Annotated in this window: 57 protein-coding genes and 6 pseudogenes (1 of these 63 cut by a window edge); 31 read left to right on the top strand and 32 right to left on the bottom strand. The window is 58.3% G+C overall.

The features are described from left to right. Positions 1-432: 432 nt before the first annotated feature. Positions 433-1242: a ParA family protein gene (locus tag K6T50_RS15240; protein ID WP_225935452.1), complete on the top strand. Its 810-nt coding sequence runs from the start codon at positions 433-435 to the stop codon at positions 1240-1242. Then, positions 1235-1705 (top strand): hypothetical protein, encoded by a 471-nt coding sequence (locus K6T50_RS15245; RefSeq protein WP_222609039.1) that lies wholly within the window; start codon positions 1235-1237, stop codon positions 1703-1705. Before K6T50_RS15240 ends, K6T50_RS15245 begins: the two co-directional genes overlap by 8 nt. 87 nt (positions 1706-1792) lie before the next feature. Here the strand turns inward: K6T50_RS15245 and K6T50_RS15250 are convergent, their stop codons facing one another. Both K6T50_RS15250 and K6T50_RS15255 read right to left on the bottom strand, forming a co-directional pair. Then, complete coding sequence (locus K6T50_RS15250; RefSeq protein ID WP_222609040.1) at positions 1793-2224, bottom strand: TRAM domain-containing protein; 432 nt, start codon at positions 2222-2224, stop codon at positions 1793-1795. A 342-nt stretch (positions 2225-2566) separates the two neighbouring features. Then, positions 2567-2959: a winged helix-turn-helix domain-containing protein gene (locus K6T50_RS15255; RefSeq protein ID WP_222609041.1), complete on the bottom strand. Its 393-nt coding sequence runs from the start codon at positions 2957-2959 to the stop codon at positions 2567-2569. 112 nt (positions 2960-3071) lie between these two features. On the opposite strand from K6T50_RS15255, the gene K6T50_RS15260 reads away from it, so the two are divergent. Beyond that, on the top strand, positions 3072-3740 hold the full coding sequence (locus K6T50_RS15260) for a DUF7509 family protein (RefSeq protein ID WP_222609042.1): 669 nt from the start codon (positions 3072-3074) through the stop codon (positions 3738-3740). A 68-nt stretch (positions 3741-3808) separates the two neighbouring features. Here the strand turns inward: K6T50_RS15260 and K6T50_RS15265 are convergent, their stop codons facing one another. Then, entirely contained in the window at positions 3809-4771 is a 963-nt protein-coding gene (locus K6T50_RS15265; protein WP_222609043.1) for a DUF7983 family protein, read from the bottom strand. A gap of 227 nt (positions 4772-4998) precedes the next feature. Here K6T50_RS15265 and K6T50_RS15270 point away from each other — a divergent pair, with 227 nt between their 5' ends. The 7 genes from K6T50_RS15270 (at position 4999) to K6T50_RS15300 (ending at position 11446) form a co-directional block, all read left to right on the top strand. After that, positions 4999-5331 (top strand): hypothetical protein, encoded by a 333-nt coding sequence (locus tag K6T50_RS15270; RefSeq protein WP_222609044.1) that lies wholly within the window; start codon positions 4999-5001, stop codon positions 5329-5331. Then, positions 5324-6115, top strand: a complete 792-nt coding sequence (locus tag K6T50_RS15275; protein ID WP_222609151.1) for a hypothetical protein — start codon at positions 5324-5326, stop codon at positions 6113-6115. The genes K6T50_RS15270 and K6T50_RS15275 overlap by 8 nt, the downstream gene beginning before the upstream one ends. A gap of 56 nt (positions 6116-6171) precedes the next feature. Next, positions 6172-7263: a tetratricopeptide repeat protein gene (locus tag K6T50_RS15280; protein ID WP_222609045.1), complete on the top strand. Its 1092-nt coding sequence runs from the start codon at positions 6172-6174 to the stop codon at positions 7261-7263. 224 nt (positions 7264-7487) lie between these two features. Further along, positions 7488-7844 (top strand): calcium-binding protein, encoded by a 357-nt coding sequence (locus tag K6T50_RS15285; protein ID WP_222609046.1) that lies wholly within the window; start codon positions 7488-7490, stop codon positions 7842-7844. Between the two features lie 119 nt (positions 7845-7963). After that, positions 7964-9376, top strand: a complete 1413-nt coding sequence (locus K6T50_RS15290; RefSeq protein WP_222609047.1) for a DEAD/DEAH box helicase family protein — start codon at positions 7964-7966, stop codon at positions 9374-9376. Next, positions 9363-10721, top strand: a complete 1359-nt coding sequence (locus K6T50_RS15295; RefSeq protein WP_222609048.1) for a DUF790 family protein — start codon at positions 9363-9365, stop codon at positions 10719-10721. The genes K6T50_RS15290 and K6T50_RS15295 overlap by 14 nt, the downstream gene beginning before the upstream one ends. Before the next feature lie 56 nt (positions 10722-10777). Beyond that, positions 10778-11446, top strand: coding sequence for a helix-turn-helix domain-containing protein (locus tag K6T50_RS15300; RefSeq protein WP_222609049.1), 669 nt, complete (start codon positions 10778-10780; stop codon positions 11444-11446). Positions 11447-11620: 174 nt separating this feature from the next. Here the strand turns inward: K6T50_RS15300 and K6T50_RS15305 are convergent, their stop codons facing one another. Then, on the bottom strand, positions 11621-12496 hold the full coding sequence (locus K6T50_RS15305; protein ID WP_222609050.1) for a DUF8172 family protein: 876 nt from the start codon (positions 12494-12496) through the stop codon (positions 11621-11623). A 64-nt stretch (positions 12497-12560) separates the two neighbouring features. Continuing rightward, positions 12561-13391 (bottom strand): type IV toxin-antitoxin system AbiEi family antitoxin domain-containing protein, encoded by an 831-nt coding sequence (locus K6T50_RS15310; protein ID WP_222609051.1) that lies wholly within the window; start codon positions 13389-13391, stop codon positions 12561-12563. Between the two features lie 349 nt (positions 13392-13740). Between K6T50_RS15310 and K6T50_RS15315 the strand changes: the two genes are divergently transcribed. From K6T50_RS15315 to K6T50_RS15350, 8 genes are all read left to right on the top strand, one after another. Next, complete coding sequence (locus tag K6T50_RS15315) at positions 13741-14100, top strand: hypothetical protein (protein WP_222609052.1); 360 nt, start codon at positions 13741-13743, stop codon at positions 14098-14100. A gap of 132 nt (positions 14101-14232) precedes the next feature. Then, positions 14233-15972 (top strand): hypothetical protein, encoded by a 1740-nt coding sequence (locus K6T50_RS15320; RefSeq protein ID WP_222609053.1) that lies wholly within the window; start codon positions 14233-14235, stop codon positions 15970-15972. 268 nt (positions 15973-16240) lie between these two features. Then, positions 16241-17368, top strand: coding sequence for a hypothetical protein (locus K6T50_RS15325; RefSeq protein ID WP_222609054.1), 1128 nt, complete (start codon positions 16241-16243; stop codon positions 17366-17368). A gap of 10 nt (positions 17369-17378) precedes the next feature. Further along, positions 17379-18266: a hypothetical protein gene (locus tag K6T50_RS15330; RefSeq protein ID WP_210423547.1), complete on the top strand. Its 888-nt coding sequence runs from the start codon at positions 17379-17381 to the stop codon at positions 18264-18266. Next, complete coding sequence (locus K6T50_RS15335; protein ID WP_222609055.1) at positions 18263-19153, top strand: hypothetical protein; 891 nt, start codon at positions 18263-18265, stop codon at positions 19151-19153. The genes K6T50_RS15330 and K6T50_RS15335 overlap by 4 nt, the downstream gene beginning before the upstream one ends. Before the next feature lie 33 nt (positions 19154-19186). Next, positions 19187-22075 carry a DEAD/DEAH box helicase gene (locus tag K6T50_RS15340; RefSeq protein WP_225935440.1) on the top strand — a complete coding sequence of 963 codons (2889 nt, stop codon included), beginning with the start codon at positions 19187-19189 and terminating at the stop codon, positions 22073-22075. A gap of 118 nt (positions 22076-22193) precedes the next feature. Then, the gene (locus K6T50_RS15345) at positions 22194-22742 is read left to right on the top strand and encodes a TATA-box-binding protein (protein WP_222609056.1); all 549 of its coding nucleotides are present in this window, start codon (positions 22194-22196) and stop codon (positions 22740-22742) included. Between the two features lie 189 nt (positions 22743-22931). Continuing rightward, complete coding sequence (locus K6T50_RS15350) at positions 22932-23465, top strand: TATA-box-binding protein (RefSeq protein ID WP_225935441.1); 534 nt, start codon at positions 22932-22934, stop codon at positions 23463-23465. Here the strand turns inward: K6T50_RS15350 and K6T50_RS15355 are convergent. The 6 genes from K6T50_RS15355 to K6T50_RS15380 all read right to left on the bottom strand — a co-directional run bounded on the left by K6T50_RS15355 (position 23462) and on the right by K6T50_RS15380 (position 31479). Further along, the gene (locus tag K6T50_RS15355) at positions 23462-24169 is read right to left on the bottom strand and encodes a M48 family metallopeptidase (RefSeq protein WP_222609058.1); all 708 of its coding nucleotides are present in this window, start codon (positions 24167-24169) and stop codon (positions 23462-23464) included. The genes K6T50_RS15350 and K6T50_RS15355 overlap by 4 nt on opposite strands. A gap of 2 nt (positions 24170-24171) precedes the next feature. Then, complete coding sequence (locus K6T50_RS15360) at positions 24172-27207, bottom strand: type I restriction endonuclease subunit R (protein WP_222609059.1); 3036 nt, start codon at positions 27205-27207, stop codon at positions 24172-24174. Further along, the gene (locus tag K6T50_RS15365; RefSeq protein WP_222609060.1) at positions 27200-28594 is read right to left on the bottom strand and encodes a restriction endonuclease subunit S; all 1395 of its coding nucleotides are present in this window, start codon (positions 28592-28594) and stop codon (positions 27200-27202) included. Before K6T50_RS15365 ends, K6T50_RS15360 begins: the two co-directional genes overlap by 8 nt. Next, on the bottom strand, positions 28587-30134 hold the full coding sequence (locus tag K6T50_RS15370; RefSeq protein WP_222609061.1) for a type I restriction-modification system subunit M: 1548 nt from the start codon (positions 30132-30134) through the stop codon (positions 28587-28589). The genes K6T50_RS15365 and K6T50_RS15370 overlap by 8 nt, the downstream gene beginning before the upstream one ends. After that, on the bottom strand, positions 30131-30823 hold the full coding sequence (locus K6T50_RS15375) for a MarR family transcriptional regulator (protein ID WP_222609062.1): 693 nt from the start codon (positions 30821-30823) through the stop codon (positions 30131-30133). The genes K6T50_RS15370 and K6T50_RS15375 overlap by 4 nt, the downstream gene beginning before the upstream one ends. A gap of 68 nt (positions 30824-30891) precedes the next feature. Continuing rightward, positions 30892-31479 carry a hypothetical protein gene (locus K6T50_RS15380; RefSeq protein WP_222609063.1) on the bottom strand — a complete coding sequence of 196 codons (588 nt, stop codon included), beginning with the start codon at positions 31477-31479 and terminating at the stop codon, positions 30892-30894. A gap of 195 nt (positions 31480-31674) precedes the next feature. Here K6T50_RS15380 and K6T50_RS18970 point away from each other — a divergent pair, with 195 nt between their 5' ends. Continuing rightward, the gene (locus K6T50_RS18970; RefSeq protein ID WP_225935442.1) at positions 31675-31899 is read left to right on the top strand and encodes a DUF8139 family protein; all 225 of its coding nucleotides are present in this window, start codon (positions 31675-31677) and stop codon (positions 31897-31899) included. A gap of 193 nt (positions 31900-32092) precedes the next feature. Further along, positions 32093-32260 carry a DUF1931 domain-containing protein gene (locus tag K6T50_RS15385; RefSeq protein WP_222609064.1) on the top strand — a complete coding sequence of 56 codons (168 nt, stop codon included), beginning with the start codon at positions 32093-32095 and terminating at the stop codon, positions 32258-32260. A gap of 14 nt (positions 32261-32274) precedes the next feature. On the opposite strand, the gene K6T50_RS15390 is transcribed toward K6T50_RS15385, so the two are convergent. The 3 genes from K6T50_RS15390 to K6T50_RS15400 all read right to left on the bottom strand — a co-directional run bounded on the left by K6T50_RS15390 (position 32275) and on the right by K6T50_RS15400 (position 35374). Continuing rightward, a complete protein-coding gene (locus K6T50_RS15390) occupies positions 32275-32898 on the bottom strand; it encodes a hypothetical protein (protein ID WP_222609065.1) in 624 nt (207 codons plus the stop codon). A gap of 193 nt (positions 32899-33091) precedes the next feature. Further along, complete coding sequence (locus tag K6T50_RS15395; RefSeq protein WP_222609066.1) at positions 33092-34171, bottom strand: transcription initiation factor IIB; 1080 nt, start codon at positions 34169-34171, stop codon at positions 33092-33094. 621 nt (positions 34172-34792) lie between these two features. Next, a complete protein-coding gene (locus tag K6T50_RS15400) occupies positions 34793-35374 on the bottom strand; it encodes a hypothetical protein (RefSeq protein ID WP_222609067.1) in 582 nt (193 codons plus the stop codon). 350 nt (positions 35375-35724) lie between these two features. Here K6T50_RS15400 and K6T50_RS15405 point away from each other — a divergent pair, with 350 nt between their 5' ends. Further along, the gene (locus K6T50_RS15405; protein WP_225935443.1) at positions 35725-36507 is read left to right on the top strand and encodes an HFX_2341 family transcriptional regulator domain-containing protein; all 783 of its coding nucleotides are present in this window, start codon (positions 35725-35727) and stop codon (positions 36505-36507) included. An 85-nt stretch (positions 36508-36592) separates the two neighbouring features. Here K6T50_RS15405 and K6T50_RS15410 read toward each other — a convergent pair whose 3' ends face one another. The 3 genes and pseudogenes from K6T50_RS15410 to K6T50_RS18975 all read right to left on the bottom strand — a co-directional run. Continuing rightward, positions 36593-37165: a hypothetical protein gene (locus tag K6T50_RS15410; protein ID WP_222609068.1), complete on the bottom strand. Its 573-nt coding sequence runs from the start codon at positions 37163-37165 to the stop codon at positions 36593-36595. Beyond that, the gene (locus K6T50_RS15415; protein ID WP_222609069.1) at positions 37162-37527 is read right to left on the bottom strand and encodes a hypothetical protein; all 366 of its coding nucleotides are present in this window, start codon (positions 37525-37527) and stop codon (positions 37162-37164) included. Before K6T50_RS15415 ends, K6T50_RS15410 begins: the two co-directional genes overlap by 4 nt. Positions 37528-37614: 87 nt before the next feature. Continuing rightward, a pseudogene (locus tag K6T50_RS18975) lies at positions 37615-37901 on the bottom strand (DUF8158 family protein); the annotation flags it as partial. Positions 37902-37904: 3 nt separating this feature from the next. Between K6T50_RS18975 and K6T50_RS15420 the strand changes: the two are divergent. After that, positions 37905-38108, top strand: a pseudogene (locus K6T50_RS15420) (hypothetical protein); the annotation flags it as partial. 349 nt (positions 38109-38457) lie between these two features. On the opposite strand, the gene K6T50_RS15425 reads toward K6T50_RS15420, so the two are convergent. Continuing rightward, a complete protein-coding gene (locus K6T50_RS15425) occupies positions 38458-39891 on the bottom strand; it encodes a Cdc6/Cdc18 family protein (RefSeq protein ID WP_222609070.1) in 1434 nt (477 codons plus the stop codon). A gap of 812 nt (positions 39892-40703) precedes the next feature. Between K6T50_RS15425 and K6T50_RS18980 the strand changes: the two are divergent. Beyond that, positions 40704-40844, top strand: a pseudogene (locus K6T50_RS18980) (cell division control protein Cdc6); the annotation flags it as partial. Positions 40845-40873: 29 nt separating this feature from the next. Here K6T50_RS18980 and K6T50_RS15430 read toward each other — a convergent pair. Continuing rightward, the gene (locus K6T50_RS15430) at positions 40874-41197 is read right to left on the bottom strand and encodes a DUF6788 family protein (protein WP_222609071.1); all 324 of its coding nucleotides are present in this window, start codon (positions 41195-41197) and stop codon (positions 40874-40876) included. A gap of 135 nt (positions 41198-41332) precedes the next feature. On the opposite strand from K6T50_RS15430, the gene K6T50_RS15435 reads away from it, so the two are divergent. Further along, on the top strand, positions 41333-41875 hold the full coding sequence (locus tag K6T50_RS15435) for a hypothetical protein (RefSeq protein WP_222609072.1): 543 nt from the start codon (positions 41333-41335) through the stop codon (positions 41873-41875). Positions 41876-41891: 16 nt separating this feature from the next. Here the strand turns inward: K6T50_RS15435 and K6T50_RS15440 are convergent, their stop codons facing one another. After that, positions 41892-42305, bottom strand: a complete 414-nt coding sequence (locus K6T50_RS15440) for a MarR family winged helix-turn-helix transcriptional regulator (protein WP_222609073.1) — start codon at positions 42303-42305, stop codon at positions 41892-41894. A gap of 68 nt (positions 42306-42373) precedes the next feature. Beyond that, entirely contained in the window at positions 42374-43192 is an 819-nt protein-coding gene (locus K6T50_RS15445) for a hypothetical protein (RefSeq protein WP_222609074.1), read from the bottom strand. Between the two features lie 228 nt (positions 43193-43420). Between K6T50_RS15445 and K6T50_RS15450 the strand changes: the two genes are divergently transcribed. Then, positions 43421-44092, top strand: a complete 672-nt coding sequence (locus tag K6T50_RS15450) for a helix-turn-helix domain-containing protein (protein ID WP_222609075.1) — start codon at positions 43421-43423, stop codon at positions 44090-44092. Then, a complete protein-coding gene (locus K6T50_RS15455) occupies positions 44089-44784 on the top strand; it encodes a nucleotidyltransferase domain-containing protein (RefSeq protein ID WP_222609076.1) in 696 nt (231 codons plus the stop codon). The genes K6T50_RS15450 and K6T50_RS15455 overlap by 4 nt, the downstream gene beginning before the upstream one ends. A gap of 124 nt (positions 44785-44908) precedes the next feature. Here K6T50_RS15455 and K6T50_RS15460 read toward each other — a convergent pair whose 3' ends face one another. Then, a complete protein-coding gene (locus K6T50_RS15460; RefSeq protein WP_222609077.1) occupies positions 44909-45838 on the bottom strand; it encodes a M78 family metallopeptidase domain-containing protein in 930 nt (309 codons plus the stop codon). A gap of 87 nt (positions 45839-45925) precedes the next feature. After that, positions 45926-46273, bottom strand: a complete 348-nt coding sequence (locus K6T50_RS15465; RefSeq protein ID WP_049987709.1) for a DUF8013 domain-containing protein — start codon at positions 46271-46273, stop codon at positions 45926-45928. A 212-nt stretch (positions 46274-46485) separates the two neighbouring features. On the opposite strand from K6T50_RS15465, the gene K6T50_RS15470 reads away from it, so the two are divergent. Beyond that, the gene (locus K6T50_RS15470; RefSeq protein ID WP_049987710.1) at positions 46486-47811 is read left to right on the top strand and encodes a hypothetical protein; all 1326 of its coding nucleotides are present in this window, start codon (positions 46486-46488) and stop codon (positions 47809-47811) included. 115 nt (positions 47812-47926) lie between these two features. Further along, complete coding sequence (locus K6T50_RS15475) at positions 47927-48232, top strand: putative quinol monooxygenase (protein WP_004054295.1); 306 nt, start codon at positions 47927-47929, stop codon at positions 48230-48232. Between the two features lie 97 nt (positions 48233-48329). On the opposite strand, the pseudogene K6T50_RS15480 reads toward K6T50_RS15475, so the two are convergent. The 4 genes and pseudogenes from K6T50_RS15480 to K6T50_RS15495 form a co-directional block, all read right to left on the bottom strand. Continuing rightward, a pseudogene (locus tag K6T50_RS15480) lies at positions 48330-48482 on the bottom strand (DJ-1/PfpI family protein); the annotation flags it as partial. Continuing rightward, positions 48442-48933: pseudogene (locus K6T50_RS18985) on the bottom strand (DUF6610 family protein); the annotation flags it as partial. The pseudogenes K6T50_RS18985 and K6T50_RS15480, both read right to left, overlap by 41 nt. A gap of 124 nt (positions 48934-49057) precedes the next feature. Next, positions 49058-49324: a hypothetical protein gene (locus K6T50_RS15490; RefSeq protein WP_135536620.1), complete on the bottom strand. Its 267-nt coding sequence runs from the start codon at positions 49322-49324 to the stop codon at positions 49058-49060. Between the two features lie 8 nt (positions 49325-49332). Beyond that, the gene (locus K6T50_RS15495; protein ID WP_049987713.1) at positions 49333-49752 is read right to left on the bottom strand and encodes a hypothetical protein; all 420 of its coding nucleotides are present in this window, start codon (positions 49750-49752) and stop codon (positions 49333-49335) included. Positions 49753-49917: 165 nt separating this feature from the next. Between K6T50_RS15495 and K6T50_RS15500 the strand changes: the two genes are divergently transcribed. Further along, complete coding sequence (locus tag K6T50_RS15500; protein WP_049987714.1) at positions 49918-50538, top strand: SDR family oxidoreductase; 621 nt, start codon at positions 49918-49920, stop codon at positions 50536-50538. A 158-nt stretch (positions 50539-50696) separates the two neighbouring features. On the opposite strand, the pseudogene K6T50_RS18990 reads toward K6T50_RS15500, so the two are convergent. The 5 genes and pseudogenes from K6T50_RS18990 to K6T50_RS15520 form a co-directional block, all read right to left on the bottom strand. After that, a pseudogene (locus K6T50_RS18990) lies at positions 50697-51062 on the bottom strand (DUF7568 family protein). A gap of 130 nt (positions 51063-51192) precedes the next feature. Beyond that, positions 51193-51492, bottom strand: a complete 300-nt coding sequence (locus tag K6T50_RS15505; RefSeq protein ID WP_222609078.1) for a hypothetical protein — start codon at positions 51490-51492, stop codon at positions 51193-51195. A gap of 55 nt (positions 51493-51547) precedes the next feature. After that, positions 51548-51769: a DUF8129 domain-containing protein gene (locus tag K6T50_RS15510; protein ID WP_115864154.1), complete on the bottom strand. Its 222-nt coding sequence runs from the start codon at positions 51767-51769 to the stop codon at positions 51548-51550. A gap of 131 nt (positions 51770-51900) precedes the next feature. Beyond that, positions 51901-52593, bottom strand: a complete 693-nt coding sequence (locus K6T50_RS15515; RefSeq protein WP_115864155.1) for a nucleotidyltransferase family protein — start codon at positions 52591-52593, stop codon at positions 51901-51903. A gap of 2 nt (positions 52594-52595) precedes the next feature. Then, the gene (locus K6T50_RS15520; protein WP_115864156.1) at positions 52596-53261 is read right to left on the bottom strand and encodes a helix-turn-helix domain-containing protein; all 666 of its coding nucleotides are present in this window, start codon (positions 53259-53261) and stop codon (positions 52596-52598) included. Positions 53262-53562: 301 nt separating this feature from the next. Between K6T50_RS15520 and K6T50_RS15525 the strand changes: the two genes are divergently transcribed. Then, positions 53563-54243, top strand: a complete 681-nt coding sequence (locus K6T50_RS15525; RefSeq protein WP_115864277.1) for a class I SAM-dependent methyltransferase — start codon at positions 53563-53565, stop codon at positions 54241-54243. A gap of 74 nt (positions 54244-54317) precedes the next feature. Beyond that, positions 54318-54928, top strand: partial view of a low temperature requirement protein A gene (locus tag K6T50_RS15530; protein WP_225935444.1) — the 5' portion only. The gene runs 517 nt beyond the window's last position; only the first 611 of its 1128 coding nucleotides appear in the window; its start codon is at positions 54318-54320; the stop codon falls past the right edge of the window.

A 54928-nucleotide genomic window follows, 5' to 3' on the forward strand; every position in this document is an offset into this window, starting at 1 on the left:
GTGAGACGATCTCGTCTGTCCCACCCAGCTTTTGCACTGAGTCTCGCTGTTCAAGTCAGGGTGGTCGTTCAACAGCTGCAGATTACGTATAATTCGTAATTTACGAAATCTACGAAATAGACGTCTGACACAGATTTATGTGTAATCTCCGTGAATTACGAGATATGCCACCACTGATGTGGAGCGGAAAACGAAGGAAGAGCCCGTTAGTCTCGCAAGAAAGACCTATTCAATTCAGAAGCCGTGATCGTAATGTGCGCAAATTACGTCTAATTCGCGATGGTCGTGATTCTCGTGACTTTCGTCAATTTCGTACAATGCGTGATTTACGCAATTTGCAGAGCTACCACACAATACGGAATATACGTAAATCACGGAATGCACGGACTATGTGTACCCCACGAGCTAGCACATCAATCAACGGTGATCGAGATGGCGAATAGGCTCACAGTTGCGATGCAGAAGGGGGGCGTTGGGAAATCAACCACCACAATCAACGTCTGTGGAGCGCTCGCATACGCAGAAGCGCTCGCCGATGAGAACGATGTCCTGCTCGTCGACGCTGATCCACAGGGGTTCGCCACAATCACACTCGGGTTCCGAGATTATTACGTGAGCGGTGACGCCGTCTCGTTGTACGACCTCATGCTCGATTTCGAGCGGTTTAGTGAGGTTAATGACATTATACAGTCACACGAGGAGTTCGATGTCCTTCCTGCTCACGGGAGTAATTTCAAGCTCGAACGTGAACTCTGGTCGGCAAACCGGTCGCTCGAACGACTCGATATGATCCTTGATGAGGTCGAAAGCGATTACGATTACATGCTAATCGATTCACCACCGAATCTTGGACCACTCGCCGACGGAGCACTTCTCGCGGCAGAAAACGTTCTCTTTGTCTCGCGAGCGGATTCGATCGCAACCTTCTCAATGAATCTCCTCACCCAGGAGATTACCCAGCTCGAACGAGAATTCCAGCGCGATATCGGCATCGTCGGCGCTGTCGTGAACGCAGTGACGAGAAACAAAATCAGCGATGACCGCCTCGACTGGTTTTTGGATAACCTCGGCGAAGAGAACGTCTTCATCGTCCCAGAGACCGTCGCCATCGAAGGGGCGTTCAACCAAGGACATTCAGTATACGAATTCGAGCCATCGAACCGCCACCGCAATCAGAAGGCCGAGGAAGTACGGGAGATCTACGACCGTCTCGCCGATCACGTGGAGGGACACTATGCCTGAAGAGGACGACGACGCCCTTGGACAGATGCTCGGGGATCGAATCAAGGGGACCAAGGGTGACACAGCGGATGAAGAGCGAGACACAGAGGATCTCAGCAATGAGGTTGAAACGGAATCTGCCTCGGGTAGTGATACCAGCGGAGCATCGTCCCCAGACAATGCGGAATCTACGCAAATTACGCAATCTACAGAAGAGTCTTCTGAGGATGACGAAACTGGGAACGGGACAGAGTCAGAGACGGAAGAAGGCACCGTCCGGTCTCGCTCCCCGTTCCCGCTGTACGTGACTCCCGACTTGAAAGAGACTGTGCAGAATCGCTTCGAGAAGTTCAATGCTCAGCGGACACTGAACGATGAGGCTCAAGTCGAGAAACACAAGCACTTCATGGAGGGCTTGTTACGCGCTGGACTCGATCATCCTGAACTAGAAGAGTACGTCCTTGACGAATTCAAAGACGACTGAACACTAACTCGCTGGCTCACAGACCGAGTTTTTCTCTGATACGACTCAATCCCTTCTTCGGACCGATACATGGCCAGAGGTACGTAATCAGAGCGAACGAGAATCAGACGCAACCACACTGGCGAACGCGACGTTCTGTTGCACCTGCTCGATCTCCACGGTCGGCTGCTGGCCGGGTTGGGTATCGGGGACGATCACGACGTAGCCACGGTCGACTTTCGCGATCCCGTCACCCTGGTCACCGACAGTTTCGATTGTCACCTCGCGTACTTCACCCTCCTCAACAGGCGGCTCAGGAGATTCACGCTGACGGTCAGACTGGGCACGATCTGCGGACGCGGACTCGTGCTCATCCTGCTCCGACGTGGGTGCGTCGAAGACAGCGATCCGATACGTTTCTCCGAGAGAGACAGCGTCATAGCTGAGTTCCCCGGACGGAACCTCGAGAACGTATGTCCCGTCCCGCTCGTGAACAGTCGCGCTGAAAACAGAGCGAAGCGAGTCCGGAATTTCGACCATTCGATAGTCTATACCCGGCTAGTAGAAAACTTAACTCCACGGATACGGCATGAGACAGTGACCTCCTGTACTGTCGGTTGTTCAGTCCACCATCTCGGGGTCAAGCCCCGTACATCCGCCTCGGACCGCCTGTGAAGCCACCGTTCTACCACTATTGAACCGTGAAATAATGCGGTCTTGTTCGTACAGCCACATGGGAGCTACAAGCATCGCGTCGAAAGAAATTAACCAACACATCGACTCATCAGACAGTCTGTTGGTTAACGCCGTGAAATACGGTGGTCTCAAAAAGAATTCGAGAGGGTAACTGGATCACCGATCGACAGAGAATCCGACGACAGCCTACGAATAGGCGTCGTTGAACTCCCGTTCACGGCGCATCAGCTCTTCGACACCGTGCTCGAGAATACCCCGCCCCATTGCCGTCGGCCGATAGTACGTGTAAAAGCCCTGGCTGTCAGCGGTCCGTCGCTGGCGCTTGTCGACAAGCCCGACGTCGACCAGTTCGTCGAGATGATAGTGGAAATTGTGGGATTCGACATCGACCGCAGCCTTGAGATCGGCAGCACTCAGTTCGTCGTTGGCGACGAGCGTGCGGAGGATCCGGAACCGCGTCGGGTGGCCGATCGCCTGTTGCATCGCGAGGTACTCCTCGAGCGTCAGCCCGCTCTCTTCGGGAAGCGGCGGGTCCGGCTGACGAACCTCCTCTGTTGACTGGCGATCGGTTTCGGACATTTGGGGGCGCCTCAGGTCTTACGTTGGGACGCCACGTACTTAGTCGTTCTCGACTAGAATATTCCTGAGAACACCGATATTTATATACTACCGTTCCGAATCGACGAGTCGAATGCGGCAACGGATTATCGATGATCTCCCCCGTGCCGCCGGTGATTCAGATGCGCTCGCTCCAGTCCGGCGGGAACAGTTTCTCGTCTATTTGATGGGCCCATATCGGACATTCGACGTCGACGCGCTGCTGCCGGCGGACGCCGATGTCGAAACCGATGCCCCGTCATTTGCGACGTGGGACGAGACCAGCGGCGAGTACGCCGAAGACGAGGTCTTACGGCTCCTGCAGGAAACGCGGGACTGCCTCCGCGACCGCGGATTTAATGCTTTTCTCGCAATCGACGTCGGGATTCCGCTCGACGAGATGGATGCCGCCACACAGAGTATCGCCTTTGCGCAAGCGAGTAATGCAACGATCTTCATCGCTCCACAGGTCGGCGACAACCTCGGTGTCGGGATCGAGATCGGGAGCGTCCTTGAAGATCTTCTGTCGACAGCTGGAATGCAGGGGCCAGCGGCCGATGCAACGCCACCAAAGCGTACGCGACGGGTCATGGTCGCGACCGAACCATCGGTTCGAAGTGCGATGCTTGGCGCCGTCCACGCGCGCTGGGACGCCAGTGTCCGAACGTTCACCGACGCCGCGGACTGTTGTCGGCTCTGCGCACAGTTCTGCACCCACATTCAGAACGAGGAACTCTATGGCTCGCTCGACCGTCTGGACTGATCGGCCTCGCGGTCACCCCGGGAAGACCTCTTCGCCGGAGCTGCTGCGAGAGTCACCCGAGAGCGATCTCATTGTACCTCGGAACCAGTTCGAAAGCTCGTGAGTTCGTCGATTCGATCTTCCAAGTCTTCGATCTCGCTGCGGAGGACATCTGCCTCCTCGCTTTCAGTGGCCGCGAGTCGGTCCTTCAATCCCTGCAATCGCGTCTCTTTCACGTCCTCGTTGACGTCGGCTTTCCTGACGTACGCCCGCTCGTCGATATCGTAAACGTCCTGCTCGTGGAGGTCAGTCACGTCAAGTGCGTCTTCGACCTTGTCCGGGTCGACGCCGAGGACACGATCCTGATCGATACCGGCGTCCTCCAACGCAGCGAGGACCTCTGTGTCGTCCTTCAGTGACTTCGACCGGCGCGAAGTTCGTTGGACGGAGCCGTACTGGGCATGAACTGGCTGGTCGTGATGGACTCGATCAAGGAGGGTATCGGCGATGTCTTTCCGAAGGTTGTTCGCGCCACGTTGCACGTCCGAGAGTAGCGTGTAAAGATCGATGAGTGTCTCCGTATCCAGGGTGTCCATGCTGGTCGGATCGTGGCGTTCTAATTCATCGATCAACAGGAGTGCATCAGCATAGACGCCGACATCCGGCTCAGTTCTATCGTCAGTCTCGGTAGGGGCCTCACCAATCACCTGGGTGGCAGTCGGGGCGTCCGTTTCAACGAGAATCCCAGCGTCTTCGTCAATCTCGAATTGCGGATGAAGCGTTAGCACGGCAGCATAGGGTTCGGCATCCGGGGGAAGCCGGTCAAGCTCAAAGCCGCCGCCCGCATCCTGGACTCGGCGATAGAGCGTTTCGAACTGGTCGCGCTGGAGCGGCTGAGATTCATCCGAGTCCAGAATTTCGATGATGACGCGGTATTCCTGTGTGTCGGTAATACGAAACTGGGTGTGAGAAAGCGGTGTGATGAGAGTGGCCTCCGGAGAACGCTCCTCGGCCGCTTCGAGGAGCGTGTGCCAGTTCTCACTGAACGACATACCGATACTCTCGCTGCTGAGAGCTTAAAATCCCCAGTTCGTCCAGATTGCAGGGTGGACAGAGCTGTCGGCAGAAGCTCGTCATACTGGCGTACATCCCGATAGTGTTCCACTCGCCGCAATCAGCCCTATCATACCGTCAATACGCGTGACCGTGCATCAGCACGGGTGAACGGTCAAAGTCACGCCGTCGGCGCATACTTGTACGAACGGATGGTAAATCGGCTATGACGGATGAGGATGTGCCGGTTCAGCATTGCACGGTGGACGAGCCGGTGGATCTCCCGACAGCACTCGAGAGGGCCGCAATCGAGTATCTAGACGTCGACGACCAGCGGACGATCGTGATCTATCAGCAGGCGATTCTGATGGTTATCGCCAGTGAGGGACGGGCAACGGCAGCGCGGGAATTTGTAGTCGAACTCTGGGAAGAGCCACCGGACGGCCTTCCTCGCGACCCAGATGATCTCGTCACAGCGTTCCTCGATGAACTACTGGCACCAACCGATGCAGTTCGCACTGGGTTCGAAGGACAACAAGATCCCGAAGACAATGACTGAGACAGCCACCACAGACCGTTTCGTCATTGAGGTGAGCCGTGTCGGGACCGTCGATCATATCGTCGATCTGGAAGCCGACCCAGCAAGCGGGCCGTCGTATTCATTTCGACGGGAGTTATCGGGCGAGAAGCTGTGTAATCGAAGCACGCGCTCACCCGCAAGCGAGCACATCGACCTACAGGACTACGCCGACTGGAAAGCGTTCGATAAAACTGCCTTTGAGGGTGATGCACCCGACGAGGTGTGTTCGTATTGCTGGAACGAGGTAGTAGAGAGAATTGAGAGAGTAGAACAACACGCGAGCGGGGACATAGGCGAACGCATCGGAACAGTCGGGTATCGCTTGCGGTGGAAGCAGAAGGGCCGGGCCCGCGAAGAGTGGTACGACATCGTCGTCCGACCCAAGACGACGATGGCAGAACTCGACGCACTTGTCTGCCGGTTCACGACGCTCGATGATCTCCATCTTCGCATGTACGGACTCGAAGACGAGTACCTCGACTCAACACTCAATGTCATCCCGGACCAGCAGTTTACCGAGGTCAGAGACCCATCATACACGAACGCAAGCGAGGTAACGATTGCTGACGTCGCCGACAGTGCGACACTCTGGGACGGCGACAGACTCAGCATGGTCTCCGATTTCGGGACGCCCTCACACTATTACTGCATCGTCAAGGAGGTGTACGATCCAGGGAAGATCGAGAAACTCCTCGAAAAACGTGACCTGATCGTAGCGACCGAGACAGCCGCGATTATCGACGAGAAACGACCCGAACAATAGTCATGAGCAGACGGTTGCCCCGCTCTTTTTCACCACACTTCTCGAACACGCAGCCAATGGCCGACTGCCCGTACTGCGAGCAATCCTTCGCGGACGAATCCGATATCCGCAAACATCTCTATGAAGCCCACGAGTACGACGAACTGGGGCGGATCGACACCAAGCGGGTTGACCAGTACATCGACGACCACGACCTCGAAGAAAGCGACGACGATACCACCCGTGCCCAGCAAGACGCGGACGAAGCGGTACACATGTCCCGGGGGACCGACCGCCATTCGGATGAGCGGTGGGAGTTGCATGACGTACAAGCACTATCGACGGAGGAAATTCGGGACAAGCTTGCCGAGCACGGTATCGATACGACTGAGGAGTCGTTCCGTGACCGTGCGGCCGAGGTTGACTCCGCGATGACCCTCGCCGACCAGTGGGAAACCGACCATGACGACGACGCGTCGGGGTACGATCGAGATTTCATCTGGATGGCAGCTGAAGTCCTCTGGAGCCGGTGGGCACCCGATCTCCCCTATCAGGAGCAGATCTACGACCTGGTACAGGAAGGGCGAGAACTCCGGGAGCAGGGGGACGACGCCGAAGCTTGCCAGCGGTGGCTGACTGCCTGGGAGACCATTATCGCCGTCACGCCGGACGACATCACGACACTCGAGGCCGCTGACGATCACCTCCCGAATGTGCTCTCGCTCGAACCATTCCTGCGGTCGGTCGACAACGACCTTGCCACCCTGGCAGCGGACGATCCGACCTATCACGAGCGACGCCTCGAATTCTGTCGGGAGGTCTGTACCCAGTTTCCGGATGCACCTGACGAGCTACTCCTTGATTTCCGCCACTTCATCGCTGACTCGCTGACAGAGCTAGGACGACTGGACGAGGGCAGAAACGAGTTCGAGACGCTCATTCGAGACTATCCCGAAGATCCCTGGGCGTACAAGAAACTCGCGGATAGCTACTGGCAGGATGAAGCTGACGAGCCAACAGTCGAAGAGTTGGAACGCGCCGCTAAACTGTACCAGCAGGCCCTAGACGCCGAAGGTTCCCTCGAACAGCCATCATCCGTCACTGACCGGATCGACGAACTCGAACGCCGATTGGCTAACATGGACACGTCCCAGGAACAAGAAGAATAGAGGTCTCTGTCGACTGATGCACGCCGTGAGCCGTCGACGTTCGTCATCAGACAATCCCATCCCCAGCTTAACCAACAGTGAACAGATTTGTCGGGCATTCGTTGGTTAACTTCGTCCAGCGACTCGGAGCCGTTCCACGGCTAGAATTGAGCGCGTCCTGCATCGGTCGATAAGTGGTTTCGGCCTCCCCGAATATCTTGAAGTCAGGATGCGTATTGGTCAGCATGACGCGGGTCGAGAAGGACGAGGAGCGGGAAGAGCGCATCAAGATGCGGATCATCGTCGATACTTACAGCCCTGAAGAGCAAGCGTGGGGATGGTACGCGTATCTGGACGACACGATGGACTTCCCGTTCGAAGCACGCTGTGTCACCGAGCGAGAGGAGTCACCGCTAGAGGAAGGCGAAACAGTACGCGTAGTTGGGATGTCCCCGACAGATCCGACTCTCAGCCAGATGTTCGTGACGATAGAGTGGATGGACAGAGAACTTGGCGTGCCACTGGAGCAACTGGAGCCAATCGAAGCCAGTAGTAACACGAACCAAGCGATCGCAGACTGGCAGTACTGGCTCGATCGCTGACAACCGTAACTCCGGAACAATAGAATCATCCGAACCCGTAGAAGGACAGACGCACGCCTCTATGGAACCCGAGAAACCCACATATTGAATCCGGTCGGGGGTCTCTGTCCCAACATCGAATGCGAATCGAATTCGACGACGGCACGCTCCTGCTCCGTAATGCTCCCGACGATGTGCCCTATGCGGAGTGGGACGACCGCGTCGACGAGTACCGCACCCAAGCGTATCGATATCGATCCCTGCTCGAATGGGCCGGCAAGTGGACGGACGGAAACGAGCAGGCAACGTTACAAGAGGGCTTCGCTCACACTCTCGAAGACGCCGCCCGTGCCTATCCCGATCTCGATCTCACGCCAGCACTCCACATCGAACCGCGCGACTACCAGCAGGCCGCACTCAACGCCTGGATCGACCACGATCGGCGAGGGAGTGTCATACTCCCCACGGGCAGCGGGAAGACGTTCCTCGGGCTGCAGGCCATCGCCGACGCTGGCGTCAGCACACTCGTCGTGACGCCGACGATCGACCTGATGAACCAGTGGCACGCCACGCTCACCAATGCCTTCGGCGACCAGCTCACAGAACCAGTCGGCGTCCTCGGCGGTGGCAGCCACGACGTCACCGCGATCACCGTCACTACCTACGACAGCGCCTATCGCTACGTCAACGAATACGGCGATCAGTTCGGCTTGCTCGTCGTCGACGAGGAACACCACCTGCCGGCCCCGACCTACCGGCAGATTCCCGAGATGATGATCGCCCCGTATCGCCTCGGGCTGACCGCCACCTACGAGCGGCCAGACGGCAAGCACGAGCTCCTCGAGGACCTCCTCGGCCCGGTCGTCTATCGGGAGAACGTCGACGAACTCGCCGGCGAATACCTCAGCGAGTACGAAACAATCCACATGTCGGTCGAGCTCACGGCCGACGAGCGCGAGCAGTACGACGAAGAGTATCAGATCTATCGGGACTACGTCGACAGCCACGAGTTCGATCTCTGGAAAGAAGAGGGCTACCAGGAGTTCCTCAAGCGCACCTCCTACGATCCACAGGGGCGGCGGGCGCTCATCGCCAAGCAACGCGCCGAGCGGATCGCCCGCACCGCTGAGAAGAAACTCGACACGCTCGACAATCTCATCAAGCGCCATCACGACGACCGCGCGATTATCTTCACCGCCAACAACGACTTCGCCTACGACATCTCCCAGGAGTTTATCGTCCCCTGTATCACCCACCAGACGAAGACGGACGAACGCACCGAGATTCTCGAGCGGTTCCGGACCGGCGAATACTCGATGCTCGTCACGTCGCAGGTTCTCGACGAGGGGATCGATGTCCCGGCGGCAAACGTCGGGATCATCCTCTCGGGGAGCGCCTCGAAACGACAGTACGCGCAACGGCTCGGCCGCATTCTTCGACCGACGGACGACCGTCAGCCCGCCCGTCTCTACGAAATCATCACCGAGGATACGATGGAAACGTACGTCTCCCAGCGCCGCCGGGAGGGGGTGAGTGCCAGTGCTGACGGCTGACCTCGCACGCTCGCGCACGACCGACGAGACGATCACGCCGCTGTTCATCGGTCCCGACGAGAAGCGCTACCGACAGACCGCTCGAGAACTCATCCAGCTGTTCGAGAACCACCTCGGCGAGCCGAAAGGGAACCTCGAGGACGCGATTGACAAGCTGACCATCGCGGATACCGACTACAAGATCGTCCAGGGCCTCGCGAAGCTCCTCAAAGACGAGTGTGAGTTCGAGGTCGTGGCCGCCGTCGACCCACGTGAGATTCGCCGGCGACTCTTCGAGAAAGCCAACGAGCGCTATCCGATCGTCCGACAGCCGACGCTCGGCGAAGACACACAGAAACTGGAGGTGTACAGCGCGGTCGCTGACGACCTCGGGGTGTCGCTCGAGGAGTGCTATCGAGGGATGTACGCCGATCTCGAAGACAACAAACGACTCGTCCGAATCGGCACGCGGACGGCCGCCCAGTACGCCAGTGATGACGATACGTCGACGTCGACGACCAATCTGACCGGCAGCAGCGATGCGGAGTACGAACACACGGATCTCACCGTGGACTGGTTGTTGACCCGCTACAACCTCGCGCTCGCCCAGGCGGTGCTCTACGATGCGACGGAAATGCGGATTCGGGTCTGGGACCACTTTGGGACGGTATGCAGCTACGTGAAGCTGTTCGGGTTAATGCATCGCATCTATCCGATCGACGCCGATGGCGAGCGTGTCCCGAGTACGGATCAGGCCGCCGGCTATGAGGCAGTACTGGACGGCCCGGCGTCGCTGTTCTCGAAATCACAAAAGTACGGGATTCGCATGGCGAACTTCCTGCCGGCGTTGCCCCTCTGTGACCGCTGGGAGATGGTTGCCGAGATCCTCGTCGACGAGACGACCGGCGCGACGCGACAGTTCGCGCTCGACCACACGGAGGACCTCGATTCACACTACAGTGCCGGCGACCAGTTCGATAGCGATGTCGAGCGGACACTCACCCGGAAGTGGGAGCGAGCGAATACGGATTGGGAGTTGGTGCGGGAAGACGATGTCTTCGATCTGGGTGCCGAGGTGATGATCCCCGACTTCGCAATCGAACATCTCGATGGCAGGCGAGCGATCCTCGAGATCGTCGGCTTCTGGACACCCGAGTATCTGGACGCAAAGCTGGAGAAGATTCGAAAGGTAGAGGCCGACAATTTCGTACTGGCTGTCTCGGAGCAACTGGATTGTGCGAGCGAGGAGTTCGGGAGCGCCGCCGATCGAGTGCTGTGGTTCAAAACTGGAATTCACGTCTACGACGTAGTCGATTTAGCTGAACAATACGCGACAGAGATGCCCCAGAGTGAAGAGCAGGCTTGAAAGATAGTGGGTCCAGTAAGGCTTTTAACTGTTACCGGATTATTGGTAACCACCAGATGTATGAGGTGCTCGACGACACCGCGGCGCAGGTCATCCTCACCATCGAGAGTGGTGACTCCATCCGTCGTGTCGCCCAACACCTCCACACGCCGTACGAGACGGTGAGACAGGCCGTCAATCGGCTGGAAGACGCAGGTTACGTAACCTATGACGACAGCCTCACTGTCGTCGACGAGCGCGTACGCGACGCAGCTCTCCAGCTCGTGGCTGCCAGCGCCGGCGTCAGTCCACCCTCCATCGAGGAAACGTACGTCATCCCACAGTTCGGTGACTGGCCGTTCGCGTTCACTCGGATCGACGCCGTCTACGTGTGGACTCAGGGCGGCTACCAGGTCGGTCGCGAGCCCGACGACTATCCGCTGTTCCTCGCTGTTCGTAAGCAGGACGTCGACGCCTGGGAGGCGTTTTTCGAGTCCTTCGACCTCCCCACCGCATTCGAGCGACAGCCCCGAGACGAGTTGGACGGACCGCTGCAGATCGTCCTCGAGTCACGTGCGTCACTCGACATCGAGCACGTCGAGGGGTACCCAGTGATCCCGAGAGCAGAGACAATCGAGTATATGCGCGAGAACTACGCTCAGTTCCAGTCGGCGCTCGCGATGCTTGACCGGATGTACGAGGATCTCGATCTTGACGTTGCCTACCGTGAAACCGAGCGTACATAGGTAGATACGCAAATCGTGCGAGACTTTATCCGTCGGCAGAGCCAAGATTTGTTTGACCGATGAGTCTGGACGACGCGGTTGAAGAGGCTCTCGCAACATACGGGATGTCGCGGAGCGAAGAAGCCGAGGAGACGGGCCGCACAGTCGCGACGCTCCAAGACTAGCGCACGCCGCTTACTCGAGGGTCCGAATTTTCTCTGCGAACTCCGCTTTAGATAGTCCGGGGGTGTCCATCAGCTCGGGGTTGTCGGTGCGTTCAACCGCCTCTTCGACGAATTCGATCCAGAGCTCCTCGTGCGCTGTTGCGTAGACTGTTTTCGCTTCTGCGGGATACATATCCAACTCGTATGCCGTCAGGTCAATCTGGACCTCGTGTTTCCGTTCAAGCGTTGTCGCTCCGAAATCAGAGAGATGTTTGAGGAGCACATTCTTCCGACGAACCGTCAAGAGACGCTTTGACTCGTTAATATATTCGTTTACCCACTCCCGCCAGTCGTATGTCTCTGAGTCGATTTCCACGGAGGTCTCTGGCATCGAGAAATCGGGAGCAATCCGACGGAGGTAGAACTGAACCAGGGCAACAGCAGTCCGATGGTTCGCATTCGGAAGCGCGTGTTTGAGAATGAGATTTGAGGCGAGACGGCCTGCAACATCAGTCGCGTTACCCTCCCACGACACCCGGTTTAGCGCGTCTGGGAGTGCATCGATGTCGATGTTCTTGTACGCTTCAACAGGAACTCCTTCTTCTTCCTCGTTCTGGGCTATGAGCGCTTGATAGATCTCGAGGAGCCGGGCAACGATGGTACCGTTATCAGCACCCATCTCTGAGAGTGCTTCGCCAAGATCGAATTCGAGATCGCCGACGTCCCCACCACTGACGCGAGACGTATAGATACCGAAGAACTCGCTGTCAAGATCGTACTTGCGAACCTTCACCGCCACGTCATCGTCGTACTCGACAATCCTGGCAACGATTTCTGATGGAGCCTCGTGGACAAAATCAAGAGAGAACTGATTGTCGCCCGGATGGTGATAATAGACGTGACCCATCTACCTGATTCGCTGTACTTGGAGGAGCATCTTAATTCACGCTACCTTTCGGACCGCCCTGGCATCAGGATTCCATCGAATCGAGTCTCTCCCAGTCGACGTTGATTCGGAGGCGATACTCTCTGTCGTAACTTCCCTGCTTGCCTCGCGTTGGGTCGAGCAGCGAGTACCCACTTGTGAATGACTCGAGGAGCGTCTCACGCGTCGGGAGGTCGATACCCAGCTGGTCTGCCAGGTAGACGATCCGCTTGGTCGCAGCGCCATTGTCGAGTCGCTGGAGGTACTCACCGACCGTCGTCCACGAACAGTCCCGATCGTCCGCGGCGACCATCGCCTGTGCGAGTTCCCGGGTTCCACCACCGAACTCGGAGTGGTCGGCACAATCAACGAGCGTCTTTTCCACGTCTGCGACGTTCACGGTGGTGCCCTCGATAGACGTCGGCTCATAGCCGAAGAATTTGCGCTTGGTGACCGTCACGACGCGATAGGGGACGCCGTGGATCTCCCGACTCTGTGCCCGGGAGGGGGTGACGACGTACACCGTCCGGGGCACTTGTTCGGTCAGCCCGTGGTGGTCAAGGGCGGTGTAGTAGCCGACGTACATGGGCTCGGCAACGTGCGAGGCGATGAGATACTCGTGCGTCGTATACAGACCCTCTTCACCGGCCGCGAGCGGGATGATGAGGTATCGACCGGGGAACAGTCGGTCCAGCCATCCTTTCTCAGTGAGCCGGGAGGCGATCTCTCGGGCGGTGTTCGGGGCGACCTCTAGGGTCGTCTCGATGTCGTCGACGGAGATGATCTGGTTGCCCGCGCCGGCGAGTTGTGAGAGAAGTCGGCTCTCACGGGTGGACAGTCCTTGGCGTATATTTTGCGTGTCTTGTGAGTCGTTCATCCCTGCACTTTAGACATAGACTATGAAAACGAGCGGGGCTTCAACATTGCTCATCCGCAATTTGGCTGGATAGAAGGCTTTCGCAGAAGAATAATCTGAGACAGTCAGTACTGCTCGACGTCGATAACTTGTTTCGTCTCCCCATAAGCGAGATCCCCATCCCCGGAGACGACTGGCGCGTCTTACTTTGGTGTCTGGCTCAACGGGCAGAAGCCGGACTGAGATGACCTGTAGGCCGATGGGGCTTCAGTCAGAACGTCATTCTATTCGTTCGAGTATGGATCTCGTCTTCACGGCGCTTCTACAGAGGATGATTTAATTACGCACAGCGAACCATTACACAAGCAAAATGTCGAATTCAACTGACCCTGCTGCCGTGGCTCGCGATATTGAAACCGGTGACAAGGTACGATTCCATTTTGACGGGAGCTTCAGTACGCACCAGTATCAACCAAGCTCTCCGTTTGAAACTGAAGTCTCGCTATCGTTGTCTCTCCCTGACAGCGAAACAGAGAACCCGACGACTCGAATTGATGTTCAACCACCAGCTGGCGACCAGAAAGCTGACACCTACTTTTTTGAGCTTATCACACCCGCTACCAAGGATTCATTCGTCACTCCGCTCCGAGCGGAAAAGAAGGAAGACGGGCACAAATCTGAGTGGGGAATCAACGGCATCGAGCGGCTTGAGAACCTCTCCCAGCCATAATCCTGTTGCTCAATCCTTGGGCTGACGAGGTTCTCTCGATATCTTACCAAATCTTGGGGACAAAATAGCACAAATTGTTTGGTAAGAGCAGGAAGCGTTGGTTTATCGGATTACCATCTCAATCAGTCGATAATGGACGTGAATGAGGACCCTCCCTTTGTGAATTCTCCTGAACATCTCGACTCCTCTGAAGTCCATCGCCAAGATGAGAAACTCCAACGCGGGAATCACTCCCTCGCCCACTCCGACCACGATGAGATTATCTCTTCTCTCCTTCAGACGATTCGCACGAATGGGACTCGCCGGACGCTAACACAGTTCTATGTCCACAATCTCCTTCGGATGAGTCTATTGCGGCACGGAGATCAAAGTCGCGCAACATCGAACCCGACTGGCCTAGAGCTCTCACCGGAGCAAGATCCTGGTCTCCCACCACGACTCGTCCAGTTCGGCGTCGGAATTACCCTCGAGACGGATACTGAAACGACCGATCCACAGTCGTTTGAGCAGATTGCGACATATCTCCTCGAACTCAAGAACTGGTACGCTCGGCAGGGTAGCTCACACCTTCCGCTCGACTCACCGATGGCGGATCCGTACTTCGGGATGGTGTGGCGTGAACTCACGACCCTGCGTCACGCAGATGGTTTTCAGATGCTCGAAAAAGCGTACCGGGCATACAAACCCTGGGAGCAGGAGATGGAGGAACTTCTCGGCTTTTCCATCGAGGATGCCGTCTACTATACCCGTGAACTCACGGATTGGATTACACCGAGATTAGAGGGACAGGATACGGAGGTCGCGAGGTGGTCGCCGTCACTGCTAGATTTCTCTCAGAAAGCGATTGAACTCACGGACGAGGCGGTTTGGGTGTCCGAAGAGACTCTTGTGGACTGGTGCGACGACAGCCCACGTTTCCAGAACTTCCTCGAACGGCTGGTCGTCGAACCGGGCACTGCTTCCGGATTTCGCACGCCGGTAGATGTGAATCCACTAGAGCGAGCGCCGTTCATTCGAACTGGTGATGAGTTCCTGCTTCCGCTTCCCCGTACCGTTCTCTATGCTCTCGCCAACACCTTCTACTACGATTTGATCGATTCGGAGTACCAGGGCGAATTTCAGCTACGGTTCGGTGATTGGCTCGAGGAGTGGACTGGGGACTGTCTCTCGAAGGTCTTCTCGAAAGACGATATCATCCGGAACTACACCTATGAGTACGACGGTGAGGAAGTAGAGGGTGATATACTGATCCTCCACGACGATGAACCCGTCATAATCGAATGCAAGGGGAAGAAGCTCCGCGCGGAGACTCGGAAAGGAAACTTCGGGGGCATCGACGCGATCAAGGAAGACATCGAACGAGGGATCGGAGACGCGTACCACCAGGCTGATCGGCTGGTGACGGGCGTTCAATCCGGCCAGATTACTGAGATCGAAACGTCGGATGGGACGACGATCTGCTTGGAACCCTCCACTCTTGAGGATGCACATCGGTGGCTTGTACTTGGAGAATCGTATGGGTCAATCGCGACTCGTGACTTCGCGAAAATACTCGATATTACGCCTGTTCCGTACGTCTGCGATATCTATGACCTGCAGGTACTTGCCGAGGTCCTTGAGTCTCCCGAGCGACTTCTCCACTACGTCCGGCAACGAACTCGGCAAACGACGGTTCAACTCCGTCGTCCGGGTACTCAGTACGTGAACTCGAAAACGTTCAGTTCTGATGAGATCGACTACCTAGCCGTCTACAAGCGCAATGGCTGGGAGTTCCCGCCGGGTGCTCGACGCATCACAGGGGCTGGAGACAACCTTCGAGAAGACGCCATCGATTCGATAATGGACAGCGGGGAGTTTCAATTCACATTCTGATTGCTTGGCCTCAACGATCTGGTGTTGGGTGTGTCTTACCAAACTGCTGTTCAGTACCCGCCGCTAATGTTTGGTAAGAAACGGGTGGATTTCCAGGAGAAGCCTCGGAAATGGTAGAGGTAGCAAAGCATCTGGCACACCGGAATGGTAGTATCAAGGGCCATCTTACGTACTCACACAAACCCATACAGACCCACGAAAACTATAAATACTCATAGAATATGGTAATGGGTACGAGGGGATACAAAGGGTGAATATCGTAATAGACGTGCCCGATTCACTCGTCGGCCGGATGAAACGCGCTGTCGCTGCGGGCAACTACGATGACCCGCAGGAGTTCGTTCGGACGGCGATCGAGAATCAAATCCAGATCGAAGAGGAGGAGATTTCCCAGGAGGTCAAATCACTCGACGAAGCCCTCAATTCTGTAGACCCAGAGTCGGAAATAGAAGCAGCGCCTGAGGGCACCCAGCCCGACGATTCGACTCACGAACAGGCGCAAGAGCGACAGTCTGACGATGCTCCGCCGGCTGATCGGACGAACGAGACAACGCTGTCGCTGGCTCGACGCCAGTACGACGACATTCCGACGGTTGCACCGCCCGACGAGTCGCGGTTGGACAAAGGTCCTCTCTGGGGACAGTACAATCGTATTTTCCCCGTCAAGCTGGTCGTTCGGGGATTAGCGAATGCTTTGCTGGACTCGTCCGAGGAGGGGCTCCCCGACGGTCCGTGGCTTGATCTCCAGCCGTTTCAGCGACGCGCCGCGAGGACGGCTCGGAAGATCGGGACTGAAATCGCAACACACGACGAGCGAGCGGGGCGCAAACGAGGTGAGAAACTCGCTGCCGCGTTGCCCACGGGTGATGATCCCGACAAATCGATGGATCGATTCGAGACGCATTTCATTGGACGCGTCGAGCACGACGATGAATTAACCGGGGCACTACCGCACCTGTCCTTCGTCGACATCGTTCGAGAAAGCCCTCAGCAGATCGGGCTCACGGACGCTGGCCAGGAATTTGCAAGCCTCTCGAACCCACTTCTCGATGACGGCGTCGACGCCGACACGTCTCTCTCACAGGAGGAGCAGGAGTTCTACATCTCGCACGTACGGGGCGTGCGAGAAGAAGAATACACGGCGATGCAAAAGGTCGCTCAAGCAATCGAAGAGGGAGACAACCGGCCAACGTCGCTGACCGAGCGGGTGGCTTATCTGAATCCGGAGTGGTCGAATTCGCAGGCTGAGACGATTCGCTCTGGCCTCACGAGTCGAATGTACGAGCTGGGGCTGGTCGACCGGAGCCAGGTCGGTCAGCGAGGTATTGCCTATGAACTAACAGCTGCCGGCGAGACGTTCCGATCCAACGACACGGAATCCACACAACCTCAATAGACTAACACCAATGGCCGATAACGAGACATCCACTCCCGAATCGACGATCGACGCGCTGAGTCCTGGTGATGAGTGGCCGTTCCACTATCGTGGCTACGGGCTGAGCATAAACCAGGACGGCGACATCTGGTGGCAGGCGTATAACGGAACTGACCGTTTCGACCTGGAGCCGGTACCATCCGGCCTCGTCACCGAGCTCCTTGAGCTGAAACGGAGCGGCGGCGCGCTACGGGTGACCGAAGGCGGAGCCGTTATCACGCGAATCGAGACCGGAGACGGCAGTTCGGACGCGTACAAGACCGTGTACGTCGGTCAAATGGACCTCGATGGTCGACTCGTTCCCCGTGATGAACCGGGGCACGCCGTCCCGATCAGTCCGAACGGACTCGATCCCGGCGACCTCTGGAAGAGCGTCTATGATGGAGCGACGTACTCGTTCAGTGGCGAGCGGTTCTGGTGGCAGGACGGCGAAACGAAGCTTCGGCACTCATTTGCCGATACGTTGCCCCGGGAGATCACCGACGAGCTGAAACGGCTTCGGATGAACGGCGGTCGGTTCGTGATCACGCCCTGTGGTGACGTCGTCACGCAGATCCCCAACGAGAAAACGCCTCCCGACATCCGAGCGCAATTCCGGGAGCTGTCTCGCCCGGTGAAACGGTTCCTCCAGCTTCGGCGCGACCGCGGCAACGTCGATATGGTCCCCGTCTACGTTGGCCATCTCTCCGCTGACGAGCGGCCGATCGAAGTCGAGGAGCCGACCCGGCTGACCGATCCGCTCTCCGAACAGGAGGAAGCCTCGTTAGAGGCCTGGGTCGCCGCGATGGGATCCTACGAGGAGAGCGACCTCTCGGAAGACGACCACCGCCGCGACGATCGAGGAGAGGGATCACGATGAGCGCCGATGGAAACGGGTCGCTCAGACAGGAGCCGACCCAGGTCCCGACCGTCAACCGGCGACAGCTGACGGTTGAGCCGGGGCATCCGTGGCCCTCCGCATATCGCGGTTCGAAATACAGTCTCGTTTCGTCCCGGAAGTTCGGTGATGTGGCCCAGTGGAGTCACATGGGCGACATCCAGGCGATGACCGAACGGCCGCGCGGACTCAAAACTGCCCTCACCGAACTCGGGAAAACCAACGGGCGTGGGAGCTTTCGGCTGACCGCTACCGGGGAAGTGCTCACAAAAGTCCCAGCTGGCCAGTATCAACGGACTTCGCAGGCCCGTGCTAACCGTGGTCATATCCCCGTTTATGTCGGCAAGCTCGATGGCGACTTTGATTTCGAGGAGATCTCCAACGATCCTACGCCGCCCAGCAACACGAACGCCGTAGAAATCTGGACGGGCCTCCCGTTCAATCACGGCGAGACCTGGGCGGTTTGTACAGACGATGTGCTCCGTTGGAGCTGGCAGGACTACCGCTTTGAATCGGCCTTTGATCATCCGGAACTTGTTGCGGCGTACAAATCTCTCCGTCCAGAAGGCGGGCGGATTTATATTAACGAACACGGTCACATCTGGGGGAATGTCGATCGCGATACAGTCCCCTCAAGCGAACGGGGACGGATCCGCGACGCTTTCGACGAGTGGGAACGAACGGCGTCGAATGCTGAACGCCGACTTGTAACTCGTCGACTGAACCGTACTGAGAGTGAGGCCGCTGCGAACGGTCTCCTCCCCGTGTATCTCGGTCATATTTCACAGTTCGACGGAGGGATCGTTCCGAAACCAGTGGTCACTGACAACAGCTACTTCGGAGACAGTGCGATGGACCCGGATCAGTAGCGCACCCTCAAATAATGACTGTCGACTAACATCATGGGACGGCGTTTTCCAACACCGATCTTCGGGATTGAACGCGGACCGGAATGGGTTCCGACACTGGTAGAGATCGCTATCGAGAACGACAACGAATTCACTCGAGATCAGTTCGAGGAGCGCTGTCGTGAGCGCTTGCGCAAACCCGACGGGAGCCGGTATTCGCCGAGTTATATCGAACGAACACTGTCCACGTTCATCCAGATGGGTGTCCTCAGAGAACGCGACGATAAGATCACCGTCTGGGAGTTCGCGCGCCGGTTCCACGACAGCGACATCGAGTATGCGGAGTTCCTCTGGCGTGGCATCAAACAGAGCTGGGTTCTCCAAGGCAATTATCCGGAAGGAATTGAAGGGCTCCGAGATGCGCATTACGTCGTTCGACACGCTGATCGGCCGTTACAAGCCGGGGAGATTCGTGAACGGCTGACCGACGAGTTTGGATACGAGTACAACGATGCTGGGATACGCGGCTATCCGGAACTGTTGACACAGCTCGGTGCGCTCCGGGAAACCGACGACGGCTACGTTCCTGGCTCCAGATCGAGCACTTACGAGAGTCGGTGGCGGGATGTCGACATCTTCCACAACCTCGAACGGTGGATCCATCATCGGGGGCCGACGTTCGATGTTCCAGCTGCTGACATCAAACAGGCGCTCGTAAAGTACTACATGTACCGGGAGTCCGGTGGGTGGGGCCGGCACCGCAGCCTGTACAACCGCTTCCTCGACGACTATGTTCGTGAGACGTCGCGTGAGAGCGACGTAGCTCATCCCCAGATTCATCTGTCTGAAGAATACCAGGAGGATGAACGGGATCGGAAGAGCATAAGAAAGCAAATCAAAGCGAAATTCGATGATATCGACGGCCGCGATCTCGCTGGACTCTATGCCGAGACACTCGAGGACATCCTCGCTGCCGAGACCGAGGCGGAAGCCAAGGACCTCCTCTCAGCGGCGAGCCCCGGTATCTCCCGCCGGGACATTAGAAATGCGTTTGACGAGGAGAGAGAACCGTACACGTTCCCCGCTGGATTTTCGCTTTACGACTGGCAGTCTGAGGCGATACACGCGTGGTTCGACAACGAGGCCAGCCCATCTGAACGCGGCATCGCGCAGGTGGTGACAGGGGCCGGTAAAACGGTGATGGCGCTTGGTGCAATCGACGAGTGGCTGGACAAGCATCCCGACGGCGTCGTCACGGTTGTTGTGCCGACGAAGGTGTTGATGCACCAGTGGCTCCGCGAGTTCCTCGAGAAATTGAACGTCCCTCCGTCGGAAATCGGCTGGGCGGGAGGAGGTCACAAAGACGATCATAGTGACCGTCGTATCATCGTGAGCATCGTCAACTCCGCTGTCAAGGACGATTTCTTGGCCCAGTCGCTCGACGCTGCCGATACTGATGAGCACCTCTTGGTCGCCGATGAGTGCCACCGGTATACGGGGGATGTCCACTCGAAAGTACTCGAATATCCCAACACCGCGACGATGGGGCTGTCTGCGACACCGCTGTCGACGATCGATCCGGAGAACGACGAACTCACCGACGACGACGAGTTCCTCCTTGAGAACTTGGGCTCGCTTTTCTACAGGCTGAGTTACGACGAGGGTGTTGACCGCGGCCTCATTTCCGAGTTCACCATCAACTACGTCGGTTTCGAGCTAACGCCGGCCGAACGTCACACCTACGAACAGTTCTCGAAGAAGGTGTCATCCGCTGTTCGGGATATCGAAGCGCGCTACGGCCACCGACTCGCCGAATTGCGGGGAAACTATTCACAGAATCTACAGACGATTCGCGAGTCGACGGACTCACCGACGCCGGCGATCGCCGACTTCTTCGAGTACACGAAACGGCGGCGTGAGTTGATCGCCGAGGCGGTTTCCCGACAAGCGATCACGCACCGTCTCCTCGAGGACGCAATCGAAGAGGACAAGAAGACGATCGTATTCCAGGAACGAATCAAACACCTGGAGCAGATGGTCGCCCCGTATGATCAGCGGGATGAGAAGACCCAAACGGGCAAGTATGGCTCGAAGGAGAGCGAACGGGCGAGTCTCTACCAGCAGTACGAGGACGAACTCGACGATATCAATCGCGACCTCGAAAACCTGTTTTTCCGTCGCGATTACGCACCCGTGATGTACCACTCCGGGCACCGCAATTCGGAGTGGAACGAGTGGGGGATCGAATGGTTCCGGGACGAAGGATTTGCGAACGTGATGCTGAGTGTCCAGGCTCTCAAGGAAGGGGTTGACGTCCCCTCGGCAGACGTCGGGATCATTCGTGTCTCGTCTGGAAACGTCCGTGATCGCATCCAGACCCTCGGGCGCATCCTGCGAACCGGCCACGATCCGGACAAGCCCTCGACGCTGTACGTGCTCTATGCCCAGGATACAGTTGACGAACGAATCTTCGAGGAAGTTGACTGGGAAGCCGAAATCGGCGGGACCCATCACTACTACAAGTGGGAGACCAGCGACGAAATCATCAAAGGCGAACTGGAGGGCCCTTCGAAGGAGCACGAACCGGACATCTCTGCGTATCAACAACCGGAGATTCCCGATCCGGCCGACCTCGAACGTGGGGATCCATATGAGGGTCCTCGTCGTGGGCGGACTGTGAGCGTCGACACTCAGGGGTGCCCGTTTCGCGACACAGCCGATGGCCGTCAGTATATCACGACCCCGGAAGTCGAAGAAGTGGCTGAGTACGTCCACCGCCTTCGCGGCGGCGGTCGCATCATCATCAATGGTGCCGACCACATGATCACCGTCACCGATGAAGGACCTGTCTTTCTGGGAATTCTCAAAGCCGACTCGCTTGACTACGAAGAACAGACCGAGGACGAGGAGGTTCCCGAAACCTTCGAGGAATTCATGAATTAGGGGGATTGATTCGTTGCAGCCTCGGCGTCTCACTCGGGTTTCGCAGTCGCCCCGGTGAATTCGTTCGTACGAGCGTCATCAGTCGGACTTTTCCCCTGGTGCGGTCTACGACGAGGTAGTGACGGAGCTCGAGGTCGCCAACGTCGTCGGGATGATCACCTATCAGCAGGAACTCGACCTCGCGGCGCTTGCTGAGACGTTCGACGAGCGGGACGAAATCACGGATGTCACCTACGAACCGGCCGACAACCACTGGTTACAGACGCGCTTTGCCCCCGACGACACGTACGTCGCCTTCTATCGGACCGGGCGCTGTTCGATCGCTGGCTGTCGATCCATCGAACACTTCGAAACGATGGTCGACCGTGTGAATGCGGTTATGCGTGAGCTGCTGGATTTCGAGTATGAGCCGGCAGCTGAAATCAGCAATATCGTGGCGACGAGCGACCTTGGCTCGCCGATTCCGCTGGAACTACTCACCCTTGAGCTGGGGATGGACGCCGTCGAGTACGAACCGGAGCAGTTCCCAGCACTGATGTATCGTGGGACGGACCACGTGATCCTCGTCTTCGCGAGCGGGAAACTCCTGTGTACCGGGCTCACCGATCTGAAGGCCGTCTCGGAAGCGGTCGACGATCTCGTCGAACGGATTCAAGCCGTCGTCTGAATGGGCCCTCTCGAAGTGCGATATGGATCGGCTCTTCACTGACTGTCTTACCAAACAGCTGTATCCGAGACAGCGACTAATGTTAGGTAAGCTAGAGTCACGGCTGTGCCGTTTCTGTCCTCTGGGGCCACTTCGTGATTCAACAATACATAAGCAGTCGGTGGGTGAAGTAGGTGACAGCACTGGCTGATGGAGATAGTTAGTACGATGGGATCGGGCTCGCTCGGTCGCGAGCTGGATCTCGATGTGTTCGTCGACGCTCTACGGGAGGCGGTTGAGTACGATATAAACCCTGGCTACAGCGACTCCGGGATGATCACGGTTCGCTTAGAGCCAGAGGGTGTTGCCTATCTGTTCTACCGCAGTGGAAGCTTCCAGATTCGCGGTGCCGAAAACGAAGCGGCTCTTGAGAAAGCGGAGGGCCGGCTGCAAGAGGTATTTGCGGAAATCGGCCTAGAGGTCCCTGAATACTCGTTCGAGCAACGAACGGCCGTCTTCATGGAGAATCTGGACCAGTCTATTGATTTGGAACGGCTAATGATCGAACTCGGGCTCGAACACACCGAATACGAACCGGAACAGTTCCCGGCGCTCATCTACAAACCTCCCGCCTTCGAGGTGACGCTTCTCATTTTCTCCAGCGGGAAGATCATCATCGGCGGAACGATGAGTAAGCGTACCGCTCAGGAGGCCATCGACCATCTCACAGAATCCCTTGGTTAGAGGTCCTCTTCGGTGAAAATCAGCCGTACACTGTTCTCTTTGAGCCACTCGACGTGTTGCTCGTAGTCCGGGTCGTACTGTCGAACCAGCTGCCAGAAGCGACGGGTGTGGTTCCGCTCGCGAAGATGTGCGAGTTCATGAATGACGACGTAGTCGATCACGTCGGGTGGAGCCATCACTAAGCGCCAATTGAAACTCAGTGTGCGCTGGACAGAACAGCTAGCCCATCGCGTTCGCTGGTTTCGGAGTTCAAGACGTCCGGGGTCGACATCCATCTCGGCGGCGTAGTGGTCGATGCGGGCTTGAAAGTACTCCCGTGCCTCGCGCCGATACAGCTCCTCGAGAACGTCTTTGATTCCTCGTTCGTCGACCGCTGTCGCCGGCAGCACAAAGGTCGTTGGCGTTATTCGAGCTCGATCAGTTGTCTCAATCGAGAGCCGGCGCTCGTCACCGAGGTACGGGAATGTCTCACCCTCTTCGAACAACCGCGCTGGGGCGCGCTGTCGATGGGTTTCGTATTCACGCCACTTGTCCAAGATCCACTGAGCATTCTCGTCGGCGACGGTCTCGGCTTCGATCTCCGATCCTACAGGGAGAATGATCCGCACGCCGTGGATGTCGACGTCGATCCGCGGCTCTGTGGCGTCGTCGCTCTCGATGATGTCGTACTGAATGGTTTCGTCGAAGACGTGGATAGCAGGCATCGTTACTCCGCATTCTCGGTGAGATATCCGATCGTCTCCTCCAGGAACTCGTCGTCCTTCGCGAGGGAACTGAGCCCGTGGGTCTTGATCAACCGCTGAATGACCATCTTCCGGATGGCCTTCCGGGTGCTGTCGCGCGTTTCCCAGCCCTCGAAGTCGGTCTGTATCTCCTCTTCGAAGCCTTCCCAGAGGTCCTGTGCGACGTCTTTGGCCGTCTCTTCGTCGGCGATGACGTCGCCGTACTCCTCGTCCAGCGTCAGGTAGATCGCATAGCTGGCGTCGCTGAGCCCCTGCTCGGACAGCTCTTCTTCGAACTCGAGGATCTCGTTGCTCACTTCGGTGAGCCGTTCGACTGCCTCGGGATCCGTGATCGACCCGTTCTGTCGCTTGGTGATGATCCGCTCGACCCGCTTTCCGAACTCCTCGTACTGCGGATTGCTGTCGACACGCGGCTGGAGATGCGCCTGGGTCGCGTGCTCGATTGCGTTGGCTTTCGCACCCATCGAGGGGAGGTCAAGCATCGCTTCGAGGTCCTCGCCGTTGAGCTCGTAGATCGGGAACTCACGTTTGATATCGGTGACGTCGACGTTCTCCTGGAGGATCTTCTGGGTCTGGGCACGGAATTCGTCCTCCGGCGACTCGTCCCGGTTGTTGTTCCGGCGGAAGGCGATGTAGATCGTCAGGAGCCACCGGTACTCGTCGCGGATCCCCTTCTTTTCGAGGTCGGGGTCGGGTTCGAGCGTCTCGTAGAGATCACGCACCTCACGGAACCCCTGCTTGAAATCCCGTTTCTCGGGATGGGAGCTGACGCGAGAGAGACACTCCAGCAGGGTTTCCTGGCCGTCGTCACGCTCGATCCCCTCGAACAGGCTGAGCAGGTCGTCGATCTTCCGCTCGAGCTTCTCGAAGAGTTCGCCGCGCGGCTGCGCGGCCATCTCCTTGACCTCCTCGTCGTCGTACTCGAAGGCCTCGTCCAGGTTCCGGAAGACGCCCTGATAGTCCACGATGAGGCCGTTGTTCTTCTGCTCGGCCGGCCGGTTCGTCCGGGCGATGGCCTGGAGCAGCTTGTGGTTTTTCAGGTTCCGATCGAGGTACATAGCCTTCACAGCCGGCGCATCGAACCCCGTCAGCAGCATATCACAGACAACGACGAGCTTCGGGTTCTCATCGGGGTCTTTGAATCGGCGAATGATGTCGCTCCGCTCCTCGGGGGTGGTGTGGAACTGGCTGATGAGCTTCTTGTCACCGGGTCCGGACTCGTCGCCTGCGCCGGGGTCGTTCGACGTGTAGAGAACCTCGACCTCCTCCGGATCCCGGTACTTCAGCAGTTCCTCGCCGTACAGTGCTGCTGCTTTCCGGCTCGGCGTCACCACCATCCCCTTCCAGCCGTTCTCCTCGACGCCGCGGTAGTGCTCGTCGATGGAGCGGGCGACGGCCGACACCCGCGACCGGAGTTCAGCGATTTCGGTCTGGGTGACGTACTCCTGGATGAGTTCGCGTTTCTCGTCGAGGTCCAGATGGTCGAACTCGGCGTCGAACGCCTGGTTGAGGCCCGCCCTATCGATGTCCCAGTCGATCTCGTGGATGTCGAAGTGGACGGGGAGGATCAACCCGTCGTCGATCCCGTCCTTGATCGAGTACCGGTGGAGGTAGGGGGTCTCGCTGTCGGGGATCTCGTAGTTGCGGAAGGTATCGCGGTCGCCTTCACGGACCGGCGTCCCGGTGAAGCCGAAGTGATACGCGTCTGGAAGGGCGGCGTTGAGCTTCGTCCCGAGGTCCTTCTCCATGTAGCGGTGGGCCTCGTCCGACATGATGACCGTCTCGTCGTTCCCCTGGACGTCGCTGTCGACGTTGCCGAACTTCTGGATCGTCGTCAGCACCAGCGTACTCCGGCCCTCCTCGAGGAGGCGCTGGAGGTGCGCGCCCGACCGGGCGACATCGAACCGGTCGAAATTCAGCGCGTTCAGCTGGTTTTCCATCTGAGACTCGAGGTCGTCCGTGTCGACGACGACGAGAACCTGCGGGTTGTCGAGGACTGGGGCACGATCGCCGAGCGTCGCCCCCTGGATCAGGTTCCTGGCGGCAAACAGCATCGTGAACGACTTGCCGCTCCCCTGCGTGTGCCAGATCAGTCCTCGCTTGTGGTCCGTCGTCCGGATGAGATCGAAGATCTCCTCGACGGCGTAGTACTGCATGTACCGGGGGATGATCCGGGCGTCGCCACCGGGCTGGCGCTCGTGGAAGACGTAGTTTTTCAGCAGGTTGAGCAACGTCTCGCGGTTGCACATCGCCCGGATAGCCTGCTTCGGTTCGTTGTCCTCGACGGCGTACTGCTCGGGGGCGTTCCGCCACGGCATATAGAGCCGCTGCGGCGCGCCGACAGCGGCGTAGCGATACTCGCCCTGGTCGGCAGCGACGTTGAACAGGCCGGGGACGAACAGCCGCGACCGCTTCTCCTCGTAGTTCCGCAGGTCTCGGATCGCGTCGTAGAAGTCGTTGTCTTCCGCGATGGATTTCAGCTCCATCGTCACGAGGGGGATGCCGTTCACGAACAGGTTCACGTCGGGACGGATCCGCCCGTTCGGCCCGTCGACCTGGAACTCGTCGGCCGCGACGAACCGATTGTTCTCCAGGTTCTCGAAGTCGATGAGGTCGACGTAGATGACGTCGACGTCGCCGTCCTCGTCGCGGTCCGTAACGAATCCCTCGGCGCGGAGCGTGAACTTCTTGCCCGTCGTGAGCACTTCGTGGAAGTCTCGGTTCCCGGTGACGAGCGTGTCATGGTTGAGGTCCCGCTGGAGAGAGTTCAGCACTTCGTCGACGTTGTCTTCGGTTATCTCGGGGTTGATCTCACTCTCGACGAGCCACTCGCTCAGGAGGTCCCAGTAGATGACTTCCCGCTTGTCAGTACGGTTGTACTCGCGATCCAAGCGAGAGCCCCCGTACTCACCGTCGAGACCATAAACTTCCCAACCGAGTTCCTCGAGCCACCCGAGGACATCGTGCTGGTAGCCAGCCTCGCTCGGTAACTTAGACATCGACACGCACCTCATCAGGGATGTCTACTTCGCTATGTATCCGAACGTCTCCTGAGACCAAGCGCCGTGAAATGCCTTCTTTCAGGTTCGAAATCCGATTTTTATATTCACGGGTACTCTCTTTATTTTCATCGAGAGTTTCCACTATCTCGACGATCTCGCGTTGCTCTTCTAAAGGTGGTAGTGGAATCTCTATTTTTTCAATACCCCCGATACTCAGGTTGTAGTTGCCTGCAGAGGTCCGAATCCACCCATTCATTTCTACACGGCCTAAGCTAGAGTTGAGAAACTCTCGGACATATTTGGGATGGACACGGTCCTCATCGAACCGGAGACGAATCAGGTACGATGCGAACACGTACGTCTCGTCTCGTTCCTCAAATACGGCACAGCGCCCTGCGTAGTCGGGGTTACCGTTGGTACGCACGATGAGGAGATCACCTTCTTGAAGCGCTAATTTCTCAACAGCAGAGTCGCTCAACTCTGTATATTTTATATCGTCTTCTGTAATCCGACGTTGAACGACGTTGGGAATCCTCAAAGTGGGATATCCCTCACCGTCGCTGTGGGACTTTTCATCAGTTCCATACCTTGAGTCCGTTAGAACCTCTCCTAACCGAACAACCGGCCAATCAGAGGGGATAGATCCAAACTGCTTTTCGGTGAAGTCTTGGTGTTCACGGGTTCCTTCGGTCAGGACTTCGCGAACGACCCCTTTCCGGATGACTTCTTGCTCATCGAGCATGCTCTGTGTGTTGAAAATACCCTGATCTGTGTCGTAGAGGATCCCCGCAATCCGCAGCTGCTCCTCCATCGGCGGCACGGGAATCTGCACACGCTGGACTTCCCGCTTGCTGATCTCTGAGAAGGTGCTCCCCGCCCCAAGACTCTCCAGGTACGGGGCCATCTCGGTGATGACGTAGTAGAGGTACCAGGTGTTCACCTCTTCCCCGGGGATGAGACTCTGGAAGCCCTGATTCGTCGCTATCGGGACGGTGTTGACCGCACACTTCCCGATTGACGCACGCGACGTCAGGAGGACCGAGTACGGCGGCAGCACGTGCGTCGACGTGGATTCGAGCCCGGCCTCCGTGATCTTGTCCTCGGTGTCACTGATGGTGTTGCCCTGCAGCTCCGTCAGATCCGTCGGCGTCGCCCACGGGATGTCGCCACCCCAGTACTCGTCTTCGTCCGTCGACGGGGTACTCCCGCCCTGCACCGTCGCTATCTCGTCGAGACGCTTGATCTCCCAGTCGGCCGGGAGTGAGGGGAAACGGGCCGTTCCGTGCTCCTCCGGATCAGGATCTTCCGACTCGGGTTCCGCAGGCTGGCGCTCGCCGCCGCTGTCGGCGCTCGCGAACTGCTCGAGGTCGCTCTGATCACTCATAGCCGAGCACCTCCATGTGCTGGTCCATCCGCGCCTCGAGGTCGTCACGCTCCGCTCTGAGGTCGTGTAGTGCCGACAACTCCTCGGCGACGTCTATCTCCTCCCGTGGCTCGGTCGTGTCGACGTAGAGCGCGATGTTGAGGTTGTAGTCGTTGGCTGCGATCTCCTCGACGTCGACGACGCGGCTCACCCGCTCCTCGGTGTCCCAGGACCGGAAGTTCTCGACGATGTGATCGAGCCCCTGCTCGGTGAGCTCGCTCTGGTTGCTGAGCTCCCGGTAGAACTGCTCGACGTAGTTGTCGCCGGCGTGGAGGAACAGCACCTGCCCCTGCCGCTCGACGGGCTTGTCCTTGTTTAACACGAGGATGGCCGACGGGATGGAGTTATTCTGGAAGAGATTCGCTGGGAGCCCGATGACGGCTTCGACAATCTCGTGGTCGACACCGGGAATCCCGTCCCCGTCGGGCGAGAGCATCGGCTTGCGGAACTTCGACTCGTGCCGACGGAACAGCACGCCGTGGGGGATGACGATGGCGGCACGCCCAGTCTCGTTGAGCTGGGCGATCTTGTGCATGATGAACGCGTAGTCACCGCGGTCGGCTCGCGGGAGCTTGCCGTCCTCGGCCCAGCTGAAGCGACCGTACTTGTCATCTCGGAGGCCGTCCTTGTCCCAGTCCGCCGAGAACGGGAAGTTCGCAAGGACGTAGTCGAACGTCTCCAGTCGGCCGTCCTCAGTGAACTGCGGACTGCTGAGGGAGTCCTCACGTCGGATTTCGCCGTCTTCACTGAACCCATTGATGAACAGGTTCATCCGAGCGATGGCGGCGATGTCGGGGTTCACCTCCTGTCCCGTCAGTCGGAACCCGTCGGGGTCGCCGCTGTCGGGATCCTCCGCGGCGTATCGGGCCGCACGGACGAGCATCCCGCCCGAGCCGGCTGTGGGGTCGTGGATCTCGGCGCCGTCCGTGTACGGCCCGAGCAGCCGCACCATCAGGTCGGTGATGTGTGGCGGCGTGAAGAACTCCCCACCGTCGCGGCCTTCTTCGTCGGCGAAGTGCCGAACGAGGTCCATGTACGCCTCCCCCAGCAGGTCCGGCGGGACGCGGTGGGTACTGAGGTTGTAGGTACTCAGGTGCTCGACGAGGTTCGCGAGTTTGGTGTCCGTGAGCGCGTCTGCACGACGGAAGTCCGCACGGAAGACGCCGTCGAGGGTCGGCTCGTTTTCGCGTTCGAGCGCGCTGAACGCGTCGTTGATGAACTCGTCGACGCGCTCGTTCTGCTTGCGCAGTTCCTCCCAGCGGTACTCCTCGGGGACGACGAAGTCGTGGAACGCCTCGTCACTCGCGATCTCGGGGTCGTCGTACTCTTCGAGGAGCTCCTCGTAGTTGTCCTGGTAGGTGTCACTGATGGTTTTGTAGAAGACCAACGGCAGGATGTAATCCTTGTAGTCGGTCTTGTCGACGGTGTTGCGGATGATGTCGGCGCACTTGAACAGGTAGCGATCCAGATCGTCGAGGGTTGGGGTGGTGTCGGAACTCATTGTGTGGAATCTTCGTTGAGGGCGGTTAGCATGATCTGTGCGGGCGGGTTGCCTGGCATGTACTCCTCGAGGACGTCCTCAAGGGCAGCCAGCCGGGCAAGCCCGTTGCGGGTCCGATCGAGAACGACGGCGAGCCGGAGGAGTGTCCGGACGTCAGCGTTGTGAATGGCATCCTCGCTGAACGTCTCGCTCGTCACGATGCGGGCGGCCGCGTGTTGGACGAGTTCATCGGCATGATGGCACACGTCGGGGACCGTCCGGAGGTGGCTAGCTCTCGTCGAGTCGATGAACGCCGTGGCGAGCACCGAAACCAGCAGCTCGTTCTCCGCGAAGAGATCGGGGAGCTGTCGCTTGGTTTCGGTGCGCTGGTCGTTGACCGCGTCGAGTTCGTCGTCGAATGGCCCGTCTGCGCGCTCGCGGGCAAGGTACATATCGACGTGCTCGCGGTACAGGTCCAGCAGTGCGGCCTCGTCGATGCGGTAGCGGTGGTCCTCTTGTACGACGAGACCGGTATCGGCGAGTTTCCCGACGTTGTTCGATACGGCACCCTTGCTGTGCGGTAGTCGGTCCACCAGTTCCCGCTGGCGGAGCTGCTCCCCCTCGTCGAATTGCGCACGGGCTAACTCGCCGAGGATGTCGGTTTGGGTACGTCCCTCACGTGGTGTGAGGAGTGTGGCCGGTGATGGCATAGATGGTTGGTGTGGTCGTAGGTCAGCCAGCGGCTACGGCGGCACGTACCGGCTGTTGAGCGGCCTGATTATCCCTCGATGCGGACGGCGTGGGCGTGGTTCTCGCCGACGTCGGAGATGCGAACCTCGACCTCGTCGCCCTCGGTCAGGTCCTTCTCGGGCGCGGCCACGAACGTCACGAGCCCTTCGATGCGGGCGATCGCCGTCGGATCGCGCGGGTCGTCGTAGTTGGTGTCGTCGACGACGACCGTACGGGTGTCACCGACGTCGACGATGTCGGTGGCGTCCCGTTTCTGGGCGTTGACGTGGGCGTCCTCCTTGTCGAGGACGCGGCCCGAAAACAGACCTCGAAGAGCGTCGAGGTCGTCGCGAAGGCCGTCGACCTCCTCTCGGAGTGCTTCGACCTCTGCCTGCTGCTCGTCGAGTTCCGCCTCTGCCTCCTGGAGGTTCGCGAGGAGCGACTCGTACGCACGCTCGAGGTCCTCGACCGTTTCGAGTCCTTCCTCGATCCGTTCGTCGAGTCCCTCGATGCGGGCGTTTTGGTCTTCGAGAGCCTCGGGAACCGCCACCAGGAAGGTGAAGAGGTCCTCGAGACCGTCGAGGTTCGATCGGATGTGGTGCGCGTGCGTACCGCCGTTAGATGCGCTGGATGCCATTGCATCTGTACACGTTGAATGGCAATACCATAAAGATTACTCCTGTAGTGGGTGATCATAGAGTTGTTTATCATATGTGACTTGGTGTTTTGTCTTCCAACCGGGCTCATCGCTAGTCGTGTCGACGTTGAGTAGACGGTAGCAGAAATCCACATCTCTATCTGACTGCTCACCAGAGAATAGATACCAAAGCGGATGACCCGACGATTCGAGATTGGTGATGCCGTTCGTATTGATATCCCTGACGAGACGGATCCAGACCATGACCGTCTCCACGGCAGTCGGGGCGAGATCACTGCGATCCTGGAAGACGACGCCGGCGAGGTCACGGGCGACGTTCGCGACACGATGCTGTACCGCGTCCAACTGGAGGATGGCACGGAAGTTGATGTCCGATGGCGCGATCTTCGTCCGCCGTAAACGACCGTCCTCACGAGGATAGCTATTCGAACTTTCGAGAAAACCTTACCAAACACTACTGCGCAGTATCCCCTCTAATGTTTGGTAAGATACGGGCCGCATTCAGCCTCTTATTCTTCGTAATTCCCGAAGAGCGACGACAATCCGGGGAAGAATATCTACGTTTATGTGAGCGATGGCTGAACTGGGGCCTATGGCAGACCTGATTGTTAAATCGGCCGTGAAGGACGCACTCGATGACACCAACGTCTCCGCAGACTTCTACGAGGCGCTGGACGACGAAGTTGCCGAACTCCTCGATGACGCTGCACGACGAGCTGAGGCGAACGAACGGAAGACGGTCCAGCCGCGCGATCTGTAACCGACGCGTTGCGATCAGTCTTTTCTGAGCGGCGTGGGAATCCCGCCCGCAGTAAATCGAGCGACCGCTCCGCAGCTGGGACACTCGTCGACGAACGCACAGACTCGAAGCGTGGTTTCTAACTCGCGAACGCTGCTACACACGGAGCACTCGTACGCGGTGCGATACCGGACTGACGGACGGTGGTGTTGCTGTGGTGTATGGGAGTTCGATGCCGGTGTCGCCTTGCCGTGAGACGCTGCTGTCCGCGCTCGCTCGCGGTTCGTCGTGGACTGATCGTGATCGAGCTGCCAGGCCGAATCGGGAAGCGTGTCGTAGATGCGCTCTGGCTTACTGAAGCCAATATCGAGAGCAGCAGACTCGGCTGGGTCGCGTGCGTCATCTGATCGGGGCTCTTCGACTGAGCTCCCGTCGACGTGTGATGTGTCTCGGTGACCCAGAGGATCCGTCTGTGCCCATGCACCGAGTTCGACGGCCTCTGCCTGCTCGTAGAGCACGCCGTCGATGGCAGCGGCCAGTTCGGCGAGTGGCTCAGATATCTCGGACTCGCCGTGTTTCTCGACAGCGTGCTCGAACAGCCATTCGCGGAGCGTCGCTGCGGTCTCTCTATCGACCGTGTACGATGGGACAGCGTTCATTCGTTTCTCACTCCGTTCCTCTTGGATGCGACAAACCACACACTGTCTCCATCCCCTTGATGAGACTCTATACAGGTGTTAGTGAGGTGGTGGCTGCGCGCGCAGCGACCGCAGGGAGCGAGCACGGAGCGGTGGGTGGGGCGGAGGGGCGCCCACGGGCGGTGGTCGCCATAAAAACGGGGGAGTGCCCCGCTCAGCGCAGGGTGTCCCGTTCCGCCTCGAGGCCGACACCTGGGTCGTCGGTGCCGTGTTTGTCCTTGTAGGCGTCGACGAGCTCCCGACTGTACCGCGCGATCCGGTTTCGGGACGTCGGTACGATCGTGCTCGCCGCCACGGCGACCTGCTCCTGGGTGAGATGCTTGCGCGAGAGCAGCCGATCCGCCGCGTACAGCGCCGACGCCGCGACGGTACACCGTGGCGTTCCCGGTCCGACCGGCACCTGATCGCCGAGTTTCATCAGGTGTTGGGCCAGCCGCCACGTCCGCACGGCTCGCGCCCCGGGGATAGTGTCGTCATCGAGCGCGTCGACGACCGCCATCACGGCGTTGGGCCTGATGAGTGGCGCGTCGAACCCGCATTCACACCGGATCTTCCGCGCCGCAGCGCACACCCGCTCGTGGGGCGCTTTGGTGTGGGTCGCGACCGCGACGTCGATCTCGTCCCGGTTGACCGATGAGGCTCGCGCGGCCAGGAGGACGGCGCCGCCGGCGAGTGCCTCCCAAGCCATCCGCCCGCCCGGCAGCCGCGCTTCCGAGGCGCTCCGGAGGAACTGTGCCGCCATCTTGACGACGTGGTCCGGCAAGCTCAGATTGCCGCCGATCATCTCGACGTCCCGCAGCCCCTCGTTGAGTCGCTTCGTTCGCTTGCGCTTCTCGCCGAACTGCATCCGCTTGTGCCACTTGCGGAGGCGCTGGACCTTCTCCCACTGCTCGTTGCTCAGGGGATTTCCGTGACCGTCGGTGTTCCGCCCAATCTTCGTGTGCAGGCCCTTGTCCGTCCGCAGCGGGTCCACCGCCTCGATGCTCTGGTCGGCGTCTCCGACCAGGCCCAGGTCGTTCAGCGTCGGGCTCAGGTCGACCCACTCGTCGGCGACGATCAGCCCACAGTCCGTGCAGAACGACTGGTCGTCTTCGGTGATCACCTGGCCCTCACACTCCGGGCAGGCCGACCGCCCCGACGGCTCGTGTTCGACCGTCGGCTCGTGACCGCGTTCCTCGGTAGTCGTACTCTGTACGTCCGAAACCGTCTTTTCGCTCGCGTTGTTACTCGGCATTGCAGTCTCCTGAAGGCGCTCACCACAGCGCCCGACACCGCGGCCCCAAACCGCGGTTCCCTCGACGTCACGACCGACAGAGCCGTCTGCGCGCTCTCGCTCGCGCCTTCGCGAGCGCCCTCCTGGGCGCGAGCGAGAGCGCGCCCGCACGGAGGGGCAACAACCAGCGCCGCGCGCCGACCCGCCCGGAGCGAGCGACCAGCAGAGAAAGCGTGGGGGGTGAGCAGCCACGCCGCGCAGCCCCCCGCGCTTTCCCGCTGGCGTCGAGGGCACATTCATTTTAGCCCGGAACGGGCGCGGGCGGTGCGGAGAGCGCCCGCACGCCCGGAATGGTCGGTCGCGAGCGACGCGGAGGGCGGCAGCGGCGAGCGGCGCGAACCGTTCGAGACACACCGGACAGCCGATGTCGTCGATGAGTAAGCAGGCCACTACCTGGCGGACTCAGAAAGGGCGAGGCCGCCTCGGTCGTTCCCCGACCCCGCAAGCACCGCAGCCACGAGACGCGCAGCGTGGGTCGCGGGGCGTCGAGCGGCCGAGGGCTTTCCTAATCGGTTGCTTCCGGACTCAAAACCACATACGAGAGTCTATCGACGCAGCTGTCTCAACAGTAGGGCGTAGGCCCTACTCGTCGTCGTCCTTTGCGTCTTCGACCTTCTCGAACACCACAGCGTACGCCTCCTGCGTGAAGCGATACTTGCTGGGGTCAGAGTACGGTTGAAGAACAGTTCGACCGACGACCTCGTTCACTTTCGCCTTGACCTCGTTGAAGTCGTACGGGTTGTCGACTTCCTCGAGGAGGTCTCGAGTGATTCCTTCGCGGTCGCAGACCTGGGCTACCAGCGTATGCAGCGCGCTGGTGTCTCCGAACGGGGCCGCACTTCTGGTGTCACGGTCTGCGTCGTACTCGACATCCAGGATGATCGGGTTTCGCCCACCCTGGTACTCCAGTACGAGATAGCCGTCGTCGACGAGGTCGTTCAGGAGGCGAGTATACTTGAGAGAAGTGAGTACTCGCTCCTTGTCGTCGATGGCCTCCTCAACGTCGTCTGCGTCCTCTACGTCGTCGCGGAGCGCGGGACGCTCGAACGTCTGTGGCCCATGGACGTGGGCGATCGTCTTTGCAACTCGCTGTCGTGCCGTGGTGAGTTCATCCCACGGTGTGTGTTCTGTGTCGTCGGATGGAGTGTCCGAAGTCGAACTCATACCTCAGATGCTCGCCGCCTAAGCGAAGGGTAAGGTATATCATTAGGGCCGCCAAAATCCAGGCCAAGCCCAATACCCCACCCACCGTAAGGGCCCCAAACCCCTTGACGGCGGAGCGAAGGGGTGGCTGATGGGCGAGCCGACACCGTCCTCCATGCCTGCCTGGCAGCACTCATGGAGGGAATCATTCTGTCGTCGTATCGTTCTATTAGATCGGGGTCCCCGACGTTTTCCGTTGGTACGTTAGTCGCACATAAAAACCTTATCCGTACTTCCGTACTATCGTACCGAATGGTCCGATAGTATGGTAGTAGCATAACTTTTTGTGTAGCACAGTAGTAATGCCATCTATGGGGCTGAACGTTCCTGACCGAGTCCACATTATGCCGGTTGGATACGAGTACGAACGTCTCGTTCAACCAGCCGAGGAATTCCGTGCTGATAGAGTCGTGCTGATTGGACACGAGGAAGACCAAGAAGGCGACGAGGGCGACGAACATCTACAAGCAGCTATCAATGCGCTTGAAGACCGTGGAATCGAGATCGAACCGAAAGAATGCGATATCTTTGACCTCTATTCCTCAATGGGGACGATTGCTGAATCCATTTCCGAACACCAAAGCGACGAAATCTACGTGAATGTTTCAACCGGCAGCAAGGTTACAGCGATCGCTGGGATGATCGCCTCAATGGTTTTGGAATGTACGCCATACTATGTGCGAGCTCGTGATTACGAGGATGATCCTGACGATATTCGGGGGACGACTGAGTTACCGACGTATCCGATTGATGCACCCGATTCGGAGCAAGTAGATGTGATGCAATTCATTGAACGTGTTACCGAACGAGAGGGACCTCCAACGAAAGGAGATGTGATCCATTTCAGCGAACACCTGAACCTGGACTACATTTCGCGAAACGTCGCTGGAAAAGGCAAATACCGGCTGTTAGATGCTCATATTGTTGAGCCGCTTAAACAGCGAGGCTACATCGCCGAATCAAAGCAGGGTCGAAATAAGATCCTTACCCTTACTGAGGATGGTCGCGCAGCCCTGGAAGCGTTTAGATGGTTGATTGACCGAGATATCGACTGGGACGAAATTGAGGATGTTGTAGACAAAGAGAGCGAATAACTCCTCCTGATATTGACTATAGGTATTTCTATAGGAATAGCTAAACCATAGGGCAGTACAACAACCTACAGCCCACGAAACTGAACTACTCCTCAAGGCGGTCTCGGACTTGGGCAACGTACGGACTGGTATCCCAGCTTCGATGCGGACTAATCACGGAAAGCAGCGTCCTCGCCGCGTCGTCGGTCAGATGGCCGTTCCGGGCGTACTCACTGATGAGCCGCGGTGTCGGCACGATCCGTGGTCCCTGTAGCACCGCGTGGATAAGCGGGAAATTCGTCCCGCCGAACTCGTCGGTGAGAAAGCCGTCGACGTCACGTGTGTTCGCGAGCACGATCCCGTCGGTTTCGCCGTCGTCGAGACCGAACGTCGGCCGCGAGTCCGGGGTTTCGGTACGCTCGTAGGGATCCTCGACGGCGTAGAAGTCACGAGCTGCGAGCACGTTCGTCGCTGCGGCGCCGTGGATATCCTGATACTGGGTAAGATCCTGAAGTTCGGTGACAACCTCCGGAGGCACGAACACGTCACAGGAGGTGAGCAGATACTGGAGCGGGTCGGGCTCGATGGCAGTATCGTACGTGTCGTCGGCCCGCGGTACGGCCAGACTGACCAGTGCGCTCGTATCAGCGACGATCGTCCGCAGTCGCCGCTCACTCATCGCTCGTCGGCAGTAGTGTCAACTGTCACCGCGTCTTCACCATAGATGTCGACGTCCTCAGGGGCCGCGAGATCAAGTGGCTCGTCGTCGAGGTCCGCCTTGAGCAGCCGCAGCCGCTGAGCAGTTTCGGCGCCGACCAGCTGCTTGACGGTCTCGAACTCCAGCTGGTCGTCGTAGTACTTCGTCGCGACCAGCTCTTGGAACGTCTCGCTGTCGGCGGTTTCCTCGATATATTCACGGATGGCCTCGACAAGCAGGTCCGTCCGATCCTTATCGAAGAGGTCAGCAATCGCGTCAAGCCGGTCGACGAGATACTCCGGGGACTGGAAGTGAACGCGTCGCGGCTCGTCACTCGAACTCATTCTATGTGCATATCTTGCACATAGAGTGATAACCGTTTCGGCGTCTGCACACAGCTTGCACATCGAGGGGTGAAATCAAGAATCGTCCTATCGTGCGTTCAGCTCTTCAAGCACCTGGACAGCCGTTGTCCCGATTCGAACGCCGTCGATGTTGTCGACGTCGAGGCCCGCCGTCGCAGTTCGAAACGGATAGGCGTCGACGAGTACTCGCTGGATAATGGTTCAGACAGTCTCAGAGCCATATCTGTCGACGACAGTCGTCATCGCTTCGTCCAGGTGGGCGTCTTGGTGGTCCTCCCGTGGTGGCCGTTCGAGGACGAGTTCGACGACGTTATCGACCGATTGGTGTCAGGGTTCCCAGTACGTTCCCGAACATGTACGTGGTCGTCGACGACGAGAAATCCTCACGAGACTGTGTCGCGCTCGCCCACGAAGCGATCGAGACCTATGACGCCGCGTACTATGAGACTCAACTCGTCAGAGCTGTCGAGAGCGTGCTGTCTCCCCTGGGGTGGGATCGGACCGTTATTCGACGGAAATTCGATGAAACTCGTGTCCGCGGAATCACGGACTGGACCTGACCAGCCCCCGTTTTTCGAGTTGTAAATGGGATAGGGGTACGGTGGACACCCCTATTTCGTGTTGTAAGACACCCCTATTTCGTGTTGTAAATATGCCGCATACGCCCTCTACAGCCCATCTATCCGGTATTCTAGCTTTACGGACGATGTCCACAGTTGCCTACTCGGAACGAAGGCAGCTGCGGATCGCGATGAGCATCCACTTGTGAGTACATCGCAAAAACACACCCCCCTATTTCGAGTTGTAACGCGAACGGCCGCTTCTGTATCGAAGATCGATATCCGAGACACACCCCTATTTCGAGTTGTAAACGAAAGGGGGGTCAAATTGGAGGCCTCAGTAGGGACTCTAGTTCAGGAACCCGTTCATTTTCGATTTCGCGATAGAGCGCATCATCTCTTCTTCTTGTTCCAGGTTAGCAAAACGATCGTCCTCTAGGATTCGTTCCATAATCGACTCAGGGTCTTCAGCGAGGTCGAAGTGCATGTGGATACCTTTTCCCCGTCCTCGGCCACGACGGTCGAACTCAAGGATGCCATAGGTCGCCTGTTCAGTAACATGGTTCACGAAGGTTTCTCGGCCATAGGAATCAGCTCCGAGAGTGTCACAGACGAACTGGTAGAGGCTGTAGGAGGGTCCGGCCGGAATCCAGTCCACACTGGCATTTGAGTAGTGGTCTGTCGCAGCAACGGCGAAGATACAGAGCTTCTTTTGCGTCGAGAGTCCACCGATATGCCGTAATTTCCGATCGGAGTCATATCGGTCCTGGGCAGTCCGGACGTGTGATTCTTCGACACGCTCGTCTCCCTGTTTATCGGCTAATTCCCCGGACCACCGAAGCAGATCGATAGCCTTCCGTGCATCACCGTGCGTCTGAGATCCGAACGCGGCGACGAGTGGGACGACGTCATCCGCGAGCGCCTCAGGCTTGAAGGCGTCTTCACGATTGCGGAGGATATGTCGAAGCTGCGTTGCGTCGTAATCCTCGAAGAAGATCTCGTCTGGATTGAATGAACTATTCGCGCGACTATTGAGATCAGACATGAAATCGACGTAGTTGGTTATCGCAGTGACGGAAACGGGGCCATCAAACCGGCCGAGGTCTCGAGCCCGCGAGAGTTGGTAGAGGAGTGAATTATATTCTGGTTCCGAGTATGGGCCGTCGAGCATGTCGACCTCGTCTAAGACGAAAATTACGCCGTCATAGTGTTCGCGCATGATTTCCCACAGGCGCTCGAGTTTCTGGTCTGTCGAGACCCCACTCTCGGGAACTCCCGGTTCTTCATCGATATTTGCCGTCGCTTCTTGAATGAGACGATAGACTGCACGACTGGTCGTACCTGGGCCCTCGCAGTTTATTGAAAACACACCGAACCGCATTCCCTGAGCCTCACTCAGCTCGACGATTTTCTTACAGACAGCATGGATAATCAGGGATTTCCCCGTTCCAGACGGCCCAGTCAGCAACATCTCCGGAATGCCGTGGTTCTGGAGAGCGGGTTTGAGATTTGTGATGACGGTCTTCAACTGCTCATCGCGACCAACGATCCGATCTTCGTCGATTATCGTATCCGGACGAACCAAATCCTTGTTTTCGAAGACAGTCTCAACAGATTCAGATTGGAGCTCGTCCATAATCGAGATCCCGCTACCAGAATCGTCGAGCGTAGTTTGACTGCTGGTAGACTCCTCGGAGTTACTCTCTCCGTGCTCTCCGGGAACCTCCGTTATAGATTCAGACTGTTCCGTCTGGTTATCTGTAACCGGCGATTCATCACCCATACCCCAATCCTCTGGGGGCCTACTATAAATAAGTAAAGGCAACCTATTTCGATTTGTAATCTCGAAGATTCACCCGGTGGAGTTACTGAGTCGGCAGTCTCCTCATTCTAAGTGTCGAACCGATTTCGATACAGAGACGCACCCCTATTTCGAGTTGTATAGTCGTGTCAAATATTAAATTGAATCTAGCAACACACCCCTTTTTCGAGTTGTAACGGATTGGGGGCTTCTAACACGGTTTCGAGATATTCTCGACGCCCAGTCGTGTCATATCAATAGTATTGGTCGGAAGTAGTTCAGCCCACCCGTCGAGAACCCACCCAAGAGAAGTCACGAACCATCCTCGAAGACCAGCTTGACCACTACTCCACGGGAGAGTCCCCACACCCCCACCCCTTTTTCGAGTTGTAACAGAACAAGGGTGGGGTGGGGAGAGAAAGCCGAAGAAGGCACAAACAACTCGAATAGCCGGTTTTAGAGGTATCACGCCTCCTTACCACGAAATTCTACATAAGACTATAAGATAGGAACCTTTATATCCTATGGTAGCAAACAACATCCGCATTAGGTGATTCTCACGAACGATACGTAAGGAAGCTTACGTATCCGTGAGTAGTAGGATCGACATGGGTTTGTTCGAGGAACACCGTAAGAATCGCTGTTTGAAGCTCTCTACCGCAGATTCGTGGTGTTTCGATCTCGTCTAACAGCTCATCTGTCCCTCCCGCTGTTGTGCGTTACAACTCGAAAAAGGGGTGGGGGTGTCACCCACCTCTCGAGGCAGGGTCTCGCTCGAGTTTAAATACCAATTCATTACCTACCTACGACCTGCACTCCAAGGGGATCGTCCACTAAATATGCTCCTCTACAGCCCGTCAGGGACGGGGAAGTCGCTCATCATCAACGCCGTTTGTCAGCAGGTTCTCGAACCCGCGAATCCACAGAGTGACCGATCTACCACGAGTTGTCGGCAGAGTTCGTCTTATTCGTCGGGATTGACTGGCGATTTATATTTTGACTTGATTTTTTCTCCCTCCCGCCACTGCCAGTAGTAGTATCGGTTGTCGTTGATCTCCTTGATCGTGATTGTGGCTTTCGACGGGACGTCGTCCGGGAGATCATTCGGCCGATCCTCGATCTCGTCCTCCTCCGATTCTTCCTTGAGGCGGGCCTCGCGAGCTTTGTGCTCGGCCAGTTCCTCGGCGTAGCGGGCAACGTGCTGGAGCTGGTCTGGGGAGTATCCGTTGAGCGTATCGACAATGTCTGTCGGGAGTTCCGTTGGCGGCGTCGGTGGTTCGTAGGACATTGGCCGTTCTGCGTTAACCAACACTGGTGGTAGGAACATAGTTTTGTTGGTTAAATTTGTCCAGATTCGATTTCTCTCCCGCTCGGTGACAACGCGGCCGATGATTTACGGTTGAGGGCCTAAAACCGATAGCTAATGTCGAATGGGCTGGGAGCCGGTTTCTTCGGGTTAACGCTCTTGGCGATCCTCCTGGGACTGGCTGCGGTCCTCTCCCTAATATTGATCGGTGTGGTCGGGTTTCGACGACGGACAGGAACCGTCCCCCAACTCCTCAAATACGTCTCGATTGCCGTGCTCGGCGGCGTCCTTCTGGTTGCTGGGTTTGGCGTGCTGGCGATGTACGATGAAGCAGTCCTCCTCGCCGTCCTATTCTTGACGATCGTCTTCGTGCCGCTCGCCGCAGTCGGCATCTACCTGCACCAGACAACCGAGCTAACCCGGGTGGATGCCCTTGTGACCACCGGCTTAGCGTGGAGTCTCCCGTTCGTAATCGGTGTGGGCGTCACGTTCGGCCTCACGATTGGCGTCAGTTCGACGTTTGATCTGGCACCCGTCGAGTCACAACGGCTGGTGGTGGTCTGGATCGCCATGCTCGTCGGTGGGGCTGTCATCGTGATCGGTTCGGTTTTCCTCGGCAAGTACCTCAGTCAGTCGTTCACCCCGCCACGCCCCGTGTGACTCCTGCGATAGTGAGTCACGTCTCGCCGGGACGTGGCGCGTTCTCGTACTTGACCATCTTCTCGGGCTTGTCGGAAATCAACTCGTAAATTTGCTGGAGCGTCTCCTCCGCGGCGAGCAGATTGTGCTCTTCCAGGAACTTGCGTCCCGCCTCGGTGAGCCCGTAAAACTTCCAGGGGTAGCCCTGTCGGCGCTGGTCATCGTCCAGGGCGACCTCCGTGACGAACCCGGCGTCGATGAGCTTCTGGATGTGCTTGTAGACCGTGGCCTCGCTGACGCTCGGGTTGAGTTCCTCAAGTTCGTACATCGAGGGGAGCTGCTGTGGATGACCGAGAATATCGCTGATGAGCGAAAACCGCGTCTGTTGAGTCACGAAATGGACGAGGTCCCGTGTTGCCGATTCGGTTCCGTTCCCCAACCGACTGTCCATATCTTTGCGTTCAACGGGGAGCGGCAAAGTAGTTTACTCTCGACTAAACTACCCGAGGATCAGTGACGCTATGACCTCGAGGGGAGGCGCCCATCAGGTCGTGGGACCCGCCCCCGCTTGATCTCCTGATCGACTCGCCGGAGGTGTTTACAGCCGCCCTCGGGCGTACGCTTCCGCCAGTCCGGACACGTACACGACTCGCTTATTACGTCGACTTCATACCAGTTCCCAGACGCTGACTGAACGTCGTACTTACCGCCTTTTTCGAGCAACGAGACGTTCATCTCTTCGTCGACAGCACGTCTGGTTCGAGGCTCGAGATCGTCCTTCGGTGTCGAATGCTCTGCGATGACCATCCGGTCGCGAACGTCGCCTGTTCGTCCCCCATCTGGCGCAACGGTGGCCGTGGGCCCCCGAATCTGATTCGCAAGCAAGGCCTCGACCGGATGCCCCTCCGGCCACAGGTAGTGGACTTCCCGCCGTTCGCGATGATCGTAGGAGCCACAGGCGGCAGCGCTCCCAGTCCAGACACGCCACGCCCCGAGTGCTGCCATCACGTCGACGATGACTCGCGGAACAGCCTCGTACTCGTCGGGGTAGAACATCCGGAAGCGAGTACACTCTTCCTGCGGCGGAACCGTCTCCCACCACTCGACGTCGTCGTCCCAGCTCTCGTACATCGCCTTGTCTTCCCCGTATCCGACAGTCACGCCGTCAATCTGCGGTATCTCCACCGATGTTTCGTCAGCCTCGTCTTCGAGCAGCCGAAGAACAGCGTACCGGAGATACTCGTGTTCCGGATGGTCTGATGATTGGGCGACCTGCTCGTGGTGCTCTGCGACTCGCTCTGCCTCGTCGAGAACGGTCGTTAGATATCGGTCGGTCATGGGTCGGTGGAGACGGGAGTGCGCCTCCGCCCCTCGGCGGGCGCTGATAGACTTAACCAACGAATAGCGGCCAATAGAATTCCCTGTTGGTTAATTCATCTCTGCTCAAATGCTGAGCCGGATCGGACTACCGGAGCCAAGAACAGTATATCTGTATAGAGATAACTCTATAGGGAATACGGGGGACAAGACTAATACAGTTAGATGCGATACCGATAACTAGCGATGATGGAGTACGTTGACGAGACCGCGGCGAAGATCATGGTCGCGGCCCGGCCGGGCGACTCGGTCCGTCGGATCGCCCAGAAGATCGACGGCTCCTACTCGTGGGTCTACGACTGGATCGAGCGGTTGGAGGACGCAGGCTTCATCCGACGTGAGGACGGCGTCTACATCGAGAATTACGCTGTCAGGGATCGTTACTACGATCTCGTCGCGGCCATTTCTCGCACTGTTCCCCCCTCGATCGACGACGGCTACGTCGTTCCGCACTTCGCGGGGATGCCCTTTGCGTACACGAAAATCGACGGCGTCTACGTCTGGACCCACGGCGGCTATCAGATCGCCCGCGGTCACGACGACTACCCGATCTTCATCCAGGTCGCCGACCAGGACGTCGAACGGTGGACGGCGTTCTTTGATGAGTTCGGGATTCCGAGCCGGATCGAAGAGCGGCCGGATGCGACCGACTCCGACGCGGCCGTCTCGTACGTGTTGTTCCCGACGAGTGGGGAGATCACTCGCGAGTGGGTTGACGGCAATCCGGTTATTCCGTTGGATGAGGCAATCGAGCACATGTTGGAGTACCGGGTGAACTACGAGCCGGCGTTGGAGATGATCGCCGACGAGTACGACCGCGATATCGACGCGTCCCACGAGGATCCGCGTCTCAATGCATGAGCCTCGGTGAACGCGAAGACGAACTACTGGATACGCTGGAGGCAGTCATCGACGCTGACCTGCCGTACGTGCTCGTCGGTGGGTGGGCGATCGCGGCGTTCAATCAACGCTTCACCACGGACGTCGACGTCGTCATTCCGGCCCAAGCGGTCGACGACTACACGGACCTTCTCACCGACCGCGGCTACGAGAAAACGGCCGATGTCGAGCGAAACGAACTCTACGAGGGCCGGACTATCCGGTTTACGAAAGATATCGGGAATCCGGTTCGGTTCGACGCGATGGTGGACGCGCTGGGCTGTCGCCAGACGGAAGCTGAGTGGTCGTATCGCTATCTGGCCCAGTACTCTGTCACCGAGGAACTGCGAACCGGGCGCCCGGTAACAGCCAGGATTCCGGAACGGGAGTTGCTGTTTGCCGTGAAACTTCACAGTGGCCGCAAGGCGGATTCCCGGGATCTGGTAGTGCTTGCTGCTGGCGCGGATTTTGACCGGATCGCGACTCATCTGCATCGCGGGGAGTCCGAGAAGCTCGCTGGTCGCATCGAGACTGTCCTCGACCGCCTCACGTCGGAGGATTTCGCGGATGCATTCAAAGGAGTCTTCGAACAGCAAACGGTTCCCGAACAGGATATCGATGCCGTCGTTGAGTTCCTTCGTGACCAGCAGCGCCGAATCGATTCTGAACTATAACATCGACTGTCGGTGGGGTATGTCTTGGGACCGATCGAAACACGCAAGGTCGGACGCCGGACGAATTAACCAACAGAGTGGGCTAGTACCCCAAGGCGTTGGTTAACAGCCGGGGAGGGGGTGTTCAGCCCTCTACAATTGTGTCGATGATCTCTTGAGCGGTCGAACTGATCCGACCGAGACGCTCCTGAATGCTCTCCGCATCGTCGTCCTGCCACGCGGCAAGATAGAACGCTGACCCGCTCGTATCCAGGTTGAAATACCGCCCGACGATGTACGCAACAGCTTCCGCTTCGACCTCGCGTTTTGCGCGCTCGGGCTCGTCGTCGCCATCGAAATGAAGCAGCGCGTGGGCGTACTCGTGAACCAATGTCACCGCGAGATCGGCCTGATTTGAGCGGGCTTTCGCTTCGACAACGGGCTGGCCCTCGTGGAGAGTCCGGTGTTTGCAGACGCCTTTCGCGTCGCCATGCTCCCACTCGGCAGCGTCGACGACACGGACGTCTATGTCGAGCGTAGTTGCTGCATCGAGGAGTGCTGGCACCAGGTCGTCGGCGTCACCAGCTGCCTCGGTTTCCAGCTCGGGGAGCGGTTCGCCCTCGGTTTGAGACACATCGAAGACGGCAGTTGGTTTGAATCCAACCAGTCCTTCGGACCACTCCTCGGCCGGTGTCTCGTCGTAGTCACAGTCGCTTTGCTCGTGGTAGCTCGGTGAGTTCTCGCACTCAGGGCACTGCTTCGTAATAATGGGTGCCCAGATCCAGATCGCCTGTTTGCCCTCTTGGACGTGCCGGTCGAACTCCGACCGCCACGTATTGTAGCCCGCTACGCGGGTTGCCTCGGGATACTGGAGCTTGATCAAGAGGGTGTTGCGATGGGAGTAGTCGTGGAATCGGGACTGGACATCGAGCCACTCCTGGAACTGTTGGCTGGCTTTTGCCTCGTCGACGTCTGCGACGAGCTCGTCGATCCAGTCTTCGATGGTACTGTGCATCTCGTCGTGTCGGGCGTCGGTCTCCTCGAACGAGACCGACGAGTCACTGGCCGTAGCCATAATATTCACCGAATCGAGTTCACGGCGATTGCGTCAGTTCAGGACGCGCCGCACCCCTTGGGGCGCACAAAAAACTCGCGGCGGCGGTCACCGCAGGACTGCTTTCTCGTCAGCGAAGCCGACCGCGACGAGGTACTCGAGGAACTCATCGAACTGCTCCACGTCGCTGGGCGTGTCGGTCGCGAGGTGTCGCGCCCACTCGGTGGCCCACTGGAACGCGGGATCAGTCCCGCCCTTCCCGTGGATGTACCACCAGCGAGCCGCTTTCAAGACGACGAGCGGGTTCGTCGGCGGCTGCTCACTTGCGAGTCCACGAGTGATTGACCGGATCTCCTCGGGAACTTCGGCGGGCTCGACCTCGCCGGATTGTGTGTTCGTGATATCGACTGGAATCGCATCGATCGAGACGTCGTTCACACGTTGTTGTTGACTCACGGGAATTCACCTCAGTCTGAAGACTCGTTATCGAGCCTTCGCCCTCTTCGGGGGCTCGAAAAACTGGACGACGGCGTCACACCGGCAGGAAGAATCCGCTCAGGGTTACGGAGTGACTCCGTCGCACCCTGTCATAGAATACGCTCGTGCCCCTCTTGGGGTGGTGTCTGCAACGGGAGTGAAATACCACCCTCTCTTACTGGCCACTACTCATGCACGAAACCGAAGAAAAGACGCTGAACAGCCTCGTACCACTCGGTCTAATTCATGCGTTTCAGAGTTGGTTTCGCGGGTTTCAGGGCCAGCGGGTCGGAGACCCGCGGCCCTGTCCGAAGTGCGGTGAAACCACGGTCTGGAAGAACGGCTACCGAACGGATCGGCTCTTCGCCATCCTCATCACCGAGGATGGCTTCGACGAGATCACTGTCGAGATTCAGCGGTATCAGTGCTCCGAGTGCAGACATTCCTACGATGGCGATATCGGGGAGCTGTTCTACGAGGACTGTGAATACGCCAAACCAGTCGTTGATCTCTGCCTGTTCCATGCGGCGAAGAATCCGTTCCACGCGTGCGAACGGATTCTTCAGAATCAGTACGGTCTCCAGGTTGACCGCGATACGATCCAACGCTATGCCGAGCTGTTCGGCGACGAAGTCGCCGAGCAGCACAGCGTCACGATTGCCGGCTGCATCCTCTCGATGAACTTCCTCTCGCTGTTGTTCGGTGTCAGCACCGTTGACGAACTCAAAACCGAGTTCGCCGACGAACTCGCTGCCGAGGACATCGACGGTCTCGTCGGGGTCGCCGACGAGACCTATCCGGCGAAGAAGGGCGCAAAGAAAGACCTCTACGAGGAAAATATGCGCCGGAAACAGGAGGGAGAAAACCCGAAGAAGTGGCCGGAAGGGTTCACTGTCGGATGTTCCTATCTGACTCAGCTGGGTTGTTTCGCCGGACTCCAGTGTCGGAACACCGCCTTCGCGCGAGCGCTGGCGCTCGCGCTCGTCTTCCCGCTCTTGGGTGTGGATTATTGGCTCACCGACGACAACGACTGCTACAACGACATCTTGCCGGATCGGGTGAAGTGTCTCGTCCACAAGCTCCGGACACGCGCTCGCAGCGACGAGCGCGTGTCCGAACTGCACGAGGCGGGCGAGTTAGAGGAGTTGCGGGAGTATCTCGAAGACGAGTACGAGACTGCGTACGAGGAGATAGTGGCGACACTCCGTGAGGAGCACCCATCGTTCTGGGACGAGGACGAAGAAGAGTTCAATGGGCCAGTGAGTACGAATGCAATCGAAGGGGGGAACTGGCGGCTGAAATACGGCCTTGGAGTCCCGTACGCGCGGTGCCATGCGGCACGCGCGCGTACATCGTTGTTGGCGCTGCGTGAATCGATGTCGACGTTCACAAACGGCGAGCCGGCGGAGAGCTTCGCTCACCGCCACGGCTCATTTAGCTTTGAGCAGGTGTTGGGTGAGTCCTCGACACAGCCGCTACCGCCCCGGAAAGAAGATCACGTAACTCAGGCGGCGTAAGAATCGGAAGGAGGAAGCAGCGGGTAAGGCTCTGCGTTTCACCCGAGTACTCCTCAGCACCTGAGCGTCTAGCATAAATAGTTATGTGAGTTGCGCACCTACCTACGGACTGGGTATGACCGACGCAAACGTCGCCCTCCTCGTTCGACTCCAAGCACAGTCCGGCAAAGAATCCGATGTCGAGGAATTCCTCCGTTCGGCACTGCCGATGGCCGAGGAAGAACCGGACACCACCACGTGGTTCGCGCTCCGCATGGACGATTCGACGTTCGGCATCTTCGACACCTTTCCGGATGAATCCGGTCGGGAAGCGCATCTCTCGGGCGAAATCGCTGCTGCCTTGGAGGAAAACGCGGACGAGCTGTTCGCAGAACCGCCGGAGATAGAAGAAGTCGACGTACTGGAGGCCAAACTCCCCTAACATCTGAAATTGGACAGACAGAAGCAGCAAAGACGAATCTCACATCTCGTTCACGAACGCCGGACGTGGCGATGGACCCTTTCGCGCTACCGCGCCGTTAGTGGCGACCTTCCTCGAACTCCTCGATGATTTTATCACAGAAGGCGGGGATGTCGTCGGGCTTGCGGCTGGTCACCAGTCCCTCGTCGACGACGACTTCCTCGTTGACCCACTCGCCGCCCGCGCCAGTCCACAGGGTCGGAGAACTCGTGGGCGAGTCGATCAGCGTAGCCGCGCGAGTAGCCGACGACGAGGTCATCAGGGATCGCGTGAATCGCCGCACGGCACTTCGGGACGATCACGAGGTCAGCCGCTGGATAGCTTCCCTGAATCTCGCGAGCGGCAGCAACGTATTCGTTGACCTCGTCGACGTCGTAGGCGTCACCGATCACGCTGACCTGTGGTTCGTACTCGAAGAAACGCTCGACGTACCGATCAAGGTCAGGATTGCGAAAGTCGTTATCCAGCATCCCGACTGGTAACTCCAAGTTTGTGTACTGGTGCTGTTGGTAGGTACAGTCCTCGCGAAAACCCGTGAGAAACCCGAGTCGGAATGCGTCAAGCGCGAAGGGAACGCGGTGAAGGAATGCTACGTGGTCGGCCTGCCGGGCTGCCGTAATTTCAGTCGCGATGCTGCTGGTCGGACGTGCTGAAAGCGCCATCTCGAATCACCCAGAAGACGCGGGAGTACTCGCCCCGCGCCCGCTCTCGGGGCGAGAAAATACCACCAGCGGACGCCACTATTAACCAACAACAGCAGCTTTACCGCTCCTGATGTTGGTTAACTCACCGGTGGTATCGAGCCTCGAGTGGGTCGATCTCTCCGGCGTGGACGAGACTCGTCTCTGAGTCCGCCTCTTCGTGAAGAAGATCGACGAGTGCGAACTGCGCGCAGGCAGTGAACGAACACGCCTCGTTCTGACACCAGACGTCGGCGTAGGCGATGTCGGTCTGCTCGCCTGCATAGACGGGTTTCCCAATACCAAGCTGCGAGTCGCAGCCGTCGCGAGGGCAGATCGGTTCGATACGCGTGAATGTGGGCGTGTCTTCCATTGAATTCATCAGTAAGGGTCGTAGCTCGGCGTGATATCGCCGGTCAGGACGCTGCTCTCGATGGCGTTGCTCTCGCCGCCTTCGAGGTCGATGATTCGATAGACGGCGTCGCCGCTCCACTCGCAGTCTTCATCGGAACACTTCGCGCTCGCGTACGCGCCGTTCTCGTTGTTCAGATGGACACTCAGGAGATCGAGACGCTCGCTGCAGAGCGGACACTCTGCTGGCACCTGCGCGTAGCGATACCCCGTCGCGATGGTGATGTCGTCCTGGTCCACTTCGACGCCGTGGCGCTCCCCGATTCGGTCACGGACTGCTACGCGAAGATCGTCCAGGAGTGCATGGCGCATTTCCTCATCGACGGGTAGCTCGACGCCGTCGACGGTGATCGTCAGCCGGTACGCTATCGTCTGGGTTGTATCGTCCATTCTGGTCACCTCTGGGGGCACATTCGCCTGCGCCCGCGCCCCTCTCGGGCGCTCAAAAACTACCTCGTGAAGGGCCGGTGGTGGTCTCTGATGACCGCTCTACCGGATCAGGAGCTTCCCCGAGTACGAATTCTTTTGGCGCTATCGCACGTCCGTTACGACGCCATGAACGTACTCATCGCAGGATCACACGGCGGGGTCGGCCAGCATATCACTGAGGTGCTGAGCGAACGCGATCACACAGTCCAAGCGATGGTGCGTGAGGAGTCACAGGTCTCGGAGATGGAGGCCTTCGGCGTCGAGGTGGTCGTCGCGGACCTCACCGAGGACGTATCCACCGCCGTCGACGGAAGCGACGCGATCATCTTCGCGGCGGGGTCTGGTGGCGAGGACGTCGAAGGCGTCGATCGAGACGGTGCAATCAGGCTAATCGACGAAGCCGAAGAGCACGGTGTCCCGCGCTTTGTCATGCTCAGTGCGATCAATGCCGACAACCCTGAGGAGAGTCCCGACGCCCTTCGGCCGTACCTCGAAGCCAAACTGGCGGCTGATGAGCATCTCCAAGCAAGCGAACTCACGGAGACGATCGTCCGACCAGGGGAGTTGACCAACGAGTCCGCAACCGGGCGGATCGAGGCAGCCCGTCGGGTCGAACGCGGCCAAGTCACCCGCGCCGACGTTGCCCGCACGCTCGGTACCGCACTCGACACGGAGAACACCTACGGGAAGACCTTCGAGATGATCGAAGGCGACGAACCAATCGAGAGCGCGCTCGAAACCGTTTGATCAGATTCGCCTTCCTCTGGCGCTGGTGCGACAGCCTCTCTGCACACGTCGCCGACTTCCTCACAGCGAACGGCATCGGCATCATCCCGAAATTCATCTTGGAGGGACTATTCTATGACACCTTCCGCTAACGAGCACGTGTCCTTCCGAACTCTCGTTCAGCGTTCAGGGCCGTAGATGATTGCTGACCGGCTTTCGTAGCCGCACTCCCGGCATTCGAACCACCGTTCTACCTTCGCGCCGTCGGCACTCTTCTGCCCGACGACGACGTCGTCGTTCGGACACTCTGGACAGGGTAGTTCAGGCTGGCGGCGCTTTCGGAGTTCGTCACGAAGCGATTGTGCTTCCTTCGTCGCGAATCCGCGCGACTACACCGGGTAGCCGTCGACGAAAATCGCGGCCCGCCATTTGTGGATGTACGTGTCCGGCGCTCGGTGAAGCACCGCGTGCGCGTTAATCTCTGTATTCCGATACGCTAGGTTCGGGGTACGGCTCTCACGCGTCCAATTTGTGATTCGTGACATGGGTACTGGTACCTCCGCGTTCGGAAGGCCGGCAGTCGCTTGATCCGGGTATCGAGTGGTCTCACGAGTCGATACCGCGCGCCTCACCAACACTTAACCAACACAGCCAGTCGAACGAACTGGTTGTTGGCTACTCCTCGAAGAGACAGCGATCGGCCGCGTCATCGCCGGCGAGCGTCTGCTGATCCTCGGTAGTATCGGCGAAGAGGTTCGACTGATCACTCTCGGACGATTGCTCTACCTCTGGACGGTCGTCGACACCGAACTCACTCGCTTCCGGGCGATCGAGGCGCGAGTCGCGATCGCGGTGATCCACGTCCGCACCGAAGTCTTCGAGCGAGGTTTCGACGCTCGTTTCAGTCACTTCGAGCTTGCCATCGTCTCCGAAGGCGGTCTGCTGTTGAATTTCGATTTCTGGTCGATTGCTCATGTGAATTGAGCCTCCACCCACTGGAGGCTCCGAAAAACTGCCCCCGAGCGTCGTCTCAGTCTTCTTGAGAGCGGAGCTCGGTGGCGCGATGTTCGAGTCGGCGAAGGATCTGGACACGCTGCTGGTGGGCGTTCTCGTAGGCGACGCAGGCCCGCAGCGTCTCCATGTCGTTGATCGTCACGATACCGGCGTTGAGAAGTCGCGTGTTTGGGGGTTCAAGACGCTGCTCTGGTGATAGGCCGCTCGATACCGTGGATTGCTCTGACGAGTTGCTCACTGACTGTCGCCTCCGCCCCTGCTTCGGCGACGAAAAAACAGCGCCAGTTCGCTCTCCGTTTCGCGTACCTTCTCAGCGACAGACACGGACAGACACTGTCCGATGCAGGACTCGCGGTGAGGATTGCCCCACTACTGCTGTTGATCGAGGAATTCGAGAAGCGTCTCGATATCCTCGGCCGAGGCCGATGATTGGCCGAACAGACTCTTGAACCGGTGATCGAGCCCACCCTCTTCGATGAACGCGTGTGCGTCACTGAGCTGTTGACGAAGGGCATCAGCATCTCCGCGATGCAGATGTGTCTCGACTCGATCTAAATCGATCGAGGGAATCGCAGCAAGGACATCTGCGAGATCTGTTTTCCGGCCACTGTGGAGTTTCGCGGCGACGAGGACCTCGCCGGCAGCTGCTCGTGCAGTCGTTGACCGAGTACCGCCTGAAATCGTCGTCGGGGAACTGTGCGTGCGCAGATAGTCGAACGACCACTCCGCTTCGGTCTGTCGGCAGCCGAGGCCGTTCACAAGGATGTCCACGCCGACCGGGTGGGGTAGTCCCTCGGTTCGCTCGAAGCATTCGATTTCCCGGTTGTAGATGGTTTCCTCTGCTGGCACTTCGAGCTCTGCCGTTCGTTCGAAGTCGCGTGATTCGAGAAATGCAACGACTTCGTCGTAGTCGTCCGGTGCGATGACGAGATCGAGATCGGTCGAGAACCGTGGTTCGAACTGACTAATCGCGTATCCGCCAACGAGGACGAACCCAATTTCTGACTGCTCTAGTTCTTCGAGTACTTCGATGAGTGCCTCACTTCGGTCTTCCTGGCTCATACTTAGGCTGGCTCCATGCGGTAGGTCGCATCAGTGTCGACGTCGTCGTACATTCGGCCGAGCATGTCGAGTGCCGACTCGAAGGTCGCGTAGTACTCGTTTGCGAACGCCACGGTCTCTTGGAGCGAGATGACGGGCCGGCCGTCGACCATCTCGGCCTCGATCTGTGACCGCGGCTCGAGAACAACCTGTATCGCACCATCGAGGTCGTCGGCCGGTTGTCGTTCCTGTGCGACCGGAATCCCGAATCGGTCGAAGAACGCTGTCCAGCCGTCGACGTCCTGCTCGCGAACAGCGATGAACAGCGGATAGTCCTCCGGGTCGCGGGCGACCTGGTAGCCACCGCGTGTCCAGACGTAGACGGCATCGATAGCGGTGAATGCGTAGTCCATGCCAGCGAACTGTGGGAGGACGTACGCCTCCGGGATCGATGGTGTCGAGGTGTCTGCTGCCACGGCCAAGAACTCGAGACCGACATCACGGAGCGTCTGATCGACGAGCTGGAGGCCGTCATCGTACGCGACGTACCCGGCCTCCTCGATGCGGTTCACGACGCGACGGATCGTCTCCCGGTTTTCGTCGATCTTCCGCGCGACGCCCGAGATGGAGTCCCCTGTATCGAGCGCGAGGAGGACCTTGAATTCCTTCTCGCCACACGCTTCGTACATCCTATAGATACACAATTCTGTGCAACAACCAAAAGATTTACTCTTCGTGTGAGTGTGGGTTGCTGATTCCACTCATAGGTCGGGTCGCGGAAGTTCGTTCGAACACCCCCGCACCCCTCGGGGGGCGACAAACAACCACCGTGACTGCCTGCCCCATGAGGGTGTCGTCGAACTATCCCCGAGAATTGGGTTTCCGCCGACAGTCGGTGATTCGACTGGTAGCAAGAGCGGGCATATCGATCGAACCCGTGGGGTTATGATGAACCAGAGCGGTAGCGTACATGATTGGAGGATTCCGTTCATGGCACAGCCAAATCAAGGCGATAAGACCGTCAAGGAACTCGTCCAACAGCACTGGAATGGCCGGGCAGCGACGTTCGACGACGAGAGCCAACATGGAATCCATTCCGACGAACAACACGACCGCTGGCTCACAGTATTGCGCGAGTGGACCGGCGACGATTCTCTTGACGTCCTCGATGTCGGCTGTGGGACGGGCGTTGTCTCGATATTATTGGCAGAGCTTGGCCATGCTGTCATAGGGGTCGACTTCGCGCCAGAGATGCTCGAACGTGCCCGAGCGAAAGCCCGACGGACAGACTACTCGGTCACGTTCCAGCGAGGGGATGCCGAGGCTCTCGCCCTGCCAGACGATACGGTCGACCTGGTCACTGCGCGCCACCTCGTCTGGACGCTCCCTCGTCCCACTGCGGCACTACAGGAGTGGCAACGTGTCGTTGAGCCCGGTGGCCGGATTCTCCTGATTGAGGGCTACTGGGACCACGACGAGCCGTGGGATGAGTACGAGCAGATGCACGACGACCTCCCGATGTACGATGGCCGACCCCCAGACGAACTGCGCGACGTGCTTGCCGACCAGGGATTTGCCGACATTACGCATGAACCGCTGATGGATGCGACACTCTGGGGTCGGGAACCCCACCACGACTACTACATTATGAGCGGTACGGTCCCCCGTTGATGGCCGCTAATTGCTTTTCACTACATCTCATGAGTACAGTCAATTCGGATATGCCACCATCCGAAAGCGGAGATGTGAGTGATTCTGAGGAGCCGGTTACTCCGGTAGAATTGTTTTTCGATCTCGTATTTGTATTTGCCTTCGTACAAGTCACGACATTTCTTGCGGGAGATCTCACTTGGATTGGGGTGGCCCGCGCGGTCGCTCTCCTTGCAGTCTTGTGGTGGGGATGGGTCTGCTATACCTGGCTTACAGATGCGATTTCGACTGAAGAGAATGTTCCAGAGCGAGTAGCGATCTATGCAGCTACTGCTGGTATGTTTATTGTCGCACTCGCTGTTCCGACCGCCTTCGAGGACGGTGCGTTGCTCTTTGGGATTGCATACTTCGTCGTTCGAGGGTTACACGTCGCGCTGTATGCGACTGCGGCGACTCCTGAAACGAGGGATGCAATTTTTCGACTCGCTCCGGGCTTCTTGGGCGGCCCAATACTACTTGTGGTGGCCAGCTTTCTTGACGGGCCGTTACAAGGGGTCCTCTGGATCCTCGCGCTTGTGATCGATTATGGGGTCGCGTATGTGCGTGGTGTGGCTGGGTTCCAGATTCACGCCGAACATTTCGTCGAGCGACATCGAGATATCGTTATTATTGCACTCGGTGAGTCCGTGTTGGCGATGGGACTCGG

The sequence above is a fragment of the Halobaculum magnesiiphilum genome, from assembly GCF_019823105.1.
Classification (GTDB): domain Archaea; phylum Halobacteriota; class Halobacteria; order Halobacteriales; family Haloferacaceae; genus Halobaculum; species Halobaculum magnesiiphilum.

What these genes read in the sequence shown, in the direction of transcription:
- K6T50_RS15240 (WP_225935452.1), top strand. Translation starts at nt 433, where the DNA reads ATGGCGAATAGGCTCACAGTTGCGATGCAGAAGGGGGGCGTTGGGAAA.
- K6T50_RS15245 (WP_222609039.1), top strand. Translation starts at nt 1,235, where the DNA reads ATGCCTGAAGAGGACGACGACGCCCTTGGACAGATGCTCGGGGATCGA.
- K6T50_RS15250 (WP_222609040.1), bottom strand. Translation starts at nt 2,224, where the DNA reads ATGGTCGAAATTCCGGACTCGCTTCGCTCTGTTTTCAGCGCGACTGTT.
- K6T50_RS15255 (WP_222609041.1), bottom strand. Translation starts at nt 2,959, where the DNA reads ATGTCCGAAACCGATCGCCAGTCAACAGAGGAGGTTCGTCAGCCGGAC.
- K6T50_RS15260 (WP_222609042.1), top strand. Translation starts at nt 3,072, where the DNA reads ATGCGGCAACGGATTATCGATGATCTCCCCCGTGCCGCCGGTGATTCA.
- K6T50_RS15265 (WP_222609043.1), bottom strand. Translation starts at nt 4,771, where the DNA reads ATGTCGTTCAGTGAGAACTGGCACACGCTCCTCGAAGCGGCCGAGGAG.
- K6T50_RS15270 (WP_222609044.1), top strand. Translation starts at nt 4,999, where the DNA reads ATGACGGATGAGGATGTGCCGGTTCAGCATTGCACGGTGGACGAGCCG.
- K6T50_RS15275 (WP_222609151.1), top strand. Translation starts at nt 5,324, where the DNA reads ATGACTGAGACAGCCACCACAGACCGTTTCGTCATTGAGGTGAGCCGT.
- K6T50_RS15280 (WP_222609045.1), top strand. Translation starts at nt 6,172, where the DNA reads ATGGCCGACTGCCCGTACTGCGAGCAATCCTTCGCGGACGAATCCGAT.
- K6T50_RS15285 (WP_222609046.1), top strand. Translation starts at nt 7,488, where the DNA reads ATGACGCGGGTCGAGAAGGACGAGGAGCGGGAAGAGCGCATCAAGATG.
- K6T50_RS15290 (WP_222609047.1), top strand. Translation starts at nt 7,964, where the DNA reads ATGCGAATCGAATTCGACGACGGCACGCTCCTGCTCCGTAATGCTCCC.
- K6T50_RS15300 (WP_222609049.1), top strand. Translation starts at nt 10,778, where the DNA reads ATGTATGAGGTGCTCGACGACACCGCGGCGCAGGTCATCCTCACCATC.
- K6T50_RS15305 (WP_222609050.1), bottom strand. Translation starts at nt 12,496, where the DNA reads ATGGGTCACGTCTATTATCACCATCCGGGCGACAATCAGTTCTCTCTT.
- K6T50_RS15310 (WP_222609051.1), bottom strand. Translation starts at nt 13,391, where the DNA reads ATGAACGACTCACAAGACACGCAAAATATACGCCAAGGACTGTCCACC.
- K6T50_RS15315 (WP_222609052.1), top strand. Translation starts at nt 13,741, where the DNA reads ATGTCGAATTCAACTGACCCTGCTGCCGTGGCTCGCGATATTGAAACC.
- K6T50_RS15320 (WP_222609053.1), top strand. Translation starts at nt 14,233, where the DNA reads ATGGACGTGAATGAGGACCCTCCCTTTGTGAATTCTCCTGAACATCTC.
- K6T50_RS15330 (WP_210423547.1), top strand. Translation starts at nt 17,379, where the DNA reads ATGGCCGATAACGAGACATCCACTCCCGAATCGACGATCGACGCGCTG.
- K6T50_RS15335 (WP_222609055.1), top strand. Translation starts at nt 18,263, where the DNA reads ATGAGCGCCGATGGAAACGGGTCGCTCAGACAGGAGCCGACCCAGGTC.
- K6T50_RS15340 (WP_225935440.1), top strand. Translation starts at nt 19,187, where the DNA reads ATGGGACGGCGTTTTCCAACACCGATCTTCGGGATTGAACGCGGACCG.
- K6T50_RS15350 (WP_225935441.1), top strand. Translation starts at nt 22,932, where the DNA reads ATGGAGATAGTTAGTACGATGGGATCGGGCTCGCTCGGTCGCGAGCTG.
- K6T50_RS15355 (WP_222609058.1), bottom strand. Translation starts at nt 24,169, where the DNA reads ATGCCTGCTATCCACGTCTTCGACGAAACCATTCAGTACGACATCATC.
- K6T50_RS15360 (WP_222609059.1), bottom strand. Translation starts at nt 27,207, where the DNA reads ATGTCTAAGTTACCGAGCGAGGCTGGCTACCAGCACGATGTCCTCGGG.
- K6T50_RS15365 (WP_222609060.1), bottom strand. Translation starts at nt 28,594, where the DNA reads ATGAGTGATCAGAGCGACCTCGAGCAGTTCGCGAGCGCCGACAGCGGC.
- K6T50_RS15370 (WP_222609061.1), bottom strand. Translation starts at nt 30,134, where the DNA reads ATGAGTTCCGACACCACCCCAACCCTCGACGATCTGGATCGCTACCTG.
- K6T50_RS15375 (WP_222609062.1), bottom strand. Translation starts at nt 30,823, where the DNA reads ATGCCATCACCGGCCACACTCCTCACACCACGTGAGGGACGTACCCAA.
- K6T50_RS15380 (WP_222609063.1), bottom strand. Translation starts at nt 31,479, where the DNA reads ATGGCATCCAGCGCATCTAACGGCGGTACGCACGCGCACCACATCCGA.
- K6T50_RS18970 (WP_225935442.1), top strand. Translation starts at nt 31,675, where the DNA reads ATGACCCGACGATTCGAGATTGGTGATGCCGTTCGTATTGATATCCCT.
- K6T50_RS15385 (WP_222609064.1), top strand. Translation starts at nt 32,093, where the DNA reads ATGGCAGACCTGATTGTTAAATCGGCCGTGAAGGACGCACTCGATGAC.
- K6T50_RS15390 (WP_222609065.1), bottom strand. Translation starts at nt 32,898, where the DNA reads ATGAACGCTGTCCCATCGTACACGGTCGATAGAGAGACCGCAGCGACG.
- K6T50_RS15395 (WP_222609066.1), bottom strand. Translation starts at nt 34,171, where the DNA reads ATGCCGAGTAACAACGCGAGCGAAAAGACGGTTTCGGACGTACAGAGT.
- K6T50_RS15400 (WP_222609067.1), bottom strand. Translation starts at nt 35,374, where the DNA reads ATGAGTTCGACTTCGGACACTCCATCCGACGACACAGAACACACACCG.
- K6T50_RS15405 (WP_225935443.1), top strand. Translation starts at nt 35,725, where the DNA reads ATGGGGCTGAACGTTCCTGACCGAGTCCACATTATGCCGGTTGGATAC.
- K6T50_RS15410 (WP_222609068.1), bottom strand. Translation starts at nt 37,165, where the DNA reads ATGAGTGAGCGGCGACTGCGGACGATCGTCGCTGATACGAGCGCACTG.
- K6T50_RS15415 (WP_222609069.1), bottom strand. Translation starts at nt 37,527, where the DNA reads ATGAGTTCGAGTGACGAGCCGCGACGCGTTCACTTCCAGTCCCCGGAG.
- K6T50_RS15425 (WP_222609070.1), bottom strand. Translation starts at nt 39,891, where the DNA reads ATGGGTGATGAATCGCCGGTTACAGATAACCAGACGGAACAGTCTGAA.
- K6T50_RS15430 (WP_222609071.1), bottom strand. Translation starts at nt 41,197, where the DNA reads ATGTCCTACGAACCACCGACGCCGCCAACGGAACTCCCGACAGACATT.
- K6T50_RS15435 (WP_222609072.1), top strand. Translation starts at nt 41,333, where the DNA reads ATGTCGAATGGGCTGGGAGCCGGTTTCTTCGGGTTAACGCTCTTGGCG.
- K6T50_RS15440 (WP_222609073.1), bottom strand. Translation starts at nt 42,305, where the DNA reads ATGGACAGTCGGTTGGGGAACGGAACCGAATCGGCAACACGGGACCTC.
- K6T50_RS15445 (WP_222609074.1), bottom strand. Translation starts at nt 43,192, where the DNA reads ATGACCGACCGATATCTAACGACCGTTCTCGACGAGGCAGAGCGAGTC.
- K6T50_RS15450 (WP_222609075.1), top strand. Translation starts at nt 43,421, where the DNA reads ATGGAGTACGTTGACGAGACCGCGGCGAAGATCATGGTCGCGGCCCGG.
- K6T50_RS15455 (WP_222609076.1), top strand. Translation starts at nt 44,089, where the DNA reads ATGAGCCTCGGTGAACGCGAAGACGAACTACTGGATACGCTGGAGGCA.
- K6T50_RS15460 (WP_222609077.1), bottom strand. Translation starts at nt 45,838, where the DNA reads ATGGCTACGGCCAGTGACTCGTCGGTCTCGTTCGAGGAGACCGACGCC.
- K6T50_RS15470 (WP_049987710.1), top strand. Translation starts at nt 46,486, where the DNA reads ATGCACGAAACCGAAGAAAAGACGCTGAACAGCCTCGTACCACTCGGT.
- K6T50_RS15475 (WP_004054295.1), top strand. Translation starts at nt 47,927, where the DNA reads ATGACCGACGCAAACGTCGCCCTCCTCGTTCGACTCCAAGCACAGTCC.
- K6T50_RS15490 (WP_135536620.1), bottom strand. Translation starts at nt 49,324, where the DNA reads ATGGAAGACACGCCCACATTCACGCGTATCGAACCGATCTGCCCTCGC.
- K6T50_RS15495 (WP_049987713.1), bottom strand. Translation starts at nt 49,752, where the DNA reads ATGGACGATACAACCCAGACGATAGCGTACCGGCTGACGATCACCGTC.
- K6T50_RS15500 (WP_049987714.1), top strand. Translation starts at nt 49,918, where the DNA reads ATGAACGTACTCATCGCAGGATCACACGGCGGGGTCGGCCAGCATATC.
- K6T50_RS15505 (WP_222609078.1), bottom strand. Translation starts at nt 51,492, where the DNA reads ATGAGCAATCGACCAGAAATCGAAATTCAACAGCAGACCGCCTTCGGA.
- K6T50_RS15515 (WP_115864155.1), bottom strand. Translation starts at nt 52,593, where the DNA reads ATGAGCCAGGAAGACCGAAGTGAGGCACTCATCGAAGTACTCGAAGAA.
- K6T50_RS15520 (WP_115864156.1), bottom strand. Translation starts at nt 53,261, where the DNA reads ATGTACGAAGCGTGTGGCGAGAAGGAATTCAAGGTCCTCCTCGCGCTC.
- K6T50_RS15525 (WP_115864277.1), top strand. Translation starts at nt 53,563, where the DNA reads ATGGCACAGCCAAATCAAGGCGATAAGACCGTCAAGGAACTCGTCCAA.